Here is a 57,468-nt window from a genome sequence, read left to right on the forward strand (position 1 = left end):
AGCTTCGGCGGCAATGTGGCGCATAGCATGGCTGTTCGACTCGAACACCAGGGCGAAAAAGTGGCGTTGCTGGCGTTACTGGATAGTGCCCCTCTTGTAAGCAGCAACGCCTTTGCAGAGAAAAAAAATCAACTTGACCAAGCGATGATTAGAGAGGTGTTTGCCGCCCACTATGGCAATGAGTTAGTCTCGTCGATGGATGAGCGTTTATTGGAAAATACCGAGGAAATTGCAAAGAATAATGGGCGTATCGTGAGAGATTATTCTTTACCTCAGTATGGCGGTGATGCGCTATTGTTTCGAGCCACGGTAGCAGAGGCGGGACGTGAAACGCTTGTCACGCCTGATGCGTGGAAACCGTATGTGTTCGGGGAGATAGAGGTTCGTGACGTTCACTGTCGCCACGGAGAAATGCTTAGCCCAGGACCCACGGCGATTATTGGTCCCATCTTAGCCTGTAAACTAGATGAGTGGGAAAGCTGAGGCACTGACCCGCCCTTTGCAAACAGGGCTAGCCAGCACCTAGTAAAGTTCGTTTTCGAAGAAGACGAACATGAAAAAGCGCTTTACGGAAGAACAGATCATCGGGTTTCTGAAGAAAGCCGAGGCCGGCATGCTGGTCAAAGAGTTGTGCAGTCAGTACAGGTTCAGCGACGCGTCGTTCTACACGTGGCGCGCGAAGTTTGGCGGCATGGAGGTGTCGGAAGCACGCCGGCTCAAGGAGCTGGAAACCGAGAACGCGCGGCTGAAGAAGCTGCTGGCCGAGGCGATGCTCGATATGCAAGCGTTGAAGGTTGTCGTCAAGGCAAAGCCTTGAGCCGCAAGCCAAGCGCCAGGCAGTGGCGGCGATTCGGGAGAAGATGAACATCTCAGAGCGCCGCGCCTGCCGGCTTGTCGGGCTGTCTCGCAGCGTGTTGCATGACGAAGCGAAGCCGGACCATGAGAATGAAGCGCTGAGGGTGCACCTGGTAAAACTGGCGCGTGTATTGACCCACCGGAAGCCTGCACACGTCATACTTCGGGAAAAGGAAGATGACGAGTACAAGGATGGAAGAGGAAATCAAGCGTTAGACGGCCAAGCGCAAGAGCGCGCTGGTGCTGAACATCGTCCAGGGCAAGACGACGGTGGCCGAAGCCAGTGGAGCCTTTGGACTGTCGCTTTCGGAGATCGAGCACTGGGTTCGAGGGCGGCAAGCATGGCATGGAGAGCGCGCTACGGGCCAACACGCTCGACGTGAAGAAGCGATCGCGTAGCCACTGGCCATTGAGAATATCCAATATAAATGGCGGAACCATTGTTACGGCGTCTCGTAGCATAGAAGAGCGCCGTTGGGACTGCCGTTGCCGCTCGGTGTTTCAAGTCTGCGGAGGAAGCGATGACGATCTTTGATGATATCGTGAGCAAGTTGCTGCGTAGCGCTAGGCCAGATGCATGCATCGTTTCGCCGGAACCCGCGCCGGACCCGGCAGCGGCTACCGCGTCGACCGACGCGCCGATTCCGGTGCCGACACCGCTGAGTGGTGTCGATGTCGCCGCCGTGCTGGATGTCCGGGTGCGTGAAAGTGGACGTGCGCTGGATTGGCGGCGCGATGTTGCGAATAACGAAACCGATTGACAATGCCAATGACACAATTCAACTGGATGTTGTCGATAGAATATCGGCTTCGCGCTGGCGGTCGGAGCGTCGCGCTTTCCTCCTTGTCACGATTTTCCATATGTATAAGAAAGGCGCTGTTGTCGAGATTCAATTCACCGCTAACCGGCTCAACGACCATGCAGGGGAGCCGTACTGGATCGACCTGGACCCAGACGAGGCGATGACTCTGTATCGGCAATTGCACGCCAGGTTGGCTAATGCAACGCCGCCGGCTCAACCGCTTATCGTATCGCTGGATGCACCGGCGGCCAGACACGACTCGGCACGTGACGCACCACGTCAGGTGGGCCCCGCTGTAAGGCTCGATACCGCCGCAGCAGCCCAGCCGGCTTCGGCGGAGTCAGACGAGGTCGCGTTTCGGCAATGGGTCTGCGTGATCTGCGGCTGGGTCTATGACGAGGCGCACGGCGCGCCGGACGACGGGATCCCGCCTGGGACCCGTTGGGACGACGTGCCGGCCGATTGGCGGTGCCCGCTTTGCGACGTCGGTAAGGCGGACTTCGCAATGGTCGAGTTCTGACCGATATCAATCGGTGTCACGGTTCACCGGCATGCGTCGGGGAGGCCCGGCAGGCTTGCATGGCATACTTTGCACAGCGCGGCTGAAGCCGGTCGTGGCCGATCGGCACGGTCGCATCCCGCGTTGTTTTCTTGCCACAAGGAGCAATTCGTCATGATCCGTGTCTTGGTGAAGTTACTGTGCCGTACTACGCTATCGTCAGCGCTGTTCGCGGGCTGTGTCGCCGCGCATGCCGCCGGCGTGAGCTTTGTCGAGCCGAAGGATGGCGCACAGGTTAGCAATCCCGTCCATCTGAAGTTCGCGGTGGAAGGGATGAAGGTCGTGCCGGCCGGCAACATGACCCCGGGAACCGGCCACCATCACCTGCTGATCGACGATCAAGCGCTGCCCAGCGGTGAAGTCGTGCCGGCCAATGATCATTCGATTCATTACGGCAAGGGCCAGACGGAAACGGACGTCACGCTGCCGCCCGGCAATCATACGCTGACGATGCAGTTCGCTGACGGCGCGCATCGCTCGTATGGACCAGAAATGAGCCAGACGATCCAAGTTCACGTCAAGTAGACTTGACGTGAACCTGCTGGATGCATTGGTGAACGCCATGCCGCTGACAGTTTGACTTATTCGCGGTGCTTTCGTCGAAGCGACCTAGAGGCCGCTTCACGCAGCGGCGGGTGCTCGCTCCGATAGCGATCGTTAGGGTTCCTCACCCGGCAGCGCAGGCAACGTCATGACAAAGCGCGCGCCGCCGAGCGCACCCTGTTCGAGCCATACGCGGCCGCCGTGCAGCAGCGCGATGCGTCGCACGATCGCCAGTCCCAAGCCGAAGCCGCTGGTTTGCAGGTCGCGGCTGGAATGCGACTGGTAGAACGGCTCGAATACCCGTTGCCGATCTTCAACGGGGATGCCCGGGCCGTCGTCCTCAACAACAAGCTGCAGCGCGCCATGCGCGTCAGTCGTCGCGCTCAGCGTGATGTTGCTGTTTGCATAGCGCAGGCCGTTGCGGACTAGGTTCAATAACGCGCGGGCAACCAGCTTTGGGTCACATACGTATCGTTGTGGCGAGCCCTGTATCGATACCGATAGCGTCAGCCCTCGGTCGCCGACGTCATGCGCGACGCTGCCGGCGACGCTGTAGAGCAGTTCGTCGACCGCCACGCACGTCGGCGTCTTATGCGGCGCCAGCTGCTCAAGACGGCATAGCGTTAGCAATTCGGTAATTAAATCATCGAGTTCCCGCACGTCGGCGTGCAGCGCGTCGTGGCGCTCGCGCTGGCGCTCAGGCGAGTCCGGCGATGCAAGCAGTGCCAGCCCAAACTTGAGCCTGGCCAGCGGCGTCTTCAGTTCGTGCGAAATACCGTACATCATGTCACGCTGTTGCAGGATCGAGGCCTCGATCTGCTCGGCCATCTCGTTGAATTGCCGCGACAGCGCATAGATGTTGGATTTGCTGGATACCTGGGCCCGCGTGGACAGTTTGCCTGCGCCGAATGCACGGACGGCGGCCTCGAGCTTGTGTAGATCGCGCCAGTGGTAATGAATCCATGTCCAGACGGCCAGCAGCGTGGCGAACGCGATAAATCCGTATGCGTAGATCTGGAGGTCCAGATGGGTCGGCTCCTCCGGACTGGCGTGCACGACCATGCCGTCTGGCATTGGCATGTCGTCATGCTTGGTACCCATGCTCAGCGCGATCTTGCCGGCACGTAGCTCGCTCGACTGCCGCGCCTCGAGCAACCGCTCGACGTCATGCCATGTCATGAAGCTGAGGCCCTCGTTGCCATGCTTGCTCAACTCGCGTAGCGCCGCGGTGCGCTGATCGCCGGCGTGCCGCTTGAGAAAGTCGGTCAGCACGAACGCGTAAGTGGTCAGCGAATTGCGCGCCTGCTCGCTGGCGCGCTCGTGAAAAATACGAACGAACGACACGTTGACCAATGTGATGGCAGCGCCCGCGACGACGATGATGGCCAAGTACAGACGGATCAGCGAACGAAGCATTGACTCCTCCCACGCAAACGGGCTGAATAGGTAGCCGCGTCCCAGATGGTCTTGAGCTTGCACGGCGCTGACGTAGCGTCTGCGAAGCGTCGCTTGAGTGGTGAGATGCTGGAACTGACGGAACGGTCCAGTGCGCCGAATTCGATACCGCGCAGTGCTTTCAGAATGTTGCCGCGCCATGTGACCTTGCGGTTCGGCGGCGAGATCACGAGTTTGTCGGATTTCAGCGCGTCGCCGATCGGCGGGGCGCCAACTGCCGCCGGCGCCGGATGCATCCGGCACAGCAGCGCTCGTGCTCGCGCCCGCGCGATCAGCAGCCGCAGCTCGATGGGCTTGACCCTGTAGTCGTTTGCGCCGGTCTGCAGGCCGGCGACCTGAGCGTCGAGGTCCACGCGTGCGGTCAGGACCAGCGCCGGCAAGCTGAGCAGCTTGCGGATGCGGCGGCACACGGCCATGTCGTTCAGATTCGGCAGCAACAGGTCCGGGATCATCAGCGCGAGATGGTGCTCGCGCAGTGCATCTAGCGCGACGTTCCCGCGCCGGACCTCATGGACCAAGAATTTGTCGCTGTCGAGGATCTCGCGCACCCACTGCGCGAGCGGGTCGTCATCCTCACTTAGCAGGACCTTATGTTTAAGCAGTACGTCTTCCATGGTCTTTTTTGTGTCGCACTAGCCGATTCTATCCGGCCTAGCGGTGCCATGGATAGTGCGCAGACAACCCAGGACAACCAGTTAAACTTGGACACAAATCTGCACAACTTGAGAATAGAGGTGAAGTCGGCGGTTTTAGATTATTGTTTCCACCACAACCTTTTTTCTGACTCGCGTACAAACGTCTGCTTTCCCTGACGTTACCGCTGGCCACGCTGCCTGTCGTGCTACCGGCTCATGCCGAAACACTTATACGATCATGGCCGGCGGCGGTGTAGGCTATTCACCGTTTCACGCCGGCACGTACACCATCTGGGCGTTGTCGCCTATCAGAAACGCGTGGTTGGCGTCGGCGACCGCGCGCAGGTAAGTTCCACAGGGACGTGATGCGGCGTAGCTTGCGCAAATCCTTGCGGCAGCATAGCCAGAAGCGCCGCGTGACGAATACTTCATCTGCTAGCACAGGCATGATCGCCAGATCGGCCTCGCGCTTGGACAGGCATCACGAGATGCGGCACTGGCAGCAGGTCGATTGAGATGTCGGGGTGGTGCGCGCTGAAGCGCGCCAATTGCGGCGACAGGAAGAACAGCCGTCACGCGCGCAGCACGCTCGCGATGGCGTCGGCGACCATGCCGACGTTCTGCTCGTTCAGGCCCGCGACGCACATTCTTCCTGAGCGAACCAGATATACGCCGTGCTCGGTGCGCAGCCGGTCCACCTGCGCGGCGCTCAGCCCGGTATAGGTGAACATACCGCGCTGTTGGATATAGCGTGACAATGTATCGTCGACGACACGGCCCTGCAACCGCTGGTGGATTGCACGACGCATCGCGGCAATGCGCTTGCACATCGACGCTAGCTCGGACTGCCACGACGCGCGTAGCGCTGGCGTGCAGAGCACCTTGTGGACCACCTTAGCGCCGTAGGTCGGCGGGTTACTGTAGTTAGCTCGTACTGCGCCGGTCAGCTGCCCGAGTACGCGCGTTGCCTCGTCAGCGGATTGGCACACGACGCTCAGGCCGCCGCAGCGTTCGCCATACAGCGAGAAGTTCTTTGAAAACGAGTTCGCGACCAGGCACGATAGGCCGCGCGCGGCCAGCTCTCGCACCGCGAAGGCGTCATCGTCCAGATCTGTGCCGAAACCCTGGTACGCCATGTCGACGAACGGCAACAGCTCGTTTTGCTCGATGAGCGAGATGACCTCGCGCCATTGGTCGCGGTCCAGGTCGACTCCGGTCGGGTTATGGCAGCACGCGTGCAGTAGCACGATATGGCGCTTCGGAATCGCGCGCAACGCATCGAGCATCGCGTCAAAGCGCAAGCCGCCGGTGGCGCCATCGTAGTACGGGTAGGTGTTCACCGTGAAGCCGGCGCGTTCGAATACCACGCGGTGGTTTTCCCAACTGGGGTCGCTGATCCACACCTGCGCGTCGGGGAAGGTGCGTTGCAGGAAGTCTGCGCCGACCTTCAACGCACCCGAGCCGCCCAGCGTCTGCAGCGTCGCGATGCGCCGATCGGCGCGCGCGCCGCATGCGTTGCCGAACACCAGCTGCTGTACTGCGTCGCGATAGGCAGGCAGTCCCGACATTGGCAGGTAGGGACGGGGTCCGATCTCGCCGGCCAGCGCATGCTCCGCATCGCGCACAGCAGCCATCACTGGCAGCTTGCCGTGCGCGTCGAAATAGATGCCGATGCTCAGATTCACTTTGTCGGCTCGAGGATCGACTTGGAAATCCTCGTTGAGCGACAGGATTGGATCACCGGGAAACGCTTCGACGTGTTCGAACATGGAATAGCCTGAAAAGGTAAGACGTTATCGCCTAGAGGTCCCCGGATATCGCCAACGGCGCACCGGGCCGGCGAAAGCGATAGCTTATCGCCAACACCGCCAGCCAGGCAGGAATCAGGTAGACTGACAGGCGCAACGTCGGCGTGCAGTACATCACGACCAGGATCGCAGCAAGGAACGTCAGGCACAGATAGTTCGTGAACGGATGGCCGACGCTGGCGAAGTGGCTCGTTTGGCCAGTCCTGCGCTTGTGCTGCCGAAAACGCAGGTGGATGATGCTAATCATGGCCCAGTTGATCAGCAGCGCTGATACCACCAATCCCATCAACAGTTCAAACGCCCGGGCCGGCATCACATAATTGATGACCACGCACACGCCGGTGATCGCCGCCGATACCGCGAGGGCGGCGACCGGCACGCCACGCCGGTTCACCGTGCCGAGCGCGCGCGGCGCGTTGCGTTGCCGAGCGAGCGAGTACAGCATCCGACTGTTGCTGTAGACCCCGCTGTTATAAACTGACAGCGCGGCGGTTAGTACCACGGCGTTGAGCACGGTGGCCACCACGTTGCTGTTCATCGCGTGGAAGATCATCACGAACGGGCTGCCGCCGCTGGCGACATTCTGCCATGGATAGAGCGACAGCAGCACGGCGAGCGCGCCGACATAGAAAATCAGGATTCGGTAGACGACCTGGTTGGTGGCGCGCGGGATACTGTTGTGCGGATCGTCGGCCTCGGCAGCCGTGATGCCGACCAACTCTAGGCCGCCAAACGAGAACATGATCACCGCCATCGACATTGCCAGACCATTGGCGCCGTTCGGGAAAAAACCACCGTGTTGCCACAGGTTGGCAATGCTCGCTTGCGGGCCCGCCGAGCCGGACAACAGCAAGTAGGCGCCGAATACGATCATGCCGGCGATCGCGGCCACCTTGACGATCGAGAACCAGAATTCCACCTCGCCGTATGATTTTACGCTGCCCAGGTTGATCGCGTTGATTAGCACGAAGAACGCCAGCGCTGAGGCCCACGTTGGCACGCCGGGCCACCAATATTGGATATAGATGCCGACCGCCGACAACTCGGCCATGCCCACGAGAATGTACAGTACCCAGTAGTTCCAACCGGACAGGAAGCCTGCGAAGCGGCCACAGTACTGGTCGGCGAAGTAACTGAACGAGCCGGCGACCGGCTCGTCGACCACCATCTCGCCGAGCTGCCGCATGATCAAAAAAGCGATGCCGCCGGCCAATGCGTAGCCTAGCAATACTGACGGTCCCGCCATTTGGATCGTCTGCGCGATGCCCAGGAACAAACCGGTGCCGATGGCGCCGCCTAGCGCAATTAACTGGATATGCCTGTTTTTCAATCCACGCTTGAGCGCGGTATCTGTATTGTCTGCTACTGCCATGTTTCCCTCTATTCTTGTGGAATGAGACGCGGTGCCGCGTCGATGGGGGTTGCCGGCCGGCCGCACGGCCCTTGAGTACAGGCTGAGTTTATCGAGTGTGCCGGGAAATAGTATTGTGCACTCCGCCGGGGCAAACCCTTGCTTATGCTATAAAGTTTTGTGTTTTGCAGCGAACGGGAAAGCCAAGTGCAGGTACTCAAGCTCGATCGTACAGACCGCCGGTTATTAACCGTACTATAGGAACAGGCGTGTGCTTCAAACTTGGAACTGGCTGAGGCGATACGGCTGTCGCCGGCGCAGACGCTGCGCCGCCATCGGCGCCTGGAGGAACTCGGCTTGATCAAACGGTACGAGGCCCGCCTCAATGCACCGCAACTGGGCATTGGCGTCGTCGCGTTTATCCATGTGACGGTGGAGCGCGGACATATCCACAATATGGCGCGGTTTCGCGAACTGGTTGCCGAACTGGCGCAGATACAAGAGTGCTTCTCGGTAACAGGGGACATCGACTACGTATTGAAGGTCGTGGCGCGGGACTTAAAGGCGTTGTCGGCGTTTCTACTCGATACGCTGCAGATCCCGGGCGTGAGCAAAGTGCGCTCAAGTGTATGTTTGGACGAGATCAAGTGCACGAGTGCGTTGCCGCTCGAGCTGTGAGCGTGGCGCAGCAAGGCGGCCGTGGTGGTCCGCTCAAGCTTGTGGCGGCGCAAACAAAATCCGCGATCACCCAATTGAGTTTGGCCGGCGCGTCTCGATGCGGCGAATGGCCGCAGGAGGGCAGCTTGGCCAGCCGCGCGTGACGGACATTGTGGTGGATCATATCGATTTGCGCCATCGTGCCGTACTTGTCGGCGTAGCCTTGGATCGCCAGCAGGTGGCATTGGATGCACGGTAGCACGCCGGTGATGTTCCAGTTACGGAACGCCGGATCCAGCCAGATGTCGTTCCAGCCGTAGAATGCGGAATTGACATCGTCGTGGTAGCGCGCAAGCTTGTCGCGCAGGCTCTTGCACTCGTAGTCAATCTTCATTTGCGCGATGCTGTCCACCGATACCTGCTCAACCATCACGTGCGGCGCGATGACGACCACACCGGCCAGCGCGTTAGGAAACGCGCTGGCGTACAGCAACGCGATTGAGCCGCCGTCGCTGTGCCCAATAAGCCACATCCGCGCTCGCGCGTCCGCGTCGATGCCTAGCGCATCGAGCAGTGACGGCAGCACGTCGTAAGCCTGCTCGTGCATGAACTGCACGGGCCACTTAACGCCCGGCTCGCGCGGCGTGGAACGTCCGTAGCCGGGCCGCGAATAGACCAGTGCGCGCCAGCCGAGCGCGTCGCACAGCGTTTGTGGCCAGTCCTTCCACATCGCCACGCTGCCCAGTCCCTCATGCAAGAATACCGCGATCGGTGCGTCGTAGCGCGTGCGGTTCAGCCAACGATACTCGATCTGCAGCGCGCCGTGCGTCGCGCCGGCGGGCAGCGTCGTTAGCCCACCATCGGCGGTGACTTGGCCTGGTGTGCTGGCTTCGGCGGTGTGCGCCTTTGCGGAACTTGCGCAATGATGCATGGAGACCTCAGGTTCGTGCTCGCAGCTTGAAGCGTTGGATTTTACCTGTTGCGGTCTTCGGCAACTCGTCGACGAACACGATTTCGCGCGGAGACTTGTGCGGTGCGAGCCGTTGCTTGACGAATGCCCGGATCTTGTTGGCCAACGCATCCGAGGCACTCACGTGAGCCTTGAGCACGATGAACGCGCGCGTCTTCAACAAACCGTCGTGCTCGACGCCGACGACGGCGGCCTCTAGCACCGCGTCGTGATACACCAGCGACATCTCGATTTCGACGGGCGAGACGTACTGGCCGCTGACCTTGAGCATGTCGTCGCTACGGCCCGCGTACACATAGCGGCCGTTGGACTGACGGCGGAATTTGTCGCCGCTGCGTAACCAATCGCCGAGGAACGTCGTACGGGATTTCTCGCGGTTACACCAGTACATCAGCGCCGCGCTGGAGCCCTTGATAAACAGGTCGCCGATCTCGCCGTCCGCGACGGGCGCACCAGTTTCGTCGCGTAGTTCGACCTCGTAGCCGGGCACCGGCGTGCCGGTGGTGCCATATTCGACGTCGCCCGGCCGATTCGACAGGAAAATATGCAGCATTTCCGTTGAGCCGATGCCATCCAGGATCTCGCAGCCGAAGTGCGCGCTGAATCGCTCGCCAATCGCCTTGGGCAGCGTTTCGCCGGCGGACGTGCAGATGCGCAGCGCCACCTGCTCGCGCGCGGGTAAGCGCGGGCAAGCAAGCATGTTCGCGTACAGCGTGGGCACGCCATAGAAAATCGTGACGCGATGCCGCACGAGTCGTGCGAACACCGCGTTTGCGTTGGGGCGTTCGGCCATCAACACGGTGGTCGCGCCGACCGAGAGTGGAAATGTCAGCGCGTTACCCAATCCGTAGGCAAAAAACAGCTTGGCCGCCGAGAATACGATGTCATGCTCGTTGATGGCTAGCACCGACTTGCCATACAGTTCTGCGGTCCAGTACAGGTTGGCGTGGGTATGCACGGTACCCTTCGGCTTGCCGGTCGAACCGGACGAATAGAGCCAGAACGCGATGTCGTCGCGGCTACTGCGGATCGGCTCGGCCATGGGCATCGCGGTGTCCAGCAAGTGTTGCAACACGGGCGCAGCATCATCGCGGGATGCCGGCATCGCACCGTGGTCGACGCCACTGACAATCAGCTCACACGAATCGGCCTGTGCCTGGTCCAGTGCCGGCAGGACAGCGGGCAGCAGCGACGCGGAAGCCATGACGACGCGGGCGCGGCTGTGCGCGATCATGTACGCGTATTCGCCTGGGCCGAGCAGCGTGCTGGCAATGACCGGTACCACCCCAGCATAAAGCGCGCCGAGGAACGCGACCGGCAACTCGACGGTGTCCAGCATCACCAGCAAAATCCGCTCTTCCGGCCGCACTCCCCGCGCGCGCATGACGCTTGCGAAGCGGCGTGCATGCTCCTGCAGCGCCCCATAAGTCAGTGTACCGGCGTCGTCGATGTAGGCCAGTCGCTGCGCGCGCTGGCGATTCAAATCGAACAGATGCGTGGCGAAGTTGAACTGGGCCGGCGGCGAGCTGGCCGAGATCGTCGCGCCAGCGTGGGACTCTCTTAAGGCTTGCATTTTTCCTCCGACAATGACGCGAAAGGGGCCATGACACGCCAGCGCGCAAGCATGCGCACGGCAGGCGCGCAAGCGGTGGGCCGCCGAGCATGCCGTGCAGCCTGGTGTGCCAATCAGGCGGGGGAGAATTCGATTGCGCCGTGGGGCAGCAGATACATCACCAGCGCGCGGCCGTTCGAGACCGTTGGCCGATGCTCGCTGCCGGGACCGTAGACGCACCAGCCGGCAGCGTGGCCGTCAAATGTTGCGTTCGGCGTAATCGGCATGATCAGGTCGATCTCGCCGTGCGGATGGATGTGATGTGGGCCGGCCACATCGGCCATGTCGACGACATCGACGGAAAAGCCGCTAGTGCTGGCGTCGGGTTTGAAAATCCGGCCATAACGGATGCCTGCGTGTTCGCGGTTGCACATCCAACCCTGTGCGACGCCGGCCTGACAGGCTTGCGCCAGCTCGCGGTATTCGGCGCTCTGCGGCGACCAGCGGGCATTGAGCCAGTCAGCCAGCGCGCCGTCAAGTTCACGTCCGGCCAACGGTTCCGTTACACGCGCGATCATGCGGTGAAAGTCTTGTGGCGACATGCGGGTCTCCGGGATAGCGTTGCGGGCGTCGGTCAGCGGCATTGGTATGCCGCCGTGATGCGATGCCGGTGGCTGGCCACGGTTATCATTCAGTGCGATGGCGATGAAATTAGTCGTTGAGCATGCCATTGTCAAGCAATATAGTGCATATAAAGTGACAGAGTGACAAACGTGGCTGAAGATGAAGCACAGTGATACATCGCGGCTTGCCGATGCGTCCGTTGAGCGCGGTCCCGAGTTGCCGGCCAACGACGGTTCGGGCGCCGGACGTGATTCGCGCGATCCGTTTCTAACTGCCATGGGCGAGCGGGTGCGGTTGCTGCGGGCGCGCCGCGGGATGACGCGCAAGAGTCTGGCGGCTGAAACCGGCTTGTCAGAGCGGCATCTAGCGAATTTAGAGTCCGGCGTCGGTAACGCTTCGGTGCTGGTGCTGCGCCAGATCGCGCTGGCTTTGAACTGTCCGCTCGCGGAAGTGATTAGCGACGAGACCACATCGTCGGCCGAATGGCTGTTGATTCGCCAGTTGCTGCACGGGCGTGATCCGGCGTCATTGCAGCGCGCACGCGTGGCGCTCGCTGACTTGTTCGAGCAGGTGCGGCGCGACCCCGACCGGAACCATAGGCTCGCGCTGATCGGCTTGCGAGGCGCCGGCAAGTCCACGCTTGGCCGGATGCTGGCGCAAGAGCGCAAGGTGCCGTTTATCGAGCTAAGCCGGGTGATCGAACAGTTAGCCGGGGGCTCCCCGTCCGACATTCACTCGCTATATGGCGCTAACGCGTATCGGCGCTACGAGCATCGCGCACTGGAGGCGGTGATCGCCGAACATCCGCGCGTGGTGATCGCGACAACGGGCGGCCTTGTGTCAGAGCCGGCCACGTTCAACGTGCTGCTCGCGCATTGCTTCACGGTATGGCTGCAGGCTAGTCCGGATGAGCATATGCGTCGCGTCATCGCCCAAGGTGATCTGCGCCCAATGTCGGGCAGCAGCGAAGCCATGGAAGATTTAAAGCGGATTCTGGCGGGGCGCGGTGAGCTGTACGGCCGGGCCGACCTGAGCTTCGATACCAACGACAAGACGTTGGCCGATGCTTATTTGCAGTTGCGCGATCGGCTGGCCGTACGGCTATCGGCGGATTATGAATCGTAAGCAGCTGAATAATAAATGGAAATATGAAATAGAATTCATTTTTCGTCTTTGAATTGATGTTGTTGTGCAATATAATTCAAAAACAATTGTGTGCTGCCTTGTTCGGAGACGCCTATGGCCCCGCTGGAACCCGTTGCTGCTCCCGTCGACTTTCGTACCGATCCGTCGCGCTACAAGCACTGGAAGCTGTGCTTCGACGGTCCAGTGGCGACGCTGGCGCTCGATGTGGATGAGGAGGGTGGCATTCGCAGCGGCTATAAGCTCAAGCTCAATTCCTACGACCTGGGCGTGGACATCGAGCTGCACGATGCATTGCAGCGTATCCGCTTCGAGCACCCCGAGGTACGCGCCGTCGTGCTCACGAGCAGCAAAGAGCGGGTGTTTAGCTCCGGCGCGAACATTTTCATGCTCGGCATGTCATCGCATGCGTGGAAGGTCAACTTCTGCAAGTTCACCAATGAAACCCGCAACGGCATTGAGGATGCATCGCGCCATTCGGGGCTGAAGTTTTTGGCCGCCGTGAATGGTGCGTGCGCCGGTGGTGGCTACGAGCTAGCGATGGCTTGCGACGAGATCTGGCTTGTTGATGACCGGTCATCGTCTGTCGCGTTGCCGGAGGTACCGCTGCTTGGCGTGCTGCCTGGCACCGGTGGCCTCACGCGGCTGACCGACAAGCGCAAGGTCAGACACGACCGGGCTGATTTGTTCTGCACTGTGGTGGAGGGCATTCGAGGCGAGCGCGCGAAACAATGGCGGTTGGTCGACGAGGTGGTCAAGCCTAGCCAGTTTGCACAGGCAGTCCAGGCGCGCGCGCTTGAACTGGCGGCACAAAGCGATCGTCCCTGCGACGCGCGGGGCGTCGCGTTGACCCCGATCGAGCGCAGCACCCGCGACAACGGCATCGCGTACCAGACGCTCGCGGTCACGCTGGACCGGGCCGCGCGCATCGCGACGTTGACCGCGAAGGCGCCGTGTGGGCCGCAGCCCGCGGACATTGATGCAATCGTTGCGGCCGGGGCCAACTGGTGGCCGCTGCGGTTCGGCCGCGAATTGGATGATGCGATCCTGTCGCTGCGCACGATGAATCCGGGTCATGCTTTGTCGGCATACTCGCCGAACTCGCGTTCGCGGCGGACCGCTCCTACATGCAGGCGCTGCCGGACAACCCGTCGCAGCAGCCGGCGATCGTGCTGTCTGAGGCCAATTTCGGCCTGTACCCCATGGTCACGCGGCAGTCGCGGCTGGCGCGGCGCTTCTACGGCGACGACGCGTTGTTCGAGGCGCTGCGCGACAAGATCGGTATGCCGGTCGATCCGCTGGAGGCAGAACGACTAGGTCTAGTCACCGCCGCGCCTGACGACCTGGACTGGCCCGATGAGATCCGCATCGCACTCGAGGAACGCGCCGCGATGTCGCCGGATGCGTTGACCGGCCTGGAGGCCAACCTGCGCTTTAACGGGCCCGAAACGATGGAGTCGCGGATCTTCGGACGCCTTAGTGCATGGCAGAACTGGATTTTCAATCGCCCGAACGCGGCCGGCGACAAAGGTGCGTTGAAGGCCTATGGTAAGGGTGCCAAGCCTCAGTTCGACGTCGCCCGCGTTTGAGGCGAGTTGCTGGCGCATGCATGCAACGTTTTGTGATCAAGGAATCGATCATGTCTTCGATCAACTACAGCGACAAGATCCCCAACAACGTCAACCTGGCCGATGACCGCGTGTTGCAGCGTGCGCTCGAGCAGTGGCAACCGAATTTCTTCGTGGTGGAATGACATGGGGCCATACGGTAGTCAACTCGACAACGTCTACCTACGCACCGCGGTGAGCGTCGAGCCCGGCGGTTGGGCCCATTTCGACTATGTCAGAATGCCAGATTACCGGTGGGGCATCTTTTTGGCGCCTGGCGAGCCCGACCGTAAGATCCACTTCGGCGAGCACCGCGGCGAGGCGGCGTGGCAGGACGTGCCCGGCGAGCATCGCGCGCACCTGAGGCGCATTATCGTCACGCAGGGCGATACCGAGCCCGCGTCGGTTGAGCAGCAGTGGCACCTCGGGCTAACCGCGCCATCGCTGTACGATTTGCGTAACCTGTTTCAGGTCAACGTCGAGGAAGGCTGGCACCTGTGGGCGATGGTGTACCTGCTACACCGCTATTTCGGTCGCGACGGCCGCGAGGAAGCGGGGGCGCTGCTGGAGCGCCGCTCCGGCGACGAAAATAATCCTCGCATCCTTAGCGCGTTCAACGAACGCACGCCGGACTGGCTGGCGTTTTTCATGTTCACGTACTTCACCGATCGCGACGGCAAGTTTCAACTGTCGGCGTTGGCCGAATCGGGCTTCGATCCACTGGCCCGCACGACCCGCTTCATGCTGACGGAGGAGGCGCACCATATGTTCGTCGGCGAGTCTGGCGTGTCGCGGGTGATCCAGCGTACCGCCCAGGTCATGAACACGCTGCGTACAGACGATGTGAGTGCACTGCGGGCGGCGGGCGTGATCGACTTGCCGACAATCCAGCGCTATCTGAACTTCCATTACTCGGTGACCATCGACCTATTCGGCGCAGATCAATCATCCAATGCCGCGGCGTTCTACTCATTAGGTTTGAAGGGGCGTTTTGAGGAAAGCAAGCGGGATGACGATCATCGGCTTGATACACAGCACTACCGGCTACTCGACGTGCACGACGCTCAACTGGTCGAGCGCGAGGTGCCGATGCTCAACGCGATAAACGAAGTGCTGCGTGACGACTATATCAAAGACTCGATGGCCGGCGTTAACCGTTGGAACAAGGTGTTGGAGAAGGCGGGCATCGAGTCGAGACTGAGCGTGCCGCACAAGGCATTCAACCGCAAAATCGGCGCGTTTGCCGGCATGCGCGTGTCGCCGGACGGTCGGGTGATCGACGAAGCCGAATGGACGGCCAACGAGGCGAGTTGGCTGCCGACGCCGGAGGATCGCGCGTTCGTGGCCTCGCTGATGGGCCGCGTGGTCGAGCCGGGCCGGTTCGCAAACTGGATCGCGCCGCCGGTGATGGGCATCAACCGGCAGCCCATCGACTTCGAATATGTCAGGTTTAATTGACCGCTGAAATGCGCCGGCGCCGATGGCTATGTTGAATCAACACTTGATCGATCCGCAGATTTGCATCCGTTGCAACACGTGCGAGGAGACGTGCCCGAATGATGCGATCACGCACGATGAGAACAACTATGTCGTGAAGGCGCAGGTCTGCAATGGCTGCATGGCGTGTGTGCCGCCGTGTCCGACCGGCGCGATCGACAATTGGCGCCAGGTGTCCGAGGCCGATGCGTACAGTATCGACGCCCAGTTTGCCTGGGACGAACTCCCGTCTCAGCAGCCGATCGCCCAGCAGGGCGCCGGCGTGAGCGTCGCGAGCGTTTCGCACCGGTTGGAACATTTGTCGGATAGCGGCAGCGACGTGCTGCGGGGTGCCAGCGTGCCGCCGTGGTCGGCGGCCAGAGCGCATGTGAATTTATATAAACAGGAGGCGCCCGCTACGGCAGTTGTGGCGGGCAACTATCGCTTGACGGACGAGACTGCCGACAGCGACATCCATCACATCGTGCTGGACTTTGGCACGACGTTCTTCCCCGTACTCGAAGGCCAATCGATCGGTGTCGTGCCGCCGGGCGCTGCGCCCAACGGCAGGCCGTACCACGCGCGCCAATATTCGCTGGCCAATCCGCGCGACGGAGAGCGACGCGGCTGCAACAATGTATCGCTCACGGTCAAGCGCGTGATGCGCGATCACGATGGCAATCCTACCCGCGGCGTGTGTTCGAATTACTTGTGCGATTTGCGCAAAGGTGACCGGGTGGCGGTGATCGGTCCATTCGGCAGTACGTTCCTGATGCCGAACCACTCCGGTTCACACCTATTGATGATCTGCACTGGTACGGGCGCCGCGCCGATGCGTGCGATGACCGAATATCGCCGCCGACATCAATGCGACGGCGCGGCCGGCCAGCTGATGCTGTTCTTTGGCGCGCGCACGCCGCAGGAGTTGCCCTATTTCGGGCCACTGACGAATTTGCCCAAGGGTTTCATCGATGCCGACCTTGCATTCTCGCGCGTGCCGGGACGGCCGAAGCGGTACGTGCAGGATGCCCTGCGCGAAAGAGCGGCCGACGTGGGGCCATGGCTGGCGGACCGCAATACCCATGTCTATGTGTGCGGCCTGAAGGGAATGGAAGAAGGGGTGCTGCTCGCGCTCAGGGACATTGCACAGTGCCATGGATTGGATTGGCAGCGGGTGTGGGCCGACCTCAGACGTGAAGGACGCCTGCATTTGGAAACCTATTGATCGGCGGCGACCGCGCTACGTTAGCGCGCGTTATGGAAGGAGACTCCGAGCGCGTGTCGGCATCCGGAACGCAACAGACTGACGCTATGGCGGGAGTGGACTCAGTAGATGCCGCGTGTGCCTTGCACCGGTCGCTCATTAACGGCGATACCACCGCGGGAGCACCGCCGACCTCCTGGCCAACCGAGGTGCCACTGTCGCACGTGCGGCGCTCGTTTCTACACGCAGTCGTGCCAGGTCGGATGGACAAGGTGCGATCATCGGTACCGTGACCACGACGGTTGTCAACGGCGAAGCCGTGCAATTGATCGGATTCGGCATGTTCGGCACGGGCGCCCGGGCAGCGCGTATCGGCCGCAATCCGGCAACGGGGGCGCAAATGCAGATCGACGCAGCCAAGACCGTCAAGTTCATCCCCGGCAAGGCGTTCAAGGACGCGGTGAACGCCGCGTGACGCCGCGCCGAGCGCAGGCATGTCTACCTGCGCTCGATGTCAAAACAGCTGCTGACCCAGGCCGGACAGGTTGATCCATTTGACCGTGCTCCTCAACGTTCGCCCTGTTTCATCGATCGATTCGATCATCGTGCGCTGTCCGGGGGCTTCGGCGACGACGCGCACGATCCGCTGGCGGCCATTTCGGCCGGCGTGATGCGCCGGTCCGGGTGGTCTTGGCGTGCCGCATTGCGAGCGGACCAAGCGCTTTGAACCCCGCCTAGAGGACGATATCGATCGTGCCACCAATGTGTTCCGAACACGGGCGCGAGGCGAGCATCGCGCCACGCGTCGCGCACCCTGGGAGGGAAAGTCCGTGGGGCAAGTATTCTAACTTTTCTCCGAAGGTTTTCTACCTGACAACCGAAAAACGCTCCTATAATTGCCCCAGCTTTGCCGGCCGCAGCTGGAACAACCTCCGGTGCGCGAGCGTGGTGAGCGGGGCAGGCGAATCGCTTGCGCAATACAAGACGCACGTTGTCTTTCCGAACCTAGGCCTCCAACTTGGAGGCGGTCGCACGTCGGGTCCCGCGCAAGCTGTCTTCATCGCAGGCCCGAGTCCCATCGACGGACGCCAATCGCGTCCCGCTGCGGGTATTGTTCGATTGCGCAAGTCATTTCGTTTGCCGAATGACTGATACCTACAATCGAGGAGCGCCCTGAACATGCTGTCACGTCTTTCCTCTATCTGCTTTGCGGTTACCTGTTTTGCTCTAAGCGCGGCGGCGCACGCGGAGACGGTGCAGATTGCCATTGCGGGACCGATGAGCGGTTCGGTGGCGCAGTACGGCGACATGGTCAAGGCCGGCGCGCTGACGGCGATTGAGCAGATCAACGCGGCGGGAGGAGCCGGGGGCAACAAGCTGGAGGCGGTGTTGCTGGACGACGCGTGTGAACCGAAGCAGGCGGTGGCGGTGGCCAACAAGGTGGTGAGCCAGCACATTAAGTACGTGATCGGGCACGTGTGCTCGGGTTCGACGATTCCAGCCTCGGATATCTATGAGAACGAGGGGACCGTGATGGTGACGCCGTCGGCGACGGCGCCGCAGCTGACCGAGGGCAAGAAACGGCACTTCATTTTTCGCACGATCGGGCGAGACGACCAGCAGGGGCCGGTGGCGGCGCAGTACATCATCGGGCATGTAAAGCCGAAGAAGGTGGCGGTGCTGCACGACAAGCAGTCGTACGGGCAAGGGATCGCGACGTCGGTGAAGAAGGGCCTGGAGGCGGCCAAGATTCCAGTGATGATTTTCGAGGGGCTGAACGCGGGTGATTCGGATTACTCGGCGATCGTCACGAAACTCAAGTCGCAGGGGGTGGACTTCGTGTACTTTGGCGGGTACCACCCGGAGATGGGGCTGTTGTTGAGGCAGGCGCGCGAGCAGGGGGTGAAGGCTACGTTCATGGGACCGGAAGGGGTGGGGAACAAGGACGTGACGGCGATTGCGGGGCCGGCCTCGGAAGGGATGCTGGTGACGTTGCCGGCAGACTTCACGGCGGATCCGGCCAACGCGGCACTGGTCAAGGCGTTTGCGGACAAGAAGCGTGACGCGAACGGGCCGTTTCAGATGCCCGCCTACGCGGCGGTGCAGGTGATTGCCCAAGCGATCACGGGAAGCAAGTCGACGGATCCGGCGAAGGTGGCCGCGTACTTGCACCAGCATACGTTCAGCACGCCAATCGGCAAGGTGGCCTATGACGCGCAGGGCGATTTGAAGTCGTTCAAGTTCGTGGTCTACACCTGGCACAAGGATGCGAGCAAGACTGTCGCGAACTGATCCGCCTACGCCGCCTCGGGGCCCACACCGGCTGCATGCCGGCTCTGCGAGCGGCATACTTGCGCGTTAGCACGTGTCACTGCCGCACTGCGTCTGATGCGTGGCGCGATGTGGGGCAATGCCGTGCCGGCACCCACGGGGACTCCCGCATGAACGACTTTTTTCCTCAATTCGCCCAGCAGTTGGTCAACGGCTTGACGCTGGGCGCAATCTATGCACTGATCGCGATTGGCTATTCGATGGTGTACGGCATCATCGGCATGATCAACTTTGCGCACGGCGAGATTTATATGATCGGCGCGTACGTGGGGCTGGTCGCGCTCACGGCGATCGGCGTGCAAGCAGGTTATCCGCTGCTGCTCGTACTCGGCGTGGCGCTAGTGGTGTCGGTGGTGGTGACCGGCGCGTACGGCTACGCAATCGAGCGCGTCGCATACCGCCCGTTGCGCGGCGGACCGCGGCTGGTGCCGTTGATCTCGGCGATCGGCATGTCGATCTTTTTGCAGAACTACGTGCAGGTCGGTCAGGGATCGCGCGACCTGTCGGTGCCGGTGCTCATCTCCGGCGCGCTCGAATTCCAGTTCGGCGACGGCTTCGACGTGACACTGCCGTACTCGCGCCTGGTCATCGTCGGCGTGACGCTCGTGCTGATGATCGCACTCACGTTATTCATTGGGCACTCGAGAATGGGCCGTGCCTGCCGCGCGTGCGCGCAGGACATGCAAATGGCGAACTTGCTTGGCATCGACACGAACCGGGTCATTTCATTTACGTTCGTGCTGGGGGCGATGCTCGCGGCGGTGGGCGGCGTGCTGATTGGCTTGTCGATCGGCAAGCTGAATCCGTACATCGGGTTCGCGGCCGGCATTAAGGCGTTTACTGCGGCGGTGCTCGGCGGCATTGGCAGCATTCCGGGCGCGATGCTTGGCGGCGTGCTGCTGGGACTGGCCGAGACGTTCGCGTCGGGCTACATGCCAGCCGAATACAAGGATGTGGTGGCCTTCGGGCTGTTGGTGCTAATTCTGCTGTTCCGGCCGACCGGCTTGTTGGGTAGGCTCGACGTGGAAAAGGTATGAGGACGACCATGGGCGCATATCAAACGACGGTCGGCATGCAGACGGTCAAGCATGCCGCGCTTGCGGCGCTGCTCACAGCATTGCTGACGGTGCCGGTGCTGGGCCTGCGGCTGCGCCTTGAAGGCTATCAAGTGGTGCTTGAGCCTCACTGGCGGCCGGTGTGGCTCGCGGTGGGCGCGGTATTCGTGTTCCAGCTGTGCAAGCCGCTGCTCGCGCGCGCCACGCACGGCGTGCGGCTGCCGACGTTGCCGCCGCTCAGTGCACGGCACCAGCGGCGGCTGGTCTGGGCGCTGTTCGGCGTGGGGTTGGTCTGGCCGTTTTTCGGCTCGCGCGGTGCGGTAGACATCGCTACGCTGGCGCTCATCTACGTGATTCTGGGACTCGGGCTGAACATTGTGGTGGGCTTCGCGGGATTGCTCGACCTGGGCTACGTGGGCTTCTACGCGGTGGGTGGCTACACGTATGCGATGCTGAATCACTACTTCGGGTTGTCGTTCTGGCAATGTCTACCGCTGTCGGCCGGTGCATCGGCGATCATGGGCTTCCTGCTCGGCTTCCCAGTGCTGCGCTTGCGCGGTGACTATCTAGCGATTGTCACGCTGGGCTTTGGCGAGATCATCCGGTTGCTGGCCAATAACTTGACCAGCCTGACCGGTGGTCCGGATGGTATCTCCGGTATGCCGAAGCCGACCGTGTTCCGCTTAGAGATGGCGCGCAGCGCCAGCGTGGAAGGCACGCGCACTTTTCATGAAGTGCTGGGCCTGGCGTACCGCGGCGAGCACATGGTGATCTTTCTGTACCTACTGGCGCTGCTGCTGGCGGGCCTCACGCTGTTCGTGACAAGCCGTCTGATCCGCATGCCGATGGGGCGGGCATGGGAAGCCCTGCGCGAGGACGAGATTGCATGCCGCTCGCTCGGGCTGAATCCCACGCGCATCAAGCTGTCGGCTTTTACGCTCGGGGCGTCGTTCGCCGGGCTCGCCGGTGCGTTCTTCGCGGCGCGCCAAGGGCTGGTCAATCCGGAGTCGTTCACGTTCATCGAGTCCGCCCTGATCCTGGCGATCGTGGTGCTGGGCGGGATGGGCTCGCAACTTGGCGTGATCCTTGCCGCGATTGTGCTGACGGTGCTTCCGGAGCTCGCCCGTGGGCTGGCGGAATACCGGATGCTGCTGTTCGGCCTGGTGATGGTGCTGATGATGATGTGGCGTCCTCAAGGATTGTTGCCGGCTAGCCGCGTACACGTGGAGTTGCCACGATGAGCGCCGCGCTATTGGAAGTATCGGGCCTGCAAATGCGCTTTGGCGGGCTGCTCGCGGTCGATGGCGTCGCGTTCGACGTGCGGCGCGAGGAAGTGTTCGCGATCATCGGGCCGAACGGCGCGGGTAAGACGACGGTGTTCAATTGTGTGGGCGGATTCTATCGGCCCTCGAGCGGGCGGATTGCGCTGGATGGCGAATCGATCGCGGGGCTCAGCAGTCACCTCATTGCGCAACGTGGGCTGGTGCGCACGTTCCAAAACATCCGACTGTTCAAGTCGTTGACGGTGGTCGAGAACTTGCTAGTCGCGCAGCACCGGTTGACACAAAGCGGACTGTTGCGCGGGTTGCTGGCCACGCCGGCATATCGGCGCGCGCAGCGCGATGCACTAGCGCGTGCGGCGCGCTGGCTCGAGCGCATGGGATTGAGTGCGGTGGCTAACCGGGCTGCGGGCACACTGTCGTACGGTCACCAGCGGCGCTTGGAGATTGCGCGCTGCATGATCACCGGGCCGCGCTTGCTGATGCTCGACGAGCCGGCTGCGGGGCTCAACCCGCAAGAGAAGATCGAATTGCAACAGCTGATAGACGGGCTGCGCCGGGAATTCGGCGTGGCGGTCCTACTCATTGAGCACGACATGGGGCTGGTGATGAACGTGTCGGACCGCATTTTGGTGATGGAGCACGGCCGGCCGATCGTGACCGGCCGCCCGGACGAAGTGCGCAATGACGAGCGCGTGATCAAGGCCTATCTGGGAGAGGAGTGATGCTCAGGCTGGAGCAGGTGCACACGCACTACGGCGCAATCGAGGCGCTCTCGGGGGTGTCGCTGGAGGTCCGGCGCGGCGAGATCGTCACGCTGATCGGTAGCAACGGGGCGGGTAAGACAACGTTGATGATGACCGTATGCGGCACGCCACGGGCATCAAGTGGACGGGTGCTGTTCGATGGGCAGGACATCACGGCACTGCCCACGCACGAGATTATGCGTATGGGACTGGCGATTTCGCCAGAAGGAAGGCGCGTGTTTCCGAGCCTGACCGTCCTCGAAAATCTGAAGATGGGAGGCTTCTTCGCGAGTCGGCATGAGATCGACGCAGGGCTTGCGCACGTGTACAAGCTCTTTCCACAACTGGAGCGCCGCATGCACCAGCGCGCGGGCACGATGTCGGGTGGCGAGCAGCAAATGCTGGCTATCGGGCGCGCGCTAATGAGCCGGCCCCGCTTGCTGTTACTGGATGAGCCCACGCTCGGGCTCGCGCCACTGGTGATCGCACAGATCTTCAATATTATTCGCGCGATTCGCGACGAGGGCGTGACGGTGTTTCTGGTCGAGCAGAACGCGAACAAGGCACTGCAGGTGGCCGATCGCGGCTACGTATTGGAAACCGGCCGCGTGATACTGGCCGATACCGGCGCGAATCTGCTGGTCAACGAACGCGTCAAAAACGCGTATCTCGGCGGCTGACCGCACGGCGCGCCTGACGACGGCACGGCCACACCTGACGGCATGGTCACATCCGGCGGCATGGCCACACTCGGTGGCACGGCCACGCCGCCAGACCGGTGCGGCCATGTGGTCAAAGCCGATAATCGCCAGCCGCCTCGGGCTGGAACACGATCTGCTCGACCTTTAGCATTTGCGGTGCCCCGCTAGGGGGCGTTACGCGCAATTCGTCGCCCGGCCTCGCGCCGAGCAGCGCGAGGCCGACCGGCGAGAACACGTTCAACCGTCCTTGCGAGAAGTCGGCATTCGGCGGGTAGACGACGGTCCACGTCATGCGTTCGCCGGACGACGGATTCGACAGCGTTACAGTCGAATTCATCGTGACGACGCTCGGGTCGATGTCGGTGGCCTCGACCACGGCCGCGCGCTCGAGCAGGGCATCGAGCATCGCCTGGTAGCCGGATTGTGGGCTCGCTTTTGCCGCATGGCGCTCGAGTCGGCCGACGTCGGTTTCTGTCAAATAGCAGGTCTTCATCTCGTTTCTCCAACGCAACGAAAAGTCAAATAGTTGGTGCGCCCGGTACCCGCCCAGGCAGCGGCTGAAACAGGAGCCGCTTAGTGCGAGTGCCGGGCCGATGAAAGCGGCGCCGCGGCAATGTATCGGAGCAGGTCGGTACCGGGTCGGTCCGTCCGGATCGCGCGCGCGTCTGTCGCCACGCGCGTGGTGTGGCGACGTCGCAAACGCATCGGGAACAGGGACACGCGCATGGCGGGGCTCGACCGGAGAACGGAGAATGAAGAAAATAACATGATGCTATCACAGCGTGCCGTATCAGGTCGCTGTGCAGACCATGCGTACTGTGTCTATTTCAAAAACAATGCGAATCAGACGATCCGCATTCCCAAGGATATGCAAGTTGAGGGCGTCACGGAACTGGAAATCCGGCGGGAAGGAAGCACGATCTTGCTGCGTCCGGTGCGGGCAAATTGGACTTCGTTTGCCAATGAGGCCAAAGCCGAGAACTACTACTAGCCTGGCCCTGTCTTGACGCAGCGCTTCCGGTATCTTCATTGAAGATGCAAAGTGCTTGCCAATCTTGTTGCGTGTTTCTACAATGGATAAACATTAGGAGGTCGTGATGGAACTCAAGATTCAAAAATGGGGCAATAGCGCTGCAGTTCGTTTGCCGAGTGTGCTGCTTGAACAGATCAACGCGTCGGTCGGCAGTTCGCTCAACGCCGACGTGCGCCCGGATGGCGTGATGCTGACCCCGACCCGCCGCAAGTATTTGCTGGACGATCTTGTTGCCCAGTGCGACACGAAGGCGGTTTTTCCGGGCGACATGGCGGCATGGGGCGAGGTCAAATCGGTGGGACGTGAAGCATGGTGAGGCGGGTCAAGTTCGAGCGCGGCGATATCGTGCGCGTGAGCCTAAATCCGACTGTGGGGCGAGAGCAGCAAGGCGATTTTCGCCTGGCGCTCGTTCTATCTCCGGCGGCGTTCAACGCCTTAGGCGTGGCGCTCGTTGCCCCGATCACCCAGGGCGGCGAATTGGCTCGCTTTGCTGGCTTCGCCGTACCGCTTTGCGGTTCTGGAGCTGAGACGCAAGGTGTTGCGCTCGTCAACATGGCGCGTATGCTCGACTTGGAGGCGCGCGGCGCGCGTAAGGTCGAACGCGCACCGGTTGAAGTGGTTGAGGACGCGCTGGCTCGGTTTCAGGCGATTATCGAGTGAGGAAAACGCGATGAGCAACGAGTTCTGGAACCGGATGTACGCGCTGGGCAACACGCAGCGGTAGGTCGGCGACGCGAACAATCCGCAAGCGCGCTAGTCTGCGATGTAAGGTGCTTCCGTCATCAACAAGAACGGCTGGCGTGCCTGGATCGAGCATCATAAGGCAGACGAGCGGCTGTATGAGAGCGGGCGCGAAAACGCGTATCGCCAGGCGGCTCAGTGGTAATGGAAAATAGCAGCTCGTTACGCAATGTCAGTGCCGAGCAGGCCGAGGCGTCGCTTCGCGACTCGAACGTTAGACTCGCACTCAAGCCTTGACGTCAGAAAGAGCGAAGCCTGCGGCATTCATGTCATGGGTATGAAGCCCGTCGGCGCTACAAACTGTAAGATTTCGCGTGCAGGCGTGGCAGGTCAAAAATTGTGATGAGAGAAAGTGATGGATTCGTCTCTACAGCCTATGCTGGAAGCTGTTAACGTCGCCAAGGCGGAGCTTGATGCGGCGCGTCCACTGCCGCCGCATACGGTCGCATCGCTGCGCGAAAAGCTGATGTTGGAATGGACGTACCACTCGAACGCAATCGAAGGCAACACGCTAACATTGCGCGAGACGAAAGTGGTACTGGAAGGCATTACGGTGGGGGGCAAGTCGCTGCGCGAGCACTTCGAGGCCACGAACCATCGCGACGCGATTCTCTACGTCGAGGAGATCGTCGCGAAGAACGAGGCGCTGTCCGAATGGCAGATTCGCAACATTCACGGCCTAGTGCTGAAAGGGATCGATGACAAAGAGGCCGGCCAGTATCGCCATGAGAACGTGGTAATTGCAGGCGCTAGCACGACGCCGCCGGACTTCCTGCATCTGCCGGCCGAAATGGCCGCGCTCATTGACTGGCACGCGCAAGCGCAGACGGTGCATCCTGTCACGCGTGCGGCCGAGCTGCATACACGGTTTGTAAAGATCCACCCGTTTGTGGACGGTAACGGCAGAACGGGGCGACTGTTGCTAAACTTCGAGTTGATGAAGTTTGGCTATCCACCTGCCGTTATCCGTAAAGAGGATCGCCTTGCTTACTACGATTCATTGGATGAGGCGTGCGTGACAGGCGATTACAGTGGCATTACGCGGTTGGTCGCTGCGTCGGTTCAGCGTGCTCTCGACGCATACCTTGATGTGCTCGGTCTGCGTGAGGATCACCGGTCCGACGATAAGTCGCCGTCACCCGGTTTTTAGATGTAAAGAAAACAATCGGATCGGAAAATGCGTGCTACGCGCGCGTCTGAATGCTGAAAGTCCACGCGCCGATTTTTACAATGGCGTCTCGCAGTGTGGGCAGTTTTCCTGGATAAAAAGCCAAGAGCTTTGCCCAGGTCTTGGTCTGGCCGTGCTGAGTTTCTACTTCGAGCATCCGTTTAGCGTCGGCGCTGCGCACATCACTGGCGACTTCAGGCAGGTCACCATGCATCAGCTCTCTCAATCTTCTATCATAAGGCTCGGTATACGCATGAACTCTCGCATGTTACGTGTAATACGAGGTTTCGTGCGCGGGCCTGACCGGCGATTAACATATCGTAGGGGCCAATGGGGGGCTTGCGGCTGCAAGCTGTGCGCGAATTTCGCCGGCATGCTGCGCATTCTCTCGATCAAACGCCAGCGTCTCTAACTGCAACGCTTCAATACGTGCGAGATTGGCATCGATATGCTGGCTTTTATAAGCACCGTAGAATAGTTCATGAGCGACGATTGGTGGTAAGCCAAAGTCCTTGGGGGTATGCGCTTGTAGTCGCGTCAGTAGGGTTGGTTTCCCTTTCAGAATTGCGATGATCGCATTCGCACCAAGCAAGTATTTCATTGGAACACATCTAAAGCTGCGCGTGTTTGCCCGAGGGGCTGTTCGGTAGCAGCCCTCTCAAATTCGGTATCGAGCGGACCGATAAGCGGCGCGAGCCAGTCCCAACTGTTCGGTACTGGTTCTAGGATGACCTGTGCGCCGTGGCGACGGGTTCGAACCTCGTAGCGTCAAATCGAAAGTTCTTGGGCAAGCGGATGGCCTGCGAGCGGCCGGTCCAAAACATTTTAGCTGTATCCATGATGTGCCTCGTATGATAGGTACCAATAGTATCTATCGCTATAGCGAAAAAGTTGGAATGGGAACCTTGGATGTTATCAGTCACAGCGTGAGGCAATGACGATGGTAGTGCTTAAGCTCAACAGGTTGCTGGAGACGATCGCATGCGAACATCTGGACATTCCCACGCTCAAAACGCGCTACTTGGATCGCCTTGATTTTTACAACGTTGCTCTCTACTGTCTTCGGTCAGCGCTGCTTACGGCCTTCGAGGTCGAGCGTGCAGAAAGCGGAGGCTGCACACCGTACTTCGCCCTCGACAGTTAAGGCTGCTGGCATAGCATACTGCGTATTTCGGTGAACGTGATCAGTGGTCCCAATTGTACGGGTGCAATCTTTACCTCGCGTCGTCATCTACTGAGAGCTTGGCAAGCCGGGGGCGTTCATGTACGACAGTAACATCATCCCATGAGGCAACACGCCACCTACACTGATCGCATGATTCGGACGCAGTGAGGGCAAACATGGACAGGTCAATGGAGCAGCGCGCGGTGCGCAGCTGCTCCGCTGCGGCGTTAATGATCGGTCGAAGGACCAGATGCACCTGCCACGCTGGGCATCTTGCGATAGATCGTATTGCGCGATATCCCGAGCGAGCGGGCTGCGGCCGACACGTTGCCGCCATGGCGCGCAATAGCGGCGGCGATCGCACAGGCCTCGACGTCTTGCAGCCGTGCGTGCAGCGGCAATGGGGCGAGGCCGCCGAAAGAGGCGGCATCCGGGCCGACAGCCACGGCACGCGCATCGCCTCGTGCTGGACGCAGGTCTTCGAAGAAATCGTCCGGCAGATGCTCGCGCCGGATCACGCCGTCATCTTCTACCATCGCGGCTGCCGTGCGCAGCAGATTGCCTAGTTGCCGGAAGTTGCCGGGCCACGTGCATTGCTCGAACAGCTTCATCACATCACTGTCCACACTCAGCGGTGGTGCGCTGGCGGCGCCGTGCCCCGACTCCAGTTGCAGCATGCGTTGCACGACCGTTGCGAGGTCGGTGCGCTCACGCAGCGGCGGCAATTTGACGACCAGTCCATTGAGCCGGTAGTACAGGTCTTCACGGAAGCGGTTTTGCGCGATCATTTCCCGCAAGTCGCGATGGGTGGCGCAAACGATTGCGATATCGACCGGGATCGAGCGGCTCGATCCGAGGGGGTTGACGACGCGCTCTTGCAAGACACGCAATAACCGGACTTGCAATGGATACGGCATGTCGCCGATCTCGTCGAGAAATAACGTGCCGCCGTCGGCCTGCAGCAGCTTGCCGATCGAGCCCTTGCGCCGGGCGCCAGTGAACGCGCCTTCCTCGTAGCCGAACAATTCCGACTCGATCAGTGTCTCCGGAATCGACGCACAGTTCACGGCAATAAACGGCCCATCGCGGCGCGGCGAATCGTTGTGAATGGCTTGCGCGAGTAACTCCTTGCCGGTCCCCGTCTCGCCGTTGATCAAGACTGGGATGTCCTTGCCGAGTACCTTGCGGACCTTGGCGATCACCGACGCGACTTGCGGATCGCCGGTGTCGAGATGGCTTAGCCGCGATTGCGACGCCGGCGCCGGCGGGGCCAGGCGGACCGTGCTCCGCGTCGTGGCGCGCAACTCGGCGCCGGCCTCGTGCGGCGACGCGGTCGGCGTGACTGGCGCGCGTTTGAACTCGACGCGCGCGCACACCACCGCGCCGTTGTGCAGATTCATTGACACCGGCTGTCCATGGCAATGGCGTACCGTGTCCATCAGTTGCGCGCTGCTCACGCCGAACAGCGAGGACAATGTGTGTGCACGCAGCGCACTGAGCGGCAGGTTCAGCTGAAACTGCGCGCTGCGGTTCGCGGACAGAAAGCGGCCATCGCTGGTGAACGCGGCGATGCCTTCCATCAGCGTGTCGAGGAACTCCTTGCGCGCATGGAAGGCGACCTGCAGCGTCTCGCGGAAGGTGCTGGTGAACAACTGGTTTTCGATCATTTGCACCGACATCCTGGCTAGCGCCATCGTGTGCTGATGGTAGCTGCGATAGTCGCCGGTCACATCCAGCACGCCGATCAGATCGCCGTATGGGTCGAGGATCGGCACGCTGGAGCAGGTCAGGAACCGATTGGCTGCCAGGTAGTGCTGCTTGCCATGCACGACGATCGGACAGCGCTCGGCGATCGCGGTGCCGATCGCATTGGTGCCCTGTCGGTCCTCGGCCCAATTTGCGCCAGGGCGCAGCGCGACTTTTTCGGCGCGCGCCAGGAAGTCGTCGTCGCCGATTGAGTGCAGGATTAGCCCGTGCGCGTCCGTCAGCACAATCATGCTTTGCGTGTTGACGATTTGTTCATGCAACGTTTCCATCACCGGCATCGCGTGTGCGCACAGCATCCGGTTCTGTTCGCGCTTCAAGTTAAGTTCGGGGCTGCTCAGCACGTCGTAGTCCGGGCGCGCCAGTTCGCGCAATCCATAGGTTTCGGAGCGCTCGTGCGATTTCTGGATCGATGGGGTGAGCCAGCCGAACTCGCTCGATTGCGAGGCGGTAGCGGCATAACGGGCATCCTTTGCCATGATCTCCTCCATGTGCGATTCTGGTCATATCGCCGGAACGCCGGGCCGGGGAATTTTGCAATTCCATGCCGAAAATTCGATTCGACATGGACCGCCGGATCGCGTTCATCGTGGGCCCGGCAATGCGAAGTGTAAACAGTACCTTGGAAGTGGGGGCTGCGCCAGTGGCATGGGATTCGGTAAGACCATGATGTGTCCGTGCATGTCGTGCGAGCCGTGTTTGACGCAATTAGCGCTCAGTCGGCGCGCACGAGCGCGTCTACCAGTTCATGGCAGACTATTTCCCCGCCTCTCCTCCTCGAACCGGACGCGGCGCTTGACACTCAGCTCGAACGAGCCGCCCTTCTGCGTGAGAGTGAGCTGAGTACGTGGCATCAGGCCTCGATACTCCGCGCTGCTCGCTCTTGCCCACGTCTTCAATCTCCTTAGCGATATGCTGGACGTCGATTGCGGATCGTTACTGACTAACGGATGAGACATAGTGATATTCAATTTTGGCTACGTGGTCGAGTTGGCGCTGATATCGGTCATGGTCTCCACCACTCAACTGACCACGGCGGTGGCTTCGTGCGCCACTATGGCTTCTTTCTTGCGCGCCTGGATGGTAGAATGCACTCCGCCCTTTCCCGGGGTGATGAAATTGGTAAACATAGCGGACTTGACAATTTGAGTGCACGGCCGGAAACGGTCGATGTAGAACCCTTCAAATTCGGCGAACCCCCTGGCACATAAGCCGAGGCAACGCCGAGCCAAGCCCGTGGGGCCCGTTAGGCCTTGCAGGAAGGTGTAGAGACTAGACGGAGGGCGCCTAATGCGCGATACCGCGGTAATACGAGCGGCACCGCGCGATGGCGAAGGCATAGTCCAGCGCACGAACGTCGGCCATCGCGAGGCCGGCGGCGCCGAAAGGCGTAGTGTGAAGAAAATCCGCCGCTTCACGGCTTGCCGGTTCGAGTCCGGTCCCCGGGACCAACGCAAAAATCAAGAACTACACACGGTCGCAGATATGATGACTAGATACGCGTAAAGGTATTGCCGAATAAGAGCGATCCCCCTGCAAAAAAGCTGCGCTTCGAGGCGTTCGCACGCGACTTTCCTCAGCTTGCGGCTATGAAACTTGCCGACTTCAGGACATCGCAGCTTGTCGAGTGGCGAGATGCAAGACTGAGGCATGTTGCGGCGTCTTCGGCGAACCGCGACATCGGCCTGATTCGCAATGTGTTCACGGATGCCCGGCAGGAGTGGCATTGGCTCGATCACAATCCCCCGAGGGATTCAAGATCCCAGGCGACGGTCCGCCGCGCGAGGTCCGGTATCGAAGTACACCCACATATTGGTAGTTGATCCCGGCATTGATGACGAAGTAAGCTGAGTGGCCGTGTCAAGTGTAAAGCCGGATCCGGCGACATAGACGTTCAGCTATATTGCCGATCAGTTCGCCACTGGTGCCCTCAGTGGTTGGATCCCAAACAAGATTGCCGTATTGATCGTAGATGACGTGTTGATAGGATCCGGCCTCCAAAATCAATGCGCGCCCAGCCGCATCCAAGATGATCGACTGCGTATTGAGGATCGACTGTGCAGGGTCTTGCCAAGTGGCTTACTTCTACTGGCCTTTATATTGTGGGCCGCTATCGAGTCGGTTACGGCGCGGCGGGGCATGCCACCATGATGCGTGCAGCATCCGCCGCAACGCATCCAATGGATCACTGGCTTGCTGATCGCGCCGTGTGTCGCGGGCCGTCCGTGCATGGCGCGCCACGCCGGCTCGGCGGCTGGGCTGCGCACGCTGCGCGTTCCGATTATTCGATGCAGCGATGCGCGCCGTTGCGTCATGAGTTTTGACTGCGGCGTGACGGGGGGCGGGCGGGTTGCTGTCCACGGTCTCTCCCGATGCGCTCGTCGGCGCAGCGGCCGCCGCTTCGCCCTTGCCCGTGTGTGTAGAAAGTGGTCCGGTGCCGGCTTGGCTGGGAAGCAGCCCGGCCAGCAGCGCAAGAGTGGGCTCTCCGGCAGGCACGGCAGGCGCATACGATGCGCCGTCGGGTCGCATCGCGATAGCCGTGTGGCGGCGCACAGACCCATCACGCGAGGCCCGGGCGGTGGGGCGGGGCGCGAGGTCGGGGGCGCGCGTTTCAGCGATACTAGCGCCAGTTCGATGGGCGGGCCTGGCCGCGTCCGGCTCGACAGTCATAGTCGGGAAGCGGTTCTCACTGAATGCGTCGGCGGGCCGCGTCTGCGCGGCGCGCGAACCGACGTGGCGGGTTTCACGAAGGAGGCCGGTTGTTGCGGACGGCCGGCAGGCGGCGTACGCGGCGCAGCCGTGCCGCCGCGTACTGAGCGGATCGGCGCCGCCGTATCAGCGTTGCCGCGCGGATGACGAGTGTCTTCCGTTGGGGGCGTATCGTCGCGCGCGGTACGCGCCAGCGCGCGCAATCGAGCGAGCGCAGCATGCATTTCAGCCAGTGCAGGATCGGTTTCGGGCGCGGCCGCCGAAGCCCCGGCCCCAGCCCCGGCCGTACTGCTGCCATGCGGTGATGGCCGGCCGTGCCCGGCGGGGGCTGAGTTCTCATCCGCCGGTGCGCCTGGCGCCCGGTGCGCGCCCTGTCGGCCCCCTCCTGAGCCGTTTGTGTAGGCCGGTGCGATAAGCGTGCCACTGCCATATGTTCCATGTTGGCGAGACACGAAGTTTGAGCGCAGCGGTGCGTCGTCGATGCTCAGATCGGTAATCAGCACGGCGGCGGCGATCGCCGTGCCGATGCCGGCCATCCAATGCGAACGTGGCACGTGTCGCACAGCTCGACGCGCGCGTGGTGCCGTGCGCGCGTTGCGCAGGAACAGACGCGTCCACTGACTCCACCGCCACAGCGGCGCTGGTCGATGCTTGCCGTGCGACTGCGGCGCAATACGGCGCACGCCGGCATGCAAGGTAAGATCGTATTCGGCTCGGCGCAATGGGTTGGTCAATGCAGCGTACGCGTCGTTGATCCGCTGGAATTGCGCTTGCGCATAGTGTTCTCGCCCGCGGTTGCGGTCCGGGTGCCACTTCATTGCTGCACGCCGCCACGCTGCCTTGAGTTCGGCTGGCGTTGCGTGAGGCGTGACCCCCAGGATGTCATATAACGTTCTCATCGCGGAGTTCTTGGTTGGCACGCCGCGCCCGTCGCGTACCGAGGGTTTTACGGATGCAGGGCACGAACGTCTGTATGCGAACGCCCGCTGGCAGGCGGGCTGTTTCGCGTGAGGTGCCGCCGCTTCGCACCGTTTTCCCTTTCCTACCGTAAGCCGCTAATTCGGACAGATGCTTGGCTTATCGGCCATGCCGGGGGACAGAAATGTTTCGAGTGGTAACCCGGGATGGATGCACAAGCATAGCCAAAACAAATCTGGTCATTGCAGCGGTCGCGAAATGGGGCCGTCGCGGCGCGAACGCGCCAATGCGATACCGGATTTTTTTGGGCATGCGGAAGATACAAAGATTTACAAAGCGTCGGCGCCCGTAACGCTTCGACGCCATAATGATGCCGGTGCTCGCTTACCATGGGTTCCGTATCAGCGGTCTCGTACGCAGTCCGCCATGACGGCAGGGCCGTCATTCGGGGTATGGCCGCGTAGGTTGGACTGACGCGGCGGTACGCTCAACGATGAACAGGTTCGCCGTGGCAGGGCGTCACGCGTTATCTTATCGATAAAGGGCAGAGTGAATGAACAGCGGACACAGGCGGCAGCTCGTCTATGTGACGCGGTCAGCGGACCGTGCGCTACAACGATTGCTGGACCGACATGGATGGACTGTCGCGACGTGCGATACGGCGCGTCAGGCCGAGCGCCTGGTGAACACCACCGATGCACGCGTGGGCATCTTTGATGTCAGCAGCGGCTTTGACGATGCGATCGCGCAGTTCGAACCGGTGCTGCTTCACCCGGACATGATGTGGGTGGCCACGCCCACTGCCGCGCAATTGGCGGCGGCGCACGTGCGCCAATGTGTGCGCAGCCATTGTTTTGACTTTGTGGCGATGCCGGGCCCCGCGCAATTGGTGGTGGATGTGGTCGCACGCGCGTACCAGATGGCCGAGCTTGATGCGGGAGACGACGCACCGCGTGTACAAGGCGAGATGATCGGCGCTTGCGAGGCGATGCAGCAATTGTTCCGCGTGATTGGCAAGGTCGCCAATACTGACGCGCCAGTGTTGATTTTTGGCGAGTCCGGCACGGGCAAGGAGCTTACGGCCAAGTCGATCCACGACCAGTCGATTCGCGCAACGGGGCCGTTCGTTGCGATCAACTGTGGTGCGATTCCGCCACATCTGCTGCAATCCGAACTATTCGGCTACGAGCGGGGGGCGTTTACCGGCGCCAATCAGCGCAAGATCGGCTACGTCGAAGCGGCCAATGGTGGGACGCTTTTTCTGGACGAGATCGGCGATCTTCCACTCGAGAGCCAAGCGAGCCTGCTGCGCTTTTTGCAGGAGCGCACTATACAACGCCTGGGCGGACACGATCCGATTTCTGTGGATGTGCGAATCATCTCTGCCACGCACGTCGACTTGGAGGCGGCGGTGAGCGCAGGGCGCTTCCGTTCAGACCTCTATCATCGATTGTGCGTGCTCAGGCTCGAAGAACCGCCGCTGCGCGCCCGCGGTCGTGATATCGAGTTGCTTGCACGGCGCATGTTTGAGCGCTATCGTGGCGACAGTCCGCGGCACATACGCGGCTTCTCTGCGGCGGCGCTCAACGCGATGTATCGTTATTCGTGGCCGGGCAACGTGCGCGAGTTGATCAACCGAGTACGCCGCGCGATCGTGATGGCCGAGGGACGGGCGATCACTCCCGCGGACCTGGAACTGGAGGATGTCCTCGAGCAACGGGCGCCGACGTTGGCGGTCGCTCGCGAGGACGCCGAACGCCGCGCGATCGAAGAGGCGCTCGCGCGACATCGGAACAGGCTTGCCGGTGCCGCGCAGGAACTCGGCGTGTCACGCGCCACGCTGTACCGTCTGATGCTCGCGCACGGCATGCGCACGCGCCAGGGCCAGGACGATACCCGATCGAGGCCGTCGCGCGCCGTGTCGTTGACGCTCGCAACCGGCCGAGGGCCGACCGCTGACGGCCGGGCCAGACGGGCTGACGCCACGTCGCTGCGTGCGCATCGGTGCCATCCATGGCTTCCCGGTGGCCCGCATGCCGGCGCCGATAGGCTGCCCAGCCCCGACGAACGTAGCTGGCACCCCGTTTTCGACCTTGCCGGCAGCGGTCGCCGCACCATGCTCGACGAGACATTGAACGACACCGCCAACGACGCGAGACCCCTGCAGCGCAATTGACGCGCTATTGCTGCTGATACGCGTCGTACGGGCGCGTCCCGGTCCCCAGGCCGGCGGCGCTGCGACTTTGTTCGCAAGCGTACTGAATGCAATGCCTCTCAACGGATTAAATCGGTCCGGTTATTAATGAAACTTCAAGAGGCAGGCTCTGTCGCCGCCCAGTAGCGATGCCGAGCCGTACCTGGGGACACCATGAATAGCAAGTTACGAGAAATTCTTGCCCAATGGGCCGACCTGGACGTGCCCATCGCGTCCCTGCCCGACGATGCCAGCCTGTACGATGCCGGTATGTCGTCGCTGGCCACCGTCAAGCTCCTAATGGCGATCGAGAACGCCTTTAATATCGAAATTCCGGACGAGTGGCTCACGCGCGAGTTGTTTACGAGCGTTGCTTCGTTGAGCCAGGCTATCAAGCAGCTCCAGTCCGACGAGGCAGCCGCATGATGGTGGCGCCCGGGCGGCAGAACGCGGTAGCGATCGCGCGGGGCCCAACGCGGGCGATGCCGGCCAGGGTCGGCGGCGTGGATCGCACAAGTTCGCGGCGATGGTCCGGGCCGGTCTCGGCCGAATATGCCCACCTGCAGCCGTTGCTGTGCATCGCGTCTGAGCATGCCACCGATGTCGATCGCGACGCGCGCTTTCCAACCGAGGCGCTGGGCGCGTTGCGCGAAGCAGGCCTAATGTCATCGCTGGTGCCGGCGCCGCTGGGTGGAGCCGGAGCATCGCTCAAGACCGTTGCAGGTATCTGCGAGGTATTGGCGCGCGCCTGTGCATCCAGCGCGATGATGTTCGCGATGCACCAGGCGAGCGTCGCGTGGCTTGTGCTGCATCACGAAGCGCATGATGCCAGTCGCGCATTGCTGCAGCGACTGTGCGTCGAGCAAATGCTGTTCGGCATTGCCGGCATGGCCGACCCGGCCCCGGCCCCGGTCGCGGGCGCCGCCGGTGGGCCCGGGCCCGTGTTGCTGCAACACCATGCGGAGCAATTCACACTGGTGATCGACGGCACGACGATCCCATATGGTGCTTACGCAGACGGCTTGTTGCTGCCGGCGGGCGAAGACGGATTCGTCGCCGCGCCCAAGGAGCAGTACAAGCTGGAGCGGCGCGAAAGCTGGGATGCGCTTGGCATGCGAGGATTGTGCAGCGACGAATTCCGCGTGGTCGTCACGGGCGAGCCGGGGCAGATCCTGCCTACAGCGCGGGACGGCGCAGGCAACCTTCATGCGATTATTCAATTGCTGCACAGCGCCGTATGGGTCGGCATCGCTGCCAGTGCATTGGAACGAGCACAGGCTTACTTGAGGGGGCAAGGCGAGGCGCCGCACGCGTTGCTGCCCGGCGCCGCACGCCTTGCCGAAGCCAATGCGCTGTTGCAGATGATGCGCGCGCATCTGGGCAGCGCACTGGAGCAGGCCAGCAGCGGTCCGGGCGGCTTGCCGCCGCGGGGTCTCGCCTTCGTCGACGAAATGCAGGTGTTGAGAACCGGGGTATCGAGAAGCGCACTGGCGCTGGTCAACCACGCGATGATGGTCTGCGGGATGGACGGTTATCGCAACGATACCGATGTCAGTGTCGCGCGGCATCTGCGCGATTTGTACGCTGCGCCGCTCGGGTTGGGGTCTGCCCGCAACGCAGCAATTGCTCTCGCCTCCGACGCCACGCCGTCGAGCGATATCCTCCCCGATTAATCCCCGCTGTATTGCGCGGCGTACCGCCGCGCTCACGGTTCGCGCGTTTCAAACTGTAAATTCGATGTCGATGATGTTACATCGACGCCATGGATCCTGGTCAAAAGGGTGACGTCTGCGCCATGACCGGTAACTATTACGCGAATCTAAGGTTTGTCATTTCGGTGTTTGGTTAAATTAATAAAAAATTATGAATAATCAAGAGATTGCGGATGAAGTGTGGGGTGGCGAGCATAGGCTGACGCCGGCTTGGCAATTCAAATTTGAAACAGTTTTGTGTGCTCTATAGCACCGCATCCCGAGCGTCGATCCGGTGCCTCGACGGGGTGTTTGGTTATGCAAAATGAGTCTTAACCCGCGTGCAGAAAAGGAATAAACGGTAAAGCGCACATTCCGAGGCGGGTCACGCCGATGGCGCAATGCAACATCGAGTGTGTCCCGCGACCCCTAGTCTGTTCACCAATGCGACGCTTTTGGGCGGTGCAGCGGTGTCGCGGCTACGTGCGTCATGCGTAGACCGTTATTAATCAAGGACTTCTGACCTAGTGGCACACAACTCGCTGAATTAAGGCCATGTCCTCTCAAGAGGGCGACATGGCAACGTGACAGAAAACGTTCAACAGGTCGCGGATCCGAGGTCAAGGTAAAGATTGCAGCGGTTGCAATTGTCCTTGGATCGTGATCAGCGAGATTCGACGCACACCCCGCTGCGTTTGCGCAGCATAGCCAAACCGGAACACCAATATGCTCTACCTCAGAGACGATCCGCACGCGAACCACTTGCTTGGCGCCTTGACCGAGGAGGACTGGCGATCACTCGAGCCGCACCTCGAGCTGGTTCGCGTCAAGAGCTCGCAGCTGCTTTGCGATGCTGACGAACCGATCCGGCACATGTATTTCCCGACGACTGCGGTGATGTCGATGTTGTACCTGATGGAGGACGGCGCGACGGTCGAGGTTGCGGCGATCGGTAACGAGGGCGTGGTCGGGGTGCCAGTGCTCACCGGCGGCGGTACGATGCCCAGCCGCGTCGAAGTACGCAGCAGCGGTTTTGCATACCGCGTGTCCGCCAGCGTGTTCCGAAAGGAGTTTGAAAAGTCGATGGGTATTCATCGGCTGATGCTGTTGTACATCCAGGCGCTGATGACGCAAATCGCTCAAAGTGCGCTATGCAACAGACACCATTCGGTCAATGAGCAACTCTGTCGCTGGCTTCTGCTGGCGCATGACCGCTTGTCCACGGACGAACTGACGGTCACCCAGCAGATGATTGCGAACATGCTGGGGGTGCGTCGCGAGGGGGTGACCGAGGCGGCCGGCAAACTGCAGGAAGCAGGTTTGATAAGACAACGCCGCGGGCATATCACTGTACTTGACCGGCATGGCCTCGAGGCGCGTGCATGTGAGTGCTACGGCATGATTCGCCGAGAATTTGATCGGCTGTTGCCGCGTGCCGACGATGTCGTGGCGCTGGAGCGCTCACGCACGGTTGCGCCGGCCGACGAACGTGCGCTGCGCACGGTCGGCTACGTGCGTGTGCTGCAACCCGCCTAAGCGCTCGCGCGGAGAAATTCACGATGCTAGGAATCGTTGCAAGGCTATCGGATGTCTTGCTCGTTGCGGCTGGCGCATGGCTGGCGCATGCGTTGCGTTACAACGGCTCATTCGACTTAACTGACGCGGAGCGCTCGCTGGTGGCGCTGTCGTGTGCATTGACGCTGCTGGTCTTCCCGCCACTGGGTATCTACCGCTCGTGGCGGGGGCAGACACTGTACCGATTGTTATCGCGCGTCACGCTTGCCTGGTTCGCGGTGGTCGTGCTCGGCTTGTGCTTCATCTTCACGCTGCATCGCAGTAACGACATCTCGCGCCTGTGGCTGGGCACGGCGGTGTTGACCTGCGGCGCGTTGCTGCTCGCGGGCAAGTTGTTTATCCATGCGGTATTGCGCAAGGTCCGGCAAAGCGGAAAGAACCAACGTTCGGTGATCATCGTCGGCACCGAAAGCTATAGTCGGGCCGTTCTCGACCAGATGCACGCGGCGTCGGAAGCGGGTTTTCGGCCGGTGTATGTGTTTGACGATAGCGGCACGGTGCCTTCGGCGTGCATTGGCGGCGTACCGGTACTGACGGACTTCGCACAACTTGCCAACATCGTGCGTGCCGGTGGCATCGATGAAATGTGGCTTGCGTTGCCATTGTCGCATGAGCGCGCGATCCAGCGCATCGTGCGTGAGTTTCGCCACGATTTCGTCAACCTGAGGTTTCTGCCGGACGTGCGGAGCATGACGCTATTCAGTCAGTCGGTTACCGAGGTGTTGGGCATGCCGGCGATTAACCTGGCGGCCAGTCCGGTCTCCGATCCGCAACTGTGGCCCAAGTTGGTGTTCGACCGGTTGTTTGCCTTGGCTGTGCTGGTGCCTTTGTTGCCGCTGTTCATTGTGCTAGGCATCGCGGTGAAGCTCTCGTCTCCCGGGCCGGTACTGTTCAAGCAAAAGCGCAAGGGCATCGATGGGCAGGAGTTCGAAATCTTTAAATTCCGCACGATGCGTGTGCACCAGGAGCAGCATGGTGTGGTGCGCCAGGCCTCGCGTCATGACTCGCGCATCACCAAAGTCGGCGCGTTTCTGCGCCGCACGTCGCTGGACGAGCTGCCGCAATTTCTGAACGTGCTGCTGGGCCAAATGTCGGTGGTTGGCCCGCGGCCGCATGCCATCGAGCACGACAACCTGTACAAGGACTTGATCGACGGCTACATGTATCGCTACCGTATCCGCCCGGGGATCACCGGATGGGCCCAAGTCAATGGTTACCGCGGTGAAACGCGTAAAGTGGAAAAGATGGAAGCGAGAGTCAAGTTTGATTTGTTCTACATACAAAACTGGACATTCTGGTTCGACATTAAGATTATCTTGATCACGCTGGTGAAGGGTTTTGTCGGCCGTAACGCATTTTGAGCCGTACCGTTCGATATGCCGCACGTCGGTCCGGTGGCCCGACGCATTGCTGCTGGATGAAGTGGAAAGAAATCTGCGCCCAAAGCCATACGCCGCGCGTGTCGCGCGTTTGCTCCGGCCAGCTGCGCAAAAAGGAGAAACGAAGATGTTGAAGCGCCCCATGGGGATGGCTGCCGTAATGACGGTGGCATTGTCCGGCTGTGTGTTGGCCCCGGGACCGGCATTGGACTCGAGCCGCATGCACGACGATCTAAGCAAACCAACTGATACGATGACCTACGACGTGAACCTGATCACGCCGGAACTCGTCTTCAAGCTGAAGGAGTCGGACGCGGCCGATGCGCGCGCGAGAGAGGCGAGCCTGCACGCGATGCCGGCCGATGAGGTGAGCGATTACCGGGTCGGGGTGAACGACGTGCTGGGCATTACTGTATGGGGGCATCCGGAGCTGACGCAAGGCGGCAATGCGGCGACGGCGCCGCTGCCGGACACGGGCACGCTGCAAGGCATGGGCAGCTTGGGGGCCGGCCAGCAGCAGCCGCAAAGCGCATTCAGTACCAATGGTCCGGGCGAGCTTGACGCACAGGGCCAGCGGGTCGCCGCCGATGGCACGATCTTCTTTCCGTCGCTGGGCCGCGTGCGGGTCCTAGGGCAGAGCACGGTGCAGATCTCGCGGCTGTTGTATGAGCGCTTGAAGGGCCGTCTGAAGGACCCGCAGATTGACGTGCGCGTGATCCAGTATCGCAGCCAGCAGGTACAGGTGACCGGCGGTGTGAAAAATCCGGGGCAGTTATCGCTGACCGGTTCGCCGATGCGGGTGATCGATGCGATCAACCGTGCCGGCGGCGGCAATCCGGACGCCGATTTGCAGCGGGTGCTGGTGTCGCGTGGCGGCAAGGTGATCACGATCGATGCGACGCGAATCCTGAACCGGGGCGACATGCGGCAGAACATCGTGTTACAGAACGGCGACATCGTGAACGTGCCGGACCGGACGCAGAACCGCGTGTTTGTGATGGGTGAGGTACCCAAGCCGCAGACGGTGTTCATGAACCAAGGCCAGTTGACGTTGGCTGACGCGCTGACCGCAGCCGGCAGTATTGAGCCGGCCGGGGCGAACCCACGGCAAATCATCGTGATCCGCCATCCCAATCCGCCGCTCACGCAAATTTCCAATGGGCAGGATGGCCTGGAGGAGGGCTTCAAGAAAGCCAGCTACGCGCCGGCCGACAACAAGCCGGAGATCTTCCGACTGGACATGACACAGGTCGACGCCATGATGCTGGCCACCGAGTTCGACATGAAGCCGCTGGACGTAATCTACGTTGGCACCGCACCGGCTGCCCGCTTCAATCGCCTGCTTGCGCAAATCCTGCCTTCGGCCGAATCGTTCTATCTGGTCTGGTCGGTGGCGCATAACCGCTAACCCTCTATCGACGCAGACACCCTGGGCATGATTCGAATTGATGGCAACGAGCGATAACTGAGGATTTCACATGGAAGCGCGACACATCGACATGGGCTATTTGCCGCCGTCGGGCGCAAGCGAGGGGCTCGTACCACGAGACCTGGTTCGCGTGATCACTGACAACCTGTGGGCCGTGGTCGGCATCGCGGCGGTGATCACGGCGCTGGCGAGCGCGTACGCGTTCTTCGCCACGCCGCTGTATTCAGCAGACACCTTGGTGCAGGTCGAAGTGCCCAAGCAAAACGAACTGGCAGACCTGGTTACCAAACAGCCAAGCCAGAACAACAGTTCGCCGAACGGACCACCGACGGAGACCGAGATGGCGATCGTCACCAGCCGCGCGGTCCTCGCCCCGGTGATCGCTCAGTACAGGCTGGATGTGCTCGTGACGCCGCATCGGTTTCCGGTGTTGGGCAAGATTGCCGAGGCGCTGGCCACGCGCGGCGAGCCATCGCGGGCGTGGTTTGGCTTGTCTAAGTACGCATGGGGCGGCGAGCTGGTGGATATTGCCCAACTGAACGTACCGCGCGAGTTGCAGGACAAGAAGCTTGAACTCAAGGTGTCCAGCGGTCGGCGTTATCAGTTGCTGGACGAACAAGGCAATCTGCTGGTGAACGGTATCGAGGGGCAACTGGCGCAAGCCGGCCCGGTATCGATGCTGGTCGAACGGCTGGCGGCGCGCGACGGCGAGACGTTTACCGTCGAGCGTCTGAACGAGGTAACGGCGGTACGGCGCTTCATTAATCAGCTCAAGGTCGTGCAGGTCGGCAAGGAAACCGGCATCGTGCAGATCAGCTACGAGAACAGTGATCCGGCGCTGGCTACGGCGGTGGCCAATGCGGTGACGCAGAACTACATCGGCTCACGCGTCACGCAGACACAGGAAGAGGCGAGCAAGATGCTCGCGTTTATCAACAACGAGCTGCCGCGGCTGCGCGACGACCTAAAGCAGGCTGAGGCGCAGCTGCAGTCGCATCGGGTCGCGTCCGGCTCGATGCAGGCGACGACCGAGAGCCAAAGCTACCTGCAAGGTAGCATCGAATTTGACCGTCAGATTGCCGCACTGAATCTGCAGCGTACTCAATTGCTGGATCGGTTCACGGCGCAAAGTCCTGAAGTCAAGACGGTCGATGCGCAGCTGGCGCAGTTACGTGCGGCCAAGGGCAAGTTCGAGTCGCGTTTTGATTCGATGCCGAGCGCCGACCGGCAATCTGCCGATCTGGCGCGCGATGCGAAGGTGGCCGAGGAAATCTACGTGGCGATGGTCAATAAGGCGCACGAGCTGTCCGTGTCGCGCGCCGGCACGGTAGGCAACGTGCATGTGATCGACACCGCGGTGCAACCTTCCACCCCAGTCAAGCCGCGACGCGCGTTGATCATTTCAGCCGCAATTGTGCTCGGCCTGATGCTCGGCGTGCTGTATGTGATATCGCGCCGCTATTTGTCGCAATCGGTCAGCGAGCCCGAACAAATCGAAGGCAAACTGCGCCTGCCGGTGTTCGGTGCGGTATTGTTCAGCGACGAGCAGGTGCGGCTGGCGCGCACGCCGCCGCTGCCTGTGCTGGCCGGGGCACGCGAGCCGTCGCTACACGGCGACGCGCGCAGCGCGACGGCGCTAGTGGCGTCACCCGATGCGGCGGCGGGTGGGTATCAGCCGCGTCCGCACGCCGGCGGGCTGCTGGCGGCCGCGCGTCCACGCGATGTCGCGACCGAGGCGCTGCGTGGCATCCGCACGATGCTCAACTCGAAACTGCTCAGTGCCACGAACCGGATCGTGATGGTGACCGGCGCAACGCCAGGCACCGGCAAGAGCTTTATCTCCGCCAATCTCGCTTTGCTGTATGCGCAAGCGGGCAAGCGCGTCTTGCTGGTCGATGCAGATCTGCGCCGCGGCCGGCTGGGTATACATTTCGGTTTGCCAACAGATACGGTGGGGTTGGCCGAGCTGCTCGGCGACGGATTGTCGCCGGAACAGGCGATCCATCCGACCAGTGTGGCCAACCTGTCATTGCTGCCGGCCGGCGCACGTCCCGGCAACCCGTCAGAGCTGTTGGCGATGGAGCGCATGACGGAGCAACTCGCGCAGTTCAATGAACGGTATGACTTGGTGTTGGTCGACACGCCGCCGGTGCTGGCGGTTGCCGATGCGTCGATTGTCGCCGGCTACGCAGGCGCGACGGTGCTGGTGATGCGGGAGAACGCGCAGACTGAACTGGAAGTGCAGGAAACGCTTAAGCGTTTGGGTCGGGCCGGTGCCCAGGTGGCCGGCGCGATTTTCAACGGAATGTCGGCGCGCCGCAGCGACCGCCGCAGCTACGAGTACATCTACGCTTATACGCGGGAAGGCGATGCGTCGGCAGCCTGAGCGCGAGTGTTCGCATGGCGGTACCGCGCCGCTGGCGGCCGTCTCGCCGCCGCGCGTGCAGCCCGCCGCTGGCGGCGGCACGCTGGCCAGTGAACGCAGCCACGCGGCGCCGTTACCGGCGTCCATCGCGATCAATGGCAAGTTTACGTCGCAGCGGCTCACCGGCGTACAGCGCGTGGCGCGCGAACTGACCGCGGCGTTATCGCAGCAGTGCGGCACACCCGCTGCGTCGCCGCTGCTGCTAGTGCCCCGCGATCACATAGACAGCGAACTGCCGGCCGCCACACCGCGGCACGTGGTGCCGTATCTGCGCGGCATCCTCTGGGAACAGCTCGCGCTGCCGTTCGCTGCTGGCTCTCGCACGCTGCTCAGCCTGTGCAACATCGGCCCGCTGTTCAAGCGCCGCCAGGTCCTGATGATCCACGACGCCGCCGTATTTGACTTGCCACAAGGCTACTCGACCAAGTTCCGCCTGTGGTATCGCTTCGCGTTCACGTTGCTCAAGCGTAACGTGCAGCATATCCTCACGGTCTCGTCGTTCTCAAAGGGGCGCATCGCTGCGCGGCTCGGCGTGCCGCCCGAGCGCATTTCCGTGATTCCGCCTGGTGTCGACCACTTTGACCGACTCGAGAGCGACTATGCCGTGCTGCAGCGGTTGAACCTGTCGTTTGACCGTTTCGTGCTGATCGTCGGCTCGCTGGCGCCGGGCAAGAATCTCGCACGCACGCTGGAGGCGATTGCGTTGCTCGAGCGCAAACATCCGGAGCTTACGTTCGTGATCGTCGGCGGGCAGAACGTGAAGGTGTTCGGTTCATCGTTACCGCGCGTTGCCAGCGTTGCCAAGCACATCGTCTGGGCTGGCTACGTCAGCGATGGCGAGCTAAAGGCATTGTACGAGAATGCGGCATGCTTCGTATTTCCGTCGTTGTACGAAGGGTTCGGCCTGCCGCCGCTCGAGGCGATGTACTGTGGCTGTCCGGTGATCGTCTCGCGCGAGGCGTCGCTGCCCGAAGTGTGTGGTGACGCGGCGCTTTACTGCGACGCGCATGATGCGGCTGACATTGCAGCGAAGATCGTCGAGCTGATGGGCGACGTTGAGCAGCGCCGCGCGATGCGCGAGAAGGGCCGCGCTCATGCGCAACAGTATCGTTGGGATACGTCAGCGAGCCGCTTGCTGCGAGTGCTGCGCCAGTTCGGATGATGGCAGCGCCGCGGCGCACGACAGCCTGGCGGCGAACCGCCGCCCGTGCGTGCTCGTGCGACGCTCGCTCGGCATCGCCGCCGCTGTCGCAGTTCAACGCGTAGGTGGCAGGCATGGACGGCGCGTTGCCGAATTCAGGCCGCCGCGGTGCTTCACGCCGGCACCATAGGCGCGTGTTACGTCAGCCGGCCTCGCCAGAGCGGGGGCGGGCGATGCCCAGCCTGGCCAGCCGCCGGTACAGTGTGGCACGCGACATGCCCAGTGCACGTGCAGCGCGCGTTGCGTGCCAGCGATGCTCAGCCAGTGCGTCCAGGATCCTGGATCGCTCGATGGCCAGCATATCGTAGGCGTGTGTGTTACCGAACCGCTCGCTCGTTGCATCGCCGTTCGTGGCGTGCCATGCTATGCCTGCGTGCGACGGATGCGGTGATTGCGCCAGGGTATCGAGCTGCGAGCGGACATCGGCCGGCAGGTGCGCTGCTGTGATCAGCTGCGTATCGCAAAGCAGGCACGCGTAGCGTAGTACGTTGCGCAGTTGCCGGACATTGCCCGGCCATGGGTGGCGCGCCAGCCGTGCAAGCAGCGTGCTGTCGAGCGTGAGCGCGCGGGGCACACGCCGCGCCTCGTCCTGGAATACAGCGACGATCACATCTTCGATATCGGCTCGATCGCGTAACGCCGGCATCGTCAGCACGACGCCGCTGAGCCGATAATACAAATCCTCGCGGAACCGCCCGGAGGCGACCATCGCGCTTAGGTCGCGGTGGGTTGCGCAAATCACGCTTAGATCGACCTGTACTGGCGTATCGGCACCCAACGGTAACACTTCGCCTTCAGCGAGCACGCGTAGCAGCCGCGTTTGCAGATCGATCGGCATGTCGCCGATTTCATCGAGGAACAGTGTGCCGCCGTCGGCTTGCGCGATGCGTCCGCGTGCGCCTTTTGAGCGTGCGCCGGTGAACGCGCCAGGCGCATAGCCGAACAACTCGCTCTCGATCAGCGATTCCGGAATGGCGCCGCAGTTTACGGCAATGAAGGGCTGTTTGCTTCGTTCGCCAGACGCATGGATGGCCTTAGCGAACATTTCCTTGCCGGCGCCTGTTTCGCCTAGGATCAGAATGGGCAGGTGTTCGCCCGACAGTCGCAACGCGATGCGTGCATTGCGCGCGATCACCGGGTCACGGCTGTCGAGAAATACGCGCATCGACGGCGGCGCTGCCCGCACCGGTGCATCGTCGGCTGTGCGAGGGAGTGCCGGAAAGCTGAGCGCCGACGGCTGCCACGGTGACATGCCTGCCTGCGGCGCGCGTATCCGCGCGTACAGCCTATCGCCCGTGGCACGCGAGCGCAGCGCGGTCATTCGCTGCAGACCGTCGATGGGAAGCAGGTCCGCGTCACGCACGTCGAACAACATCGACAGATGCGCGGGCGCACCCGACGCGAGCATCGGAAACCGCTGCTTGGCCTCACGGTTTGCCGCGACAATGGCGCCACTGTCATCGAACGCAATGAGCACTTCCGGATCCACCTCGACGAAGTGCGGGTTGTCGTGACCGAACAACAGCCAGTACTGCGCTGTCTGTTTCACGAAGTATCCATCCTCGATCAACTGCGCAGTATGCCGTACCAGTTGATGGACGATGCTCTGGCTGTCCGCGCCATCGGGCGACTGCAGCGCGGACGCATCCACGACGCCGATCAGCTTGCCGTCCGGTGCGAGAATAGGCGCGGCGGTGCACGTGAGGGTCGTGAACAGTGAACGGAAATGATCGACCTTATGCACGGTCATCGGCGCGCATTCGGCGAGCGCGCTGCCGATACCGCAGGTGCCTTGCTCGCGCTCGGACCAGCAGGACCCGATGTACAGCCCCACTTCCTTGTACTGACGGCGCAAATGCGAATCGACTCGGTAGTCGACCGTCACACCTTGCGCGTTGGCCAGCAGCACGCAGTAGCCTGCGCTGCGCAGCGTGTCATGCAGGCGCGACAGGTATTGACCGGAGGCGAGCAGGAAATCCTCTTCCTGTTGTTGGATCTGCTTAAGCTCGTACGCCGTCAGGATCCGCGGCGATGCCGGCGATGTCGGGTCGATGCCATACAGTTGTAGTGATCTGTGCCACGACGACAGCAGCCGCGGGTTGGTATCCGGAGAATCACTTGTGCCATTGCGGACTGCATCGATCACACGGTCCACGTGGGCGGTTTTCGGATCCCTTGCCATGAAGTCACCAGCCTTCAACCGTCATACGCCTGATTGTTCTGTCGTATCCCGCAGACATTCGAGGCCCGTATTCCCCCACCCATCTTCCATTTGCGAATGTATCAGTGTATCGATGCGTGAGACACTGTGTGCCGAGCCCATGAATCGCCTCGCCGGCCCCGTCAATCGCGGCCGGCGGCCCAATGTGCGTACATCCCGCACTCGGCCGGTGGTGCTGCATGAGTCAAAAGTGTCTCAAGCCATCATTTGTATGTGAGGATGCCGAAACTCGTAAACATTTGCAAGAGTTCGTTTTTTACGACAGCTCGACACCAATGGCATGGTCGTTGCTTTTAACAGTGTGAATCGGACGGCGATCGTTGCTCAGCCGTCAGGTAAATGAAATAAGTTGAAAGAATAATGAAATGTTAGCGTAAGTCGTTGCTCGCAGCAATGGGCGGATGTGGTTCAGTGCGACGCGGGCAGGCGCTACAACCTTATGGACTACTATGCTTTGTGCCAACGATCGAAATAGTAACCCGCTCCAGTTACCGCGTGCGGGACAACTGGACGCCCCGGCCAACGTCACGTGCCTGTTGGACGACGGCGCCGCGGGCTTGACCGTCGCAGTGCTGGCTCAGAACGTGGGGCTTCATGCGCGTGTCAGGACTGCGCTGCAGGAATACGGGATCGCCTGCCGCCCATTTGGCGACGACATCTCCCTGGTCCGGGCGGTATCCCGCCATGCATTCAGTGCGGTGCTGCTCGATGCGACGGCAGGCGTCGATCCGCTGCAGCCCATCCTGGCGCGTCGGCTGTGCTATCGCGCGCTGTTGATGCCGGTGATACTGGTTAGCGTGGCAGACGACGTGGCGAGCAGCAAGGCGGTACTCGAGTCGGGTGCCGACGACATCGTGTTGGCTCCAGTCAACGCGCGCGATTTGATGACCCGGCTGCAACTCGCGATACTACGTCATCGCCGCGACGTGCACGCGCGCGAAGGGCGGGAGCCTGTATTGCAGCGTGGCGAGTACCGGCTGGATCGGGGTGCGTGCACGGTATCGGTGCGGGACAGACAAGTGCGGCTGACGCCGCGCGAATTCGAGATCGCATGGATACTGTTCTCGAACGAAGGCGAATACGTCAGCCGTGAACATATCACGCGCACGATATGGCCTGGTTCCGACAAACGCGTTGATGGCGCCCTGGACCAACACATTTACAAGCTACGCAAGAAGCTCGCGCTCAACGGCGAGAGCGGATGGGCGATTCAGCCGCTATATGGGCACGGATACCGTGTCGTCGCACTGGATGCCACGGGGCCGCGACAGGCGGCGTAAGTGGCACCACGTCGGCTTGGCAACAGCGGATCAGTCTTCGATGCGCAGTCCGACTTTGAGGCTGACCTGCCAGTGAATGACCTTGCCACTCTCGATATGGCCGCGCGTGTCGGTGACCTCAAACCAATGCAGGTTGCGCAAGGTCCGTGACGCTTTCTCGATTGCGTTCTCGATAGCGTGCTGGATGGATTGCGTCGACGATCCAGTCAATTCGATCTGTTTATACACGTGGTCGCTCATGGTTTTCTCCCGGCAAAGTGGACGACGCTGGCGGCGCGTCGTCGCGTTCAGTCTTGCATGCTTGTAGCACGGCGTATGCCAGCCGCCGCACGCGCCATGCGTGTGGCATGATGGTGCGCTGACAAGGCACGACAGGGGCAGCGAAGCCAATCCGTGTAGCGCGCGAACAGCTTGACGTCGCCGCAGGGTGAGCGGCTAGTGTGGTGCCGACGTATCGACGGCGGGCGAGCCCATGGCCTGGAACAACGATGCGGTATCTGCTAGCCGCGCGACGCGCGCGCGTATCGCATTGATACGCACCGAGTGCGCCTGCTGTTCGCTGGCGCGGACCGCCGATATCGGTAATGCCCCCAGCTCATGGCGTTGTCTTGCCGCTTGCGCGGCTTGTTCGGCCGCCTGCTGTGCGGCAAGCGCGGCTGCCTGCGTGCGGGCATCGTGCTCCAGCGCGACAAGCGTATCAGCCACGTCGCGGAACGCGTCCAGCACAGTTTGCTGGTATTGGTCGAGCGCCGCATCATAGGCGTGGAGCGCAGCCCTGCGCTGCGCGCGCAGGGCGCCGCCATGGAACAGCGGCTGAGTCAGACTGGTGCCGATGTTCCACAGACGACCGGCGGCACGGGTCGCCAACGGCCAACTCAAGCCGCCCTGGCCCCACGACGCCGACAAGCTCAAGCTTGGAAACATCTGTGCGGTCGCGACGCCGACCTCGGCTGCCGCCGCCTGCACCGCTGCGTCGGCAGCGAGCACGTCCGGACGCTCGTGCAGCAGCTCCGACGGCAGTGATACGGGCACGGTGTCTGGCAATATGAGGCGGTCCAGCGCGAGGTCTTCGGGCGCTGCATCCGGCGTGCGGCCCATTAACACCGCCAGGGCATGCCGTGCCGCGAGCCATTGCGCGCGCAGTGGCGGCAATGCGGATGCGGCCGCCTGCGCGTTTTGACGCGCATTCAGGGCATCGACCCGGGAGGCGGCGCCCAGTGCGACGCGCTTGTTCGTGTCGTCGGCTTCGGCTGCTGCCAGTGCGGCGATGCGTTCTTGGGCATCCCATTGTTCGTGCAGTGACGCCGCGGCTAGCGCGGCGCTGACGATATTGGCCGCGAGCGCGCGGCGTGCGGCGTCGAACTGGTACGACTGGACATCGACCTGCCGGGACAACGCTTGGTTAGCCAGCCGTGCTGCACCGAACAGATCAATCATGTAGTTCGCACGAACTTGTCCGACAAAGGTGTTGTAGCGCAACGTCGGCGGCCCCTGAATGGGCATGCTCAGCGCCCGTTGGCGCTGCACCTGCGCTCCGGCGTCGATTGACGGCAGCATAGATTCTCCGATCTGCGCACGCAGTTGTTCACGTGCGGCGGCGAGGGTTTTTTCCGCTGCCGCCAGCGTGGCGTTATTACGCAGCCCTTCGTTGACCCACGCGTTGAGGGTGTCGGACTGATACAGCATCCACCAGCGCGGCACGGCACGCGCGCCGAGCGCGAAGCGCTGCGCTACGCCTCCCGCCGTTACGCTTTGCGCTGCACCGGGCTGCGCGGCATAGTGGAGCGGCGCAGGTGGCGTGGACCGCTCGCCCAGCGCGAATGCGCACCCGCCGAGCAGCGTGGCACACGCCGCGGCGACGCATGCTGTCGTTACGGCCGCCGCTCGCCTGTCGGCGGCGCGGCGCGGATGGATCCCGCAGGTGAGTGACGGGCGTAAGCTAGGCCTGCGCTTTGACATGAGGGACAAACTCAGCACGGACTCCGGCGTCGGCGAGGGTGATAACAGCGCGCTCGGCAAACGGCGCATCATCGTGCCTCCTGCGGTGGTTGGGTTTCGTCGTTGCGCACGCGGAACCACGTGGCGTACAGCGCGGGTAGGTAGAACAGCGTCAATACGGTGGCGCTGGTAATACCGCCCATCAGTGCAGTTGCCATCGGGCCGAAGAAATTGCTGCGCAGCAGCGGGATCAGCGCTAGCACCGCAGCGGCGGCAGTCAGTGTGATAGGCCTGAAACGGCGTACCGTCGCGCCGACGATGGCAGCAAGGCGGCCGTGTCCTGCCGCGATATCCTGCTCGATCTGGTCGACCAGGATCACGGAGTTACGCATGATGATGCCGAACATCGCGATTACGCCGAGCAGCGCGACGAAGCCGAACGGCTGGCCGAACGCGAGCAGCGCGGCGACCACGCCGATCAATCCGAGCGGTGCGGTTAACACCACCATCATGACGCGTGAGAAGCTCTGCAGCTGGATCATCAGCAAGGTCAGCACAGCGATGATCATTAGCGGCAGTTGCGCATTGATCGATGCTTGCGCCTTTGCGTTTTCCTCGACCGAGCCGCCGACTTCGATGCGGTAGCCTACCGGCAGCTTCGCACGCAGTCCCGCCAATGCCTTGTCGATCGATTCGGTGACGTCGATGCCCTGTGCGCCGCCGCGCACATCGGACTGCACCGTGATCGTCGGTTGCCGATCGCGCTCCCAGATCACCGCGTATTCGAGCCCGTACGACAGCCGCCCGAGCGTGCCGAGCGGCACCGGCCCGGACGGCGTGGGCATCGCTAGCGACGCGAGCGCCGACGGGTCGACACGCTCGTTGCGGGGCGCGCGCAAGTCCACCCCGATCAGCTTGTCGCGCTCGCGATATTGCGTGACAGTGTAGCCGGACAGCGACATCTGTAGGAAGCTAGCAATATCCTGCGACGATACGCCTAACTCGCGAGCCTTGGCCTGGTCAACCACAAAATGCACCGAGCGCTGCCCGGGCTCGTCCCAGTCGAATTGAACGTTGCGCGTGCGAGCGTCGTCCTGCATCACTGAGGCGACCTGTGTGGCGATGGCGCGTACCGTCGCGATGTCGTCGCCGCTGACGCGGAATTGCACCGGATAGCCGATCGGCGGGCCGTTTTCTAGTCGGGACAGCCGCGTGCGAACACCACTGAAGTCGGTCGCGAGCTTGTCGTCGAGGAAGCGCGCGAGCGCGTCACGATCTTGGATGGACTTTGCGGTGACGACGAATTGCGCGAAGTTGGGCAGTTGCAGTTGCTGGTCCAGCGGCAGGTAGAAGCGCGGCGCGCCGCTGCCCACGAAGCTGATCGCATGGTCAATCCCCGGCTGCTCTTTAAGTAGCGCCTCGATGCGCTGCGTTTCCCGCAACGTCGCGTCGAATGATGTGCTTTCGGCCAGCCGCACGTCGATCAACAACTCCGGCCGGTCCGAACTCGGGAAGAACTGCTGCGCGACCAGACCGAAGCCGCCGAGCGCGACCACGAAAAGGACGAGCGTCACGGCCAGCACGGCGAAGCGGCGCTTGACGCACCAGGTGATCCATACGCGCAGGCGGGCGTAAAAGCGCGTGTCGTAAATATCGTGCTCGTGTTCGTGCCCATTCTGTTGCTGGTGTCCGTGTACTTGCTCCTGCCCCTGTTCGTCTGCGTGCCCCCGCACTTGGGGAACAGTGGGTCGCTTGCGCTCGGGCAGCATGTGATAGCCGAGCAGCGGGATCACGATCACCGCGGCGAGCCACGATAACAGCAACGCAATGGCTGATACCTCAAAGATTGAGCGGGTGTATTCGCCGGTGGCGGACTTGGCCAACGCGATCGGCAGGAAACCGGACACGGTTACTAGCGTGCCGGTAAGCATTGGAAACGCGGTGCTGGTGTACGCGAATGCAGCGGCTTTCGCGCGGCTCCAGCCTTGTTCGAGCTTGACTGCCATCATCTCGACCGCAATGATTGCATCATCGACCAGCAGGCCGAGAGCAAGCACCAGCGTGCCAAGCGACACCTTATGTAGCCCGATATTGAACACGCCCATCACCAGCGCGGTCACGGCCAGCACGATCGGGATCGAGATGACCACGACCATACCGGTGCGCAGCCCGAGCGATACGAGGCTGACCACCAGCACGATGCCAACCGCTTCGGCGACGGCCCGCATAAAGTCGTCCACAGAATGCGACACGGCGTGCGGCATGCTGGAGACCTCGGTCAGTGCCACCCCGGCAGGCAATTGCGTGCGCAACTGCACGACGCGTGCGTTCAGCGCCTTGCCGAGCTTGATCACGTCGCCGTCTGGCTGCATCGTCACGCCGATGCCCAGCACCGGGCGGCCGTTGAAGCGCATCTGCGTGACCGGCGGATCATCGTAGTCGCGGCGGATCGTGGCGATGTCGCCCAGCCGGAACGAACGGTTGTTGATGCGCACCAGCGTATCGGCGAGCGCGTCAACATGATCGTATTGGCCGCTCGGCCGCACGAATAGGCGATCATCGGCAGTGGTCAGCACGCCGGCCGCCGCGACGGCGTTTTGCGTGTTGATCGCATCGGCGAGTTGTTGGGGGCTGATGCTGAGCCGGGACAACTGTGCGTTCGAAATCTCGATATAGATATGCTGGTTCGGATCGCCGAAGTAATCGACTTTGGCGACGCCCGGCACGCGCAGCAACTCGCTGCGCAGCTGGTCTGCATAGTCGTGCAGCTGTGCGGCAGAAAACCCGTCGCCCTCCAGCGCATAGATGTTCGTGTAGACGTCGCCGAACTCGTCGTTGAAAAACGGTCCCTGCACGCCGGGTGGCAAGGTATAGGCGATGTCGCCGATCTTCTTGCGGACCTGGTACCACGTGTCCGGCACGGTCGAGGCCGGGGCCGAATCCTTGATCGCGAAGAACAGCAGCGACTCACCAGGGCGCGAATAGCTGCGCAGGAAGTCAAGCTTTGGGGTTTCCTGCAGCTTGCGTGCGATCCGGTCGGTGATTTGCTGCTGGACCTGTTGGGCATCGGCGCCGGGCCACCTTGTCTGGATCACCATCACCTTGAAGGTGAACGGTGGATCTTCCGATTGCGACAGATTCCGGTACGACAGAATGCCGGCAAGTGTCACCAGCACCAGCACGAAGACTACCAATGCCTGGTGCCGCAGTGTCCAGGCGGACAGATTGAAGCGTCCTTCGTCGTACGAATGACCGGGTGGTTGGTATTGAGCGCCGGTCATAGCGAGAAATCCTCCGGATGCAGCGGCGCGACGGGCTTGACCTGCTCGCCCGCGCTGACCGTGTGCACGCCGCGTAGCACGACGCGCTCGCCGTCGGTCAGTCCGGCGCTGATCACCACGGTGCGCTCGGTGTAGTGCGACACTGTGACCGGCCGCAGTTCCAGCGTGCCCACGTCCTGTTTGCGCGCGTCGCGCGACTGGCCGGTGTCGCGCGACGCGGCATTGGCACGAATCACCCATACCGCGGGGCGTTCATTTTGATGGAACAGTGCGGTGGCGGGCAGGACGATGTCATGGTTGATCGCACGCGCAGCGTCCGGCTGGAAGGCCACGCGGGCGGTCATGCCCAGGCGCACCGTGTCGGCGCTGCCGCGGGGCAGCGCGAGCGTAAGCTTAGCGCGATAGGTCCGGCTGGCCGGATCGGCGGACGGCGCCAACTCGCGCAGCGTTGCGGTGAACGCCTGCTCAGGCAACGCAGTAAGCGTGACGCTGGCCTTCGCGCCGGGACCGATGAAAGCCAGTGTGCGCTCCGGCAGATCGCAGATCACGTCCAGCGCGTCGGACCACGCGAGCTGGTAGACCGCTTGTCCAGCCGACAGGTTCTGTCCAGTGTCGGCCAGTTCCTGTGTGATCACTCCCGCGTGGTCGGCGGCGAGCGTGGTGTAGCCGAGCTGATCCTTTGCCAGCGCGGCTTGCTGAGCGGCGGCGTCGCGCTGCGCGAGGGCCGCGGCATGATTGTCCTCGGTTTGCTCGAGTTGCAGCTTGCTGATCAAGTTTGACTGCGCCTGCGCGCGGTCGCGCTCGAGTTGTTGTCGGGCGAACAGCAGTCGGTGCTCGGCCGCGCTCAACTGTGCGGCGGCGCTCGCGGCCTTCTTGCGCGCATCGGCGGGATCGAGTTGCGCGATGATCTGACCGGCGCGCACGGCCTCGCCCAGATGGACCCGGCGCTCGATCAGTTTGCCGCTGACGCGAAACGACAGCGACGTCGAGAATCGCGCGGCCACTTCGCCGGGAACGGTTGTTACGGCAACGGCGCTAGCTGTGGCGCTGTGCACAGTGGCCGCCACCACCGGTCGAGCCGGCACGTCAGGGGCGACATGGTCGCGGCACGCGTTGAGCAGCACGAGCGCGGCCAGCGCGCTGGCGACGGCGGTATTGCACGGCGCCAGGCGCGCGCGACGACGCGGGGCGGAATGCAGCAAGACGAGAGCTTTCACGGCAACTCCGGCGAGAGGCGGCAGACGCAATGAGCCGATGCGTCGCCCGGACACGCCTCTGATGCACGTGGCACCGCACCCGCCCGCTGAATACTAGGTCACATTCTAATGCACGGTTGTATCTGAATGCAAAGACGTATTTACGTGGTCGATGGTGATACCATATGTCCATGTCGACGTCTCGTGCCCGCCACCGTACCCGGCTCACGCGAGAGCAAAGCCGGGAGCAGACGCGTCAGCGCCTGATGGACGCTGCGCAGACGCTTTTCGTGAAGAAAGGATTCGACGCGTCCAGCGTCGAGGATGTCGCTGCGGCAGCCGGCTATACGCGCGGGGCGTTTTATTCGAATTTCAAAGACAAGGCGGAGTTGCTGCTGGCGTTGCTTAAGCGCGATCACGGCAATATCCAGCAGGCGTTGCAGCGCATTTTTGATTTGCAAGGCAGCGTGCAGGACATCGAAGCGCAGATCCTGACGTACTACAGTACGCTGTACCGCGAGAACAAGTGTTTCCTGGTATGGATGCAGGCGCGGTTGCTGGCCGCGCGCGACGCGAAGTTTCGCGCGCGGTTCAATGCGCTGTCGCGGCAGACTCGCGCAGACATCGCGTATTTCATCGATGCGTTCTCCGCGCGCCTGGGCATCAGGCCGATCGTGCCGGCAGCGCAGCTCGCGCTTGGCCTGATGGCGCTGTGCGACGGCATCCAGTTCTTCTACGCGTCGGATCCGCACGTGACCGACGCAATGGCCGAGAACGTGCTGGCGGCGTTCTTTGGCGCGGCGGCGTTCGGCCATCGGGCGGCGGGGTCTCGCTGAGCGCGTCGTCGCGCGCACACGCTAGGCGGATAGGCCGGGACCTGCTGCACTGGCGAGCCAGCGCGCGACCGACTGCGGATCCGGGTAGTCACGCTCGGGCAGCGCCTGCAGCGCGAGCAGTACGTCGTTGCTGGCGCCCGCTGAGCAGGCGGCGGCCACCAGCGTGTCGCGCGTGGCGGGATAGCGCATGTCGCGCAGCGTCTGGCTGAGCTGCTGATCGATCGGGTCGGTGGCGCTCATGTTCGTATCTTGACATGCCGCGCGAGTCCTGCGGCAAGGTCGGGGCGGGGCGTCGGCAACTCAATGGTTTGCCAGTGTTCAACAGACACTGTACCGTCCTGCTGCGCTAGGCTGCGGACGGCGGTCGGCACCGTGCCAGCGTGTCGCGTGTGCGAAGCACGGGTCACGTCGGGTACCCCGCTGTCGCAGGGCACGATGGCGATGAGCGGCGTGCTGACGAGGGCTGTGGCCAGCGCTGCTAGCGGATGTGACATGAACGGATTCATGGTGTCGGTCTTCCACTGAAACGCGATGGCGATGTTCACGCAAACTGCGTGCCTGCGTTCCGCGAGGGGTGCGTCGCGCTGCGCGCCGGCATGCGGTCAACGGACTGCGTCAAACAGCGTCCACGGCTGGGACGCGCGATCGCGCATGTAACCGTTGAGCCAATTCCACTGCGGATGGCGACGCATAAACGCTTGTGCGTCGAACGGCCGGCCGCATGGGTGACCCCAGCGTGCCCACAATTCGAGTCGTACCGCCATGTCGCTGTCGACCACCTTGCCGTCGTTGGCGCCCCATGGATTGAATGGACCGTGATCAGCGTCGCCAAAGCGTGCGTCGTCCAGTTCCAAGTGGCCGCAAAGGGTGCGCGAACTCGGATGATCGTCGCGATCGAGGTACACATCGTAATGATCGGCGAGCATTTCCTTGGCCAGTTCAGCATCGATCCGGCCGCGGTGTTTTTCCATCAGTTGCATCCAGCGCAGCCGGCGCGCACCATTGCGCCGCACGTCGTTGTAGTCATCCCCCTGGCTAATGCATTCCTGGTTGCGGATCTTCAGGTCGTTGGCCGTGTTGAAGCCGCTGTAAAAGCCGTCTTTGGTGACCTCGAATCCGGAATAATGCAGCCCAAGCTCGTAGCGTGCGATTTCACCGGTTTTGGTATCGCCGAGCAGCCAGCTGTTCGCGTAGCCGCCGTTGTTGTCGGTCGCGAAGCGCTCGCACCATGAGCCAATGCTATCGGCATACTGCGTCGCCTTGCGCGAGCGGTAGAACTCCGGCGAGCCGGAGGTATTGTAGCCGACAAAATTGGAAATCGTCGTCTCGGTCACCATCAGGCCCGCTGACGTGATCCAAAAGTCCGTTAGGCTGGAGATGCAGCCCGGCAGTCCCTGCATTAGGATCCGGTTGCCCTCCTCGGGCACAATATCGAAGATCACGTTGAACGCATCGCCAGCCGCATAGCGGTCCCACGAGTTGTGCGCCATCACGATGCGGCCATCGCGCGTGGCACTGCCGGTTGCAATGAACGCACTGCAGTGATGGCCGAGGCGCCCGCGCCATGGCTTGCCGGCGAACTGCGGCCGTGTTTGGCTGACATGCGCGGGCCACCAGCTTTGCAGCAAATCCATGTAGCCGTTCCAGGCGAGCACCTGTTCGTAGGGCAACTGCGCGCCATCGGCAATGCCGCGCATCTCGGCGGTGAACTCGTCATCGACACGGTCGGTGAATTGGTCGATTGCGGCGTTCACGAAGGTGTCAAACTCCTCGCCGGTGTCCCACTTGGCTAGATATTGCGCGGCGCGGATCGCGCTGCTGATCTCGCGGGCAAGCAACTGGCCGTGCTGCAGGCCACGCTCGTATGGCGCACCCTCGATATGCACAAAGATCCAGCCGGCCTGGTCGCGCCGCAGTGCAGGAGTCGATTGTTCGGACATGTTGCACCCTCCGAATCCATTGTAGTGAA

General features: G+C 62.0%; 46 protein-coding genes and 9 pseudogenes. 33 read left to right on the forward strand and 22 right to left on the reverse strand.

All coding sequences use genetic code 11. The features are described from left to right. The 6 genes and pseudogenes from KQH55_RS14590 to KQH55_RS14615 form a co-directional block, all read left to right on the forward strand. Positions 1-483: thioesterase domain-containing protein (locus KQH55_RS14590; RefSeq protein ID WP_235091503.1), on the forward strand; the 483-nt coding region annotated here is incomplete at its 5' end. Between the two features lie 70 nt (positions 484-553). Next, positions 554-920 (forward strand): annotated as a pseudogene (locus KQH55_RS14595) (transposase); the annotation flags it as partial. Between the two features lie 172 nt (positions 921-1,092). Further along, positions 1,093-1,390, forward strand: a pseudogene (locus KQH55_RS14600) (hypothetical protein). Next, positions 1,377-1,616 carry a DUF3597 family protein gene (locus tag KQH55_RS14605; protein WP_083703593.1) on the forward strand — a complete coding sequence of 80 codons (240 nt, stop codon included), beginning with the start codon at positions 1,377-1,379 and terminating at the stop codon, positions 1,614-1,616. The pseudogene KQH55_RS14600 and the gene KQH55_RS14605 overlap by 14 nt, the downstream one beginning before the upstream one ends. A gap of 100 nt (positions 1,617-1,716) precedes the next feature. After that, positions 1,717-2,178, forward strand: a complete 462-nt coding sequence (locus KQH55_RS14610) for a rubredoxin (RefSeq protein WP_076787993.1) — start codon at positions 1,717-1,719, stop codon at positions 2,176-2,178. Between the two features lie 153 nt (positions 2,179-2,331). Continuing rightward, positions 2,332-2,742, forward strand: coding sequence for a DUF4399 domain-containing protein (locus tag KQH55_RS14615; protein ID WP_076794173.1), 411 nt, complete (start codon positions 2,332-2,334; stop codon positions 2,740-2,742). A 132-nt stretch (positions 2,743-2,874) separates the two neighbouring features. Here KQH55_RS14615 and KQH55_RS14620 read toward each other — a convergent pair whose 3' ends face one another. The 5 genes and pseudogenes from KQH55_RS14620 to KQH55_RS14640 form a co-directional block, all read right to left on the reverse strand. Then, positions 2,875-4,176: an ATP-binding protein gene (locus tag KQH55_RS14620; RefSeq protein WP_235091538.1), complete on the reverse strand. Its 1,302-nt coding sequence runs from the start codon at positions 4,174-4,176 to the stop codon at positions 2,875-2,877. A 3-nt stretch (positions 4,177-4,179) separates the two neighbouring features. Then, positions 4,180-4,829 (reverse strand): annotated as a pseudogene (locus tag KQH55_RS14625) (response regulator); the annotation flags it as partial. Between the two features lie 291 nt (positions 4,830-5,120). Continuing rightward, a pseudogene (locus KQH55_RS14630) lies at positions 5,121-5,416 on the reverse strand (hypothetical protein); the annotation flags it as partial. Positions 5,417-5,422: 6 nt separating this feature from the next. Continuing rightward, positions 5,423-6,619 (reverse strand): amino acid aminotransferase, encoded by a 1,197-nt coding sequence (locus tag KQH55_RS14635; protein ID WP_076788004.1) that lies wholly within the window; start codon positions 6,617-6,619, stop codon positions 5,423-5,425. 31 nt (positions 6,620-6,650) lie between these two features. Beyond that, positions 6,651-8,030: an amino acid permease gene (locus tag KQH55_RS14640; protein ID WP_076794178.1), complete on the reverse strand. Its 1,380-nt coding sequence runs from the start codon at positions 8,028-8,030 to the stop codon at positions 6,651-6,653. Positions 8,031-8,216: 186 nt separating this feature from the next. Here KQH55_RS14640 and KQH55_RS14645 point away from each other — a divergent pair. Continuing rightward, a pseudogene (locus KQH55_RS14645) lies at positions 8,217-8,687 on the forward strand (Lrp/AsnC family transcriptional regulator). On the opposite strand, the gene KQH55_RS14650 reads toward KQH55_RS14645, so the two are convergent. The 3 genes from KQH55_RS14650 to KQH55_RS14660 form a co-directional block, all read right to left on the reverse strand. Continuing rightward, on the reverse strand, positions 8,653-9,597 hold the full coding sequence (locus tag KQH55_RS14650) for an alpha/beta fold hydrolase (RefSeq protein ID WP_235091505.1): 945 nt from the start codon (positions 9,595-9,597) through the stop codon (positions 8,653-8,655). The pseudogene KQH55_RS14645 and the gene KQH55_RS14650 sit on opposite strands and share 35 nt — an antisense overlap. Positions 9,598-9,604: 7 nt before the next feature. Next, entirely contained in the window at positions 9,605-11,209 is a 1,605-nt protein-coding gene (locus KQH55_RS14655; RefSeq protein ID WP_235091506.1) for a benzoate-CoA ligase family protein, read from the reverse strand. A 113-nt stretch (positions 11,210-11,322) separates the two neighbouring features. After that, the gene (locus tag KQH55_RS14660; RefSeq protein WP_235091507.1) at positions 11,323-11,790 is read right to left on the reverse strand and encodes a DUF4863 family protein; all 468 of its coding nucleotides are present in this window, start codon (positions 11,788-11,790) and stop codon (positions 11,323-11,325) included. Between the two features lie 181 nt (positions 11,791-11,971). Between KQH55_RS14660 and KQH55_RS14665 the strand changes: the two genes are divergently transcribed. From KQH55_RS14665 to KQH55_RS14720, 11 genes and pseudogenes are all read left to right on the forward strand, one after another. Further along, positions 11,972-12,937: a helix-turn-helix transcriptional regulator gene (locus tag KQH55_RS14665; RefSeq protein ID WP_139337283.1), complete on the forward strand. Its 966-nt coding sequence runs from the start codon at positions 11,972-11,974 to the stop codon at positions 12,935-12,937. A 114-nt stretch (positions 12,938-13,051) separates the two neighbouring features. Beyond that, positions 13,052-14,544 (forward strand): annotated as a pseudogene (locus tag KQH55_RS14670) (enoyl-CoA hydratase-related protein). 50 nt (positions 14,545-14,594) lie between these two features. Next, positions 14,595-16,020 (forward strand): annotated as a pseudogene (gene boxB, locus KQH55_RS14675) (benzoyl-CoA 2,3-epoxidase subunit BoxB). A gap of 22 nt (positions 16,021-16,042) precedes the next feature. Beyond that, complete coding sequence (boxA, locus tag KQH55_RS14680; protein ID WP_235091508.1) at positions 16,043-17,263, forward strand: benzoyl-CoA 2,3-epoxidase subunit BoxA; 1,221 nt, start codon at positions 16,043-16,045, stop codon at positions 17,261-17,263. 175 nt (positions 17,264-17,438) lie between these two features. Next, positions 17,439-17,717, forward strand: coding sequence for an HU family DNA-binding protein (locus KQH55_RS14690; RefSeq protein ID WP_235091539.1), 279 nt, complete (start codon positions 17,439-17,441; stop codon positions 17,715-17,717). A 36-nt stretch (positions 17,718-17,753) separates the two neighbouring features. After that, complete coding sequence (locus KQH55_RS14695) at positions 17,754-17,969, forward strand: hypothetical protein (protein WP_170872334.1); 216 nt, start codon at positions 17,754-17,756, stop codon at positions 17,967-17,969. A 452-nt stretch (positions 17,970-18,421) separates the two neighbouring features. Beyond that, positions 18,422-19,534, forward strand: coding sequence for a branched-chain amino acid ABC transporter substrate-binding protein (locus KQH55_RS14700; protein ID WP_076794188.1), 1,113 nt, complete (start codon positions 18,422-18,424; stop codon positions 19,532-19,534). 149 nt (positions 19,535-19,683) lie between these two features. After that, entirely contained in the window at positions 19,684-20,610 is a 927-nt protein-coding gene (livH, locus tag KQH55_RS14705) for a high-affinity branched-chain amino acid ABC transporter permease LivH (RefSeq protein WP_076794189.1), read from the forward strand. An 8-nt stretch (positions 20,611-20,618) separates the two neighbouring features. Further along, positions 20,619-21,869 (forward strand): high-affinity branched-chain amino acid ABC transporter permease LivM, encoded by a 1,251-nt coding sequence (locus KQH55_RS14710; RefSeq protein WP_373566403.1) that lies wholly within the window; start codon positions 20,619-20,621, stop codon positions 21,867-21,869. Continuing rightward, complete coding sequence (gene livG / locus KQH55_RS14715) at positions 21,866-22,633, forward strand: high-affinity branched-chain amino acid ABC transporter ATP-binding protein LivG (RefSeq protein WP_076794192.1); 768 nt, start codon at positions 21,866-21,868, stop codon at positions 22,631-22,633. Before KQH55_RS14710 ends, livG begins: the two co-directional genes overlap by 4 nt. Beyond that, the gene (locus KQH55_RS14720) at positions 22,633-23,334 is read left to right on the forward strand and encodes an ABC transporter ATP-binding protein (protein WP_076788604.1); all 702 of its coding nucleotides are present in this window, start codon (positions 22,633-22,635) and stop codon (positions 23,332-23,334) included. The genes livG and KQH55_RS14720 overlap by 1 nt, the downstream gene beginning before the upstream one ends. A 112-nt stretch (positions 23,335-23,446) precedes the next feature. Here KQH55_RS14720 and KQH55_RS14725 read toward each other — a convergent pair whose 3' ends face one another. After that, positions 23,447-23,848, reverse strand: coding sequence for a GreA/GreB family elongation factor (locus KQH55_RS14725; protein WP_076794194.1), 402 nt, complete (start codon positions 23,846-23,848; stop codon positions 23,447-23,449). A gap of 316 nt (positions 23,849-24,164) precedes the next feature. Here KQH55_RS14725 and vapB point away from each other — a divergent pair. The 4 genes and pseudogenes from vapB to KQH55_RS14745 form a co-directional block, all read left to right on the forward strand. Then, positions 24,165-24,334: pseudogene (gene vapB / locus KQH55_RS14730) on the forward strand (type II toxin-antitoxin system VapB family antitoxin); the annotation flags it as partial. A 118-nt stretch (positions 24,335-24,452) separates the two neighbouring features. Further along, a complete protein-coding gene (locus KQH55_RS14735; protein ID WP_076788016.1) occupies positions 24,453-24,704 on the forward strand; it encodes an AbrB/MazE/SpoVT family DNA-binding domain-containing protein in 252 nt (83 codons plus the stop codon). After that, positions 24,698-25,048, forward strand: a complete 351-nt coding sequence (locus tag KQH55_RS14740; RefSeq protein ID WP_076788017.1) for a type II toxin-antitoxin system ChpB family toxin — start codon at positions 24,698-24,700, stop codon at positions 25,046-25,048. The genes KQH55_RS14735 and KQH55_RS14740 overlap by 7 nt, the downstream gene beginning before the upstream one ends. Before the next feature lie 436 nt (positions 25,049-25,484). Continuing rightward, positions 25,485-26,279 carry a Fic family protein gene (locus tag KQH55_RS14745; RefSeq protein ID WP_076794197.1) on the forward strand — a complete coding sequence of 265 codons (795 nt, stop codon included), beginning with the start codon at positions 25,485-25,487 and terminating at the stop codon, positions 26,277-26,279. Between the two features lie 34 nt (positions 26,280-26,313). Here KQH55_RS14745 and KQH55_RS14750 read toward each other — a convergent pair whose 3' ends face one another. After that, a complete protein-coding gene (locus tag KQH55_RS14750; RefSeq protein ID WP_076788019.1) occupies positions 26,314-26,511 on the reverse strand; it encodes a hypothetical protein in 198 nt (65 codons plus the stop codon). A 96-nt stretch (positions 26,512-26,607) separates the two neighbouring features. After that, positions 26,608-26,898, reverse strand: coding sequence for a PIN domain-containing protein (locus tag KQH55_RS14755; protein ID WP_235091510.1), 291 nt, complete (start codon positions 26,896-26,898; stop codon positions 26,608-26,610). 339 nt (positions 26,899-27,237) lie between these two features. Between KQH55_RS14755 and KQH55_RS17020 the strand changes: the two genes are divergently transcribed. Further along, the gene (locus tag KQH55_RS17020) at positions 27,238-27,441 is read left to right on the forward strand and encodes a hypothetical protein (protein ID WP_076788020.1); all 204 of its coding nucleotides are present in this window, start codon (positions 27,238-27,240) and stop codon (positions 27,439-27,441) included. Positions 27,442-27,689: 248 nt separating this feature from the next. Here KQH55_RS17020 and KQH55_RS14765 read toward each other — a convergent pair whose 3' ends face one another. The 3 genes from KQH55_RS14765 to KQH55_RS14775 all read right to left on the reverse strand — a co-directional run bounded on the left by KQH55_RS14765 (position 27,690) and on the right by KQH55_RS14775 (position 32,834). Next, a complete protein-coding gene (locus KQH55_RS14765; protein WP_235091511.1) occupies positions 27,690-29,705 on the reverse strand; it encodes a sigma-54-dependent Fis family transcriptional regulator in 2,016 nt (671 codons plus the stop codon). A gap of 1,606 nt (positions 29,706-31,311) precedes the next feature. Beyond that, entirely contained in the window at positions 31,312-31,755 is a 444-nt protein-coding gene (locus tag KQH55_RS14770; RefSeq protein ID WP_076794203.1) for a hypothetical protein, read from the reverse strand. Between the two features lie 137 nt (positions 31,756-31,892). Then, positions 31,893-32,834 carry a J domain-containing protein gene (locus KQH55_RS14775; protein WP_235091512.1) on the reverse strand — a complete coding sequence of 314 codons (942 nt, stop codon included), beginning with the start codon at positions 32,832-32,834 and terminating at the stop codon, positions 31,893-31,895. 572 nt (positions 32,835-33,406) lie between these two features. On the opposite strand from KQH55_RS14775, the pseudogene KQH55_RS14780 reads away from it, so the two are divergent. From KQH55_RS14780 to KQH55_RS14815, 8 genes and pseudogenes are all read left to right on the forward strand, one after another. Then, a pseudogene (locus KQH55_RS14780) lies at positions 33,407-34,741 on the forward strand (sigma 54-interacting transcriptional regulator); the annotation flags it as partial. A gap of 480 nt (positions 34,742-35,221) precedes the next feature. Continuing rightward, complete coding sequence (locus tag KQH55_RS14785; RefSeq protein ID WP_076788027.1) at positions 35,222-35,473, forward strand: acyl carrier protein; 252 nt, start codon at positions 35,222-35,224, stop codon at positions 35,471-35,473. Next, entirely contained in the window at positions 35,470-36,720 is a 1,251-nt protein-coding gene (locus KQH55_RS14790) for an acyl-CoA dehydrogenase family protein (RefSeq protein WP_235091514.1), read from the forward strand. Before KQH55_RS14785 ends, KQH55_RS14790 begins: the two co-directional genes overlap by 4 nt. A 744-nt stretch (positions 36,721-37,464) precedes the next feature. After that, entirely contained in the window at positions 37,465-38,274 is an 810-nt protein-coding gene (locus KQH55_RS14795; RefSeq protein ID WP_235091515.1) for a Crp/Fnr family transcriptional regulator, read from the forward strand. 23 nt (positions 38,275-38,297) lie between these two features. Further along, complete coding sequence (locus KQH55_RS14800) at positions 38,298-39,674, forward strand: undecaprenyl-phosphate glucose phosphotransferase (protein WP_235091516.1); 1,377 nt, start codon at positions 38,298-38,300, stop codon at positions 39,672-39,674. Between the two features lie 145 nt (positions 39,675-39,819). Further along, positions 39,820-41,100, forward strand: a complete 1,281-nt coding sequence (locus KQH55_RS14805; protein ID WP_373566404.1) for a polysaccharide biosynthesis/export family protein — start codon at positions 39,820-39,822, stop codon at positions 41,098-41,100. 70 nt (positions 41,101-41,170) lie between these two features. Further along, positions 41,171-43,507, forward strand: coding sequence for a polysaccharide biosynthesis tyrosine autokinase (locus KQH55_RS14810; RefSeq protein WP_076794209.1), 2,337 nt, complete (start codon positions 41,171-41,173; stop codon positions 43,505-43,507). Then, entirely contained in the window at positions 43,491-44,708 is a 1,218-nt protein-coding gene (locus tag KQH55_RS14815) for a glycosyltransferase family 1 protein (RefSeq protein WP_235091517.1), read from the forward strand. The genes KQH55_RS14810 and KQH55_RS14815 overlap by 17 nt, the downstream gene beginning before the upstream one ends. 181 nt (positions 44,709-44,889) lie before the next feature. On the opposite strand, the gene KQH55_RS14820 is transcribed toward KQH55_RS14815, so the two are convergent. Then, complete coding sequence (locus tag KQH55_RS14820) at positions 44,890-46,929, reverse strand: sigma-54-dependent Fis family transcriptional regulator (RefSeq protein WP_076794211.1); 2,040 nt, start codon at positions 46,927-46,929, stop codon at positions 44,890-44,892. Between the two features lie 488 nt (positions 46,930-47,417). Here KQH55_RS14820 and KQH55_RS14825 point away from each other — a divergent pair, with 488 nt between their 5' ends. Then, entirely contained in the window at positions 47,418-48,248 is an 831-nt protein-coding gene (locus tag KQH55_RS14825; protein ID WP_235091518.1) for a response regulator transcription factor, read from the forward strand. Positions 48,249-48,278: 30 nt separating this feature from the next. On the opposite strand, the gene KQH55_RS14830 is transcribed toward KQH55_RS14825, so the two are convergent. From KQH55_RS14830 to KQH55_RS14845, 4 genes are all read right to left on the reverse strand, one after another. Next, complete coding sequence (locus tag KQH55_RS14830) at positions 48,279-48,488, reverse strand: dodecin (protein ID WP_041754685.1); 210 nt, start codon at positions 48,486-48,488, stop codon at positions 48,279-48,281. A 195-nt stretch (positions 48,489-48,683) separates the two neighbouring features. After that, on the reverse strand, positions 48,684-50,276 hold the full coding sequence (locus KQH55_RS14835) for an efflux transporter outer membrane subunit (RefSeq protein ID WP_373566405.1): 1,593 nt from the start codon (positions 50,274-50,276) through the stop codon (positions 48,684-48,686). Next, positions 50,276-53,467 (reverse strand): efflux RND transporter permease subunit, encoded by a 3,192-nt coding sequence (locus KQH55_RS14840; RefSeq protein WP_235091520.1) that lies wholly within the window; start codon positions 53,465-53,467, stop codon positions 50,276-50,278. The genes KQH55_RS14835 and KQH55_RS14840 overlap by 1 nt, the downstream gene beginning before the upstream one ends. After that, the gene (locus KQH55_RS14845; protein WP_235091521.1) at positions 53,464-54,684 is read right to left on the reverse strand and encodes an efflux RND transporter periplasmic adaptor subunit; all 1,221 of its coding nucleotides are present in this window, start codon (positions 54,682-54,684) and stop codon (positions 53,464-53,466) included. The genes KQH55_RS14840 and KQH55_RS14845 overlap by 4 nt, the downstream gene beginning before the upstream one ends. Before the next feature lie 164 nt (positions 54,685-54,848). Between KQH55_RS14845 and KQH55_RS14850 the strand changes: the two genes are divergently transcribed. Beyond that, positions 54,849-55,499 (forward strand): TetR/AcrR family transcriptional regulator, encoded by a 651-nt coding sequence (locus KQH55_RS14850; protein WP_076788036.1) that lies wholly within the window; start codon positions 54,849-54,851, stop codon positions 55,497-55,499. Between the two features lie 21 nt (positions 55,500-55,520). Here the strand turns inward: KQH55_RS14850 and KQH55_RS14855 are convergent, their stop codons facing one another. From KQH55_RS14855 to KQH55_RS14865, 3 genes are read right to left on the reverse strand one after another with little or no spacing between them, the layout of a single operon-like run. Beyond that, entirely contained in the window at positions 55,521-55,739 is a 219-nt protein-coding gene (locus KQH55_RS14855; RefSeq protein WP_076794215.1) for a DUF2795 domain-containing protein, read from the reverse strand. After that, complete coding sequence (locus tag KQH55_RS14860; protein ID WP_076794217.1) at positions 55,736-56,044, reverse strand: hypothetical protein; 309 nt, start codon at positions 56,042-56,044, stop codon at positions 55,736-55,738. The genes KQH55_RS14855 and KQH55_RS14860 overlap by 4 nt, the downstream gene beginning before the upstream one ends. Positions 56,045-56,101: 57 nt before the next feature. Next, positions 56,102-57,439: a C45 family peptidase gene (locus tag KQH55_RS14865; protein WP_076788039.1), complete on the reverse strand. Its 1,338-nt coding sequence runs from the start codon at positions 57,437-57,439 to the stop codon at positions 56,102-56,104. Positions 57,440-57,468 lie beyond the last annotated feature (29 nt).

The organism is Mycetohabitans sp. B3, assembly GCF_021498065.1.
GTDB lineage: Bacteria > Pseudomonadota > Gammaproteobacteria > Burkholderiales > Burkholderiaceae > Mycetohabitans.

What these genes read in the sequence shown, in the direction of transcription:
- KQH55_RS14610 (WP_076787993.1), top strand. Translation starts at nt 1,717, where the DNA reads ATGTATAAGAAAGGCGCTGTTGTCGAGATTCAATTCACCGCTAACCGG.
- KQH55_RS14635 (WP_076788004.1), bottom strand. Translation starts at nt 6,619, where the DNA reads ATGTTCGAACACGTCGAAGCGTTTCCCGGTGATCCAATCCTGTCGCTC.
- KQH55_RS14805 (WP_373566404.1), top strand. Translation starts at nt 39,820, where the DNA reads ATGTTGAAGCGCCCCATGGGGATGGCTGCCGTAATGACGGTGGCATTG.
- KQH55_RS14735 (WP_076788016.1), top strand. Translation starts at nt 24,453, where the DNA reads ATGGAACTCAAGATTCAAAAATGGGGCAATAGCGCTGCAGTTCGTTTG.
- KQH55_RS14650 (WP_235091505.1), bottom strand. Translation starts at nt 9,597, where the DNA reads ATGCATCATTGCGCAAGTTCCGCAAAGGCGCACACCGCCGAAGCCAGC.
- KQH55_RS14755 (WP_235091510.1), bottom strand. Translation starts at nt 26,898, where the DNA reads ATGAAATACTTGCTTGGTGCGAATGCGATCATCGCAATTCTGAAAGGG.
- KQH55_RS14800 (WP_235091516.1), top strand. Translation starts at nt 38,298, where the DNA reads ATGCTAGGAATCGTTGCAAGGCTATCGGATGTCTTGCTCGTTGCGGCT.
- KQH55_RS14850 (WP_076788036.1), top strand. Translation starts at nt 54,849, where the DNA reads ATGTCCATGTCGACGTCTCGTGCCCGCCACCGTACCCGGCTCACGCGA.
- KQH55_RS14855 (WP_076794215.1), bottom strand. Translation starts at nt 55,739, where the DNA reads ATGAGCGCCACCGACCCGATCGATCAGCAGCTCAGCCAGACGCTGCGC.
- KQH55_RS14740 (WP_076788017.1), top strand. Translation starts at nt 24,698, where the DNA reads ATGGTGAGGCGGGTCAAGTTCGAGCGCGGCGATATCGTGCGCGTGAGC.
- KQH55_RS14815 (WP_235091517.1), top strand. Translation starts at nt 43,491, where the DNA reads ATGCGTCGGCAGCCTGAGCGCGAGTGTTCGCATGGCGGTACCGCGCCG.
- KQH55_RS14720 (WP_076788604.1), top strand. Translation starts at nt 22,633, where the DNA reads ATGCTCAGGCTGGAGCAGGTGCACACGCACTACGGCGCAATCGAGGCG.
- KQH55_RS14605 (WP_083703593.1), top strand. Translation starts at nt 1,377, where the DNA reads ATGACGATCTTTGATGATATCGTGAGCAAGTTGCTGCGTAGCGCTAGG.
- livG (WP_076794192.1), top strand. Translation starts at nt 21,866, where the DNA reads ATGAGCGCCGCGCTATTGGAAGTATCGGGCCTGCAAATGCGCTTTGGC.
- KQH55_RS14820 (WP_076794211.1), bottom strand. Translation starts at nt 46,929, where the DNA reads ATGGCAAGGGATCCGAAAACCGCCCACGTGGACCGTGTGATCGATGCA.
- KQH55_RS14825 (WP_235091518.1), top strand. Translation starts at nt 47,418, where the DNA reads ATGCTTTGTGCCAACGATCGAAATAGTAACCCGCTCCAGTTACCGCGT.
- KQH55_RS14640 (WP_076794178.1), bottom strand. Translation starts at nt 8,030, where the DNA reads ATGGCAGTAGCAGACAATACAGATACCGCGCTCAAGCGTGGATTGAAA.
- KQH55_RS14750 (WP_076788019.1), bottom strand. Translation starts at nt 26,511, where the DNA reads ATGCATGGTGACCTGCCTGAAGTCGCCAGTGATGTGCGCAGCGCCGAC.
- KQH55_RS14810 (WP_076794209.1), top strand. Translation starts at nt 41,171, where the DNA reads ATGGAAGCGCGACACATCGACATGGGCTATTTGCCGCCGTCGGGCGCA.
- KQH55_RS14655 (WP_235091506.1), bottom strand. Translation starts at nt 11,209, where the DNA reads ATGCAAGCCTTAAGAGAGTCCCACGCTGGCGCGACGATCTCGGCCAGC.
- KQH55_RS14775 (WP_235091512.1), bottom strand. Translation starts at nt 32,834, where the DNA reads ATGAGAACGTTATATGACATCCTGGGGGTCACGCCTCACGCAACGCCA.
- KQH55_RS14615 (WP_076794173.1), top strand. Translation starts at nt 2,332, where the DNA reads ATGATCCGTGTCTTGGTGAAGTTACTGTGCCGTACTACGCTATCGTCA.
- KQH55_RS14765 (WP_235091511.1), bottom strand. Translation starts at nt 29,705, where the DNA reads ATGGCAAAGGATGCCCGTTATGCCGCTACCGCCTCGCAATCGAGCGAG.
- livH (WP_076794189.1), top strand. Translation starts at nt 19,684, where the DNA reads ATGAACGACTTTTTTCCTCAATTCGCCCAGCAGTTGGTCAACGGCTTG.
- KQH55_RS14745 (WP_076794197.1), top strand. Translation starts at nt 25,485, where the DNA reads ATGGATTCGTCTCTACAGCCTATGCTGGAAGCTGTTAACGTCGCCAAG.
- KQH55_RS14790 (WP_235091514.1), top strand. Translation starts at nt 35,470, where the DNA reads ATGATGGTGGCGCCCGGGCGGCAGAACGCGGTAGCGATCGCGCGGGGC.
- KQH55_RS14665 (WP_139337283.1), top strand. Translation starts at nt 11,972, where the DNA reads ATGAAGCACAGTGATACATCGCGGCTTGCCGATGCGTCCGTTGAGCGC.
- KQH55_RS14710 (WP_373566403.1), top strand. Translation starts at nt 20,619, where the DNA reads ATGGGCGCATATCAAACGACGGTCGGCATGCAGACGGTCAAGCATGCC.
- KQH55_RS14700 (WP_076794188.1), top strand. Translation starts at nt 18,422, where the DNA reads ATGCTGTCACGTCTTTCCTCTATCTGCTTTGCGGTTACCTGTTTTGCT.
- KQH55_RS14795 (WP_235091515.1), top strand. Translation starts at nt 37,465, where the DNA reads ATGCTCTACCTCAGAGACGATCCGCACGCGAACCACTTGCTTGGCGCC.
- KQH55_RS14830 (WP_041754685.1), bottom strand. Translation starts at nt 48,488, where the DNA reads ATGAGCGACCACGTGTATAAACAGATCGAATTGACTGGATCGTCGACG.
- KQH55_RS14840 (WP_235091520.1), bottom strand. Translation starts at nt 53,467, where the DNA reads ATGACCGGCGCTCAATACCAACCACCCGGTCATTCGTACGACGAAGGA.
- KQH55_RS14770 (WP_076794203.1), bottom strand. Translation starts at nt 31,755, where the DNA reads ATGCGACCCGACGGCGCATCGTATGCGCCTGCCGTGCCTGCCGGAGAG.
- KQH55_RS14835 (WP_373566405.1), bottom strand. Translation starts at nt 50,276, where the DNA reads ATGCGCCGTTTGCCGAGCGCGCTGTTATCACCCTCGCCGACGCCGGAG.
- KQH55_RS14785 (WP_076788027.1), top strand. Translation starts at nt 35,222, where the DNA reads ATGAATAGCAAGTTACGAGAAATTCTTGCCCAATGGGCCGACCTGGAC.
- KQH55_RS14660 (WP_235091507.1), bottom strand. Translation starts at nt 11,790, where the DNA reads ATGTCGCCACAAGACTTTCACCGCATGATCGCGCGTGTAACGGAACCG.
- boxA (WP_235091508.1), top strand. Translation starts at nt 16,043, where the DNA reads ATGGCTATGTTGAATCAACACTTGATCGATCCGCAGATTTGCATCCGT.
- KQH55_RS14725 (WP_076794194.1), bottom strand. Translation starts at nt 23,848, where the DNA reads ATGAAGACCTGCTATTTGACAGAAACCGACGTCGGCCGACTCGAGCGC.
- KQH55_RS17020 (WP_076788020.1), top strand. Translation starts at nt 27,238, where the DNA reads ATGGTAGTGCTTAAGCTCAACAGGTTGCTGGAGACGATCGCATGCGAA.
- KQH55_RS14620 (WP_235091538.1), bottom strand. Translation starts at nt 4,176, where the DNA reads ATGCTTCGTTCGCTGATCCGTCTGTACTTGGCCATCATCGTCGTCGCG.
- KQH55_RS14695 (WP_170872334.1), top strand. Translation starts at nt 17,754, where the DNA reads ATGTCAAAACAGCTGCTGACCCAGGCCGGACAGGTTGATCCATTTGAC.
- KQH55_RS14865 (WP_076788039.1), bottom strand. Translation starts at nt 57,439, where the DNA reads ATGTCCGAACAATCGACTCCTGCACTGCGGCGCGACCAGGCCGGCTGG.